Source organism: Methylobacterium gregans, assembly GCF_022179245.1.
Classification (GTDB): domain Bacteria; phylum Pseudomonadota; class Alphaproteobacteria; order Rhizobiales; family Beijerinckiaceae; genus Methylobacterium; species Methylobacterium gregans.
In genome coordinates, this window is the sequence record NZ_BPQM01000104.1 from 1 (window position 1) to 43,487 (window position 43,487).

Sequence of the window (43,487 nt, forward strand, 5' to 3'; positions counted from 1 at the left end):
CGAGGTCGATCCGGTCGGTGTCGAGGTCGTCGAGCATCGTGGCCCGGTCGAAGCCGCGGAGCAGCAGACGGACGCCGGGCGCCTCCGCCCGCAGATAGGCGAGCAGGCGCGGCCCCAGCAGCACCTCCGTGCTGTCGGGCAGGCTGATCGTGAACTGGCGGGCGACGGTGGCGGGATCGAACGCCTCTTCCCGCCGCACCAGCGCCTGGACCTGCCGCAGGGCGGTGCGCAGCGGCTCGGCCAGCGCCAGCGCCCGGGGGGTCGGGCGCATGCCCTCGGGCGAGCGGGTGAGCAGCTCGTCGTCGAAGAGGCGGCGCAGGCGCGCCAGCGTCGAGCTCATCGCCGATTGGCCGAGGCCGATCCGCGCCGCCGCGCGCGTGACGCTCCGCTCGGCCAGCAGCGCGTCGAGAGCGACCAGAAGGTTGAGATCGACCCGAGCCAGATCGACATGGTCAATAGTCATTAGCGATGCGATCGGTTTGATCCATGACGCGGCGCAAAATACATCCGCTCCATCACCGGGGCAGCGGCCCCGGCCCCTCAGGAAGGACCGGAACCATGACCGTTCGCAAGATGATCCTCCAGACCGCGCTCGCGGCCACCACCCTCATGGGCGCCGGCGGCGCTGTCGGCGCCGCCGAGATCGGCACGGGCGCTGCCGGCAGCATCGATCTCGGCACGCTCTCGGGCGTCGCCTACTACACCCCGGAGGCGCGGGGCTACCGGGTGGTCGTCACCCTGGCGCCCCGCGCGGCCGCTCCGGCCGTGCGCTTCGAGACGGTGCTCGCGGCCGACCAGAGCGTGACCCTCTCGACGCCCCGCGCGCTCGGCGACGCGACGGACGCGATCGAGATCGCCCGGGTCGGCGACCGCGTGCGGGTGAACGCGCGCCGGGCCGGCACCGTCCGGCAGGCGGCTGCCCTCGACTGAGGCCGGCGCCGCGCCGGCCCGCGCTGCGGCGCGGGCCGGGAGTTCGCTTTCAGTGCTTCTCCTCGGCCGGGCCGTGCTTCTGCGGCCGGTGGCCCTCCTGGCCGGGATTGTTGTGCTTGTGGTGGTCGCGGCTCTCCTGCTGCGAGGCGCTCCGCGGCTCCCGCGGCGGGCTGTTGCGGATCTTCGCGCCGCCGCCCGCCGGCACGTTCGGCCCGTCCTTGTGCTCGATGATGCGCTGCTGCTGGGCGTGGGTCTTGTCGCCGTGCGGCTTCTCGCCGGCCATGCGCGGCCTCCCTCCTGACGGTGCCCCCCTGCCCCGGCAACCGGGGCTCGCACGGCGCCGTTCCGGCGGACAGGGGTTCGGGCGCGGGTGATCATGCCCCGCACCCCATTGACCGGCCCGCACCGGGCCTGTACCGATCGGTACAGAGATTCGCCGAGGTACGGATGTCCGAGAGCCGCCCGCCCCTGCCGCCCTTCACCCGCGAGACGGCGATCCGGAAGGTCCGCGCCGCCGAGGACGGCTGGAACGGGCGCTCGCCCGAGAAGGTCGCCCTGGCCTACACGGCGGACAGCCGCTGGCGGAACCGCCACGAGATCTTCGCGGGACGACCGGCCATCGTTGAGTTCCTCACCCGCAAATGGGCCCACGAGCACGAGTACCGGCTGATCAAGGAACTCTGGGCCTTCACGGAGGACCGGATCGCGGTGCGCTTCGCCTACGAGTTCCACGACGATGCGGGGCAGTGGTTCCGCGCCTACGGCAACGAGAACTGGGCCTTCGATGGCAACGGCCTGATGCGGGAGCGGCACGCCAGCATCAACGACCTGCCGATCGACGCGGGCGAGCGGCTGTTCCGCTGGGACCGCTCCGGGCCGCGGCCGGCGGACCATCCGGGCTTGAGCGACCTCGGGCTCTGAGCACCCGATGGGCGCTGCGGCGAGCCGCGACGATCTCGTCCCGGCGCTCGCCGAGGTGTTCCGGGAGCACGGCTTCGAGGGCGCGAGCCTCGCGCTGATCGGGGCGCGCCTCGGCCTCGGCAAGGGCAGCCTCTACCACCACTTCCCGGGCGGCAAGGAAGAGATGGCGGCCCGCGTCCTCGAGGCGATCGAGGCCTGGTTCGAGGCCGAGATGTTCCGCCCCTTGCGCGAGGATCCGGACCCGGCGCGGGCCGTGCGGGCGATGCTCGCGGCGAGCGACGCCTATTTCCGCTCCGGGCGCCGCGTCTGCCTCGTCGGCGCCTTCGCGCTCGGCGCGGTGCGCGACCGCTTCGCCCGCCGCATCGACGCCTACTTCGCCGCGTGGCGCGACGCCTTGGCCGACGCTCTGACGCGGGCCGGCGCGGAGCCCGCCGCTTCCCGCGATCTCGCCGAGGACGCGGTGACGGCGATCCAGGGCGCGCTCGTCACCGCGAGCGCGCTGCAGGACCCGGAGCTGTTCGGCCGCACCCTGCGAAGGCTCGGGGCACGGCTCGAGGCGGCGATGAAGCCTGCCGCCTGACCCGGCCTCAGCCGCGCGCGAGCGCCCCCTCGATCAGCCGCGCCACGGCGAGGGCCCGGCCGTCGTCGCCGAAGCGGGCGATCACCTGCGCGCCGACCGGCAGGCCGTCGCCCGGCACCGGCACGCTCACGCAGGGCACGCCCATCAGCGTCCAGAGGCGGTTGTAGCGCGGGTCCCCGGTCGAGCCGAGGCCGGCGGGCGCGGGTCCGGCCGCCGAGAAGGTCAGGAGCGCGTCGAAATCCCCGAACAGGTCCTTCAGGGCCCGGCGCGAGCGGTGCGCGCAGCGCCGCGCCGCGTCGTACTCGGCGGCGGTGATCGCCTCCGCCGCATCGAGTTGGCGGCCCATCTTGGCGGGCAGGAGCGGCCGGTGCGCGGCGATCTCCCAGGCGAGCGCCTGGCGGCCCTCGTAATCCTGGATCACCCGGTGCAGCGCCCAGGCCTCGGGCAGCGGATCGGGCAGCGCGACCGCGCTGACCCGGGCCCCCGCGCGCTCGGCGGCGCGGCGGGCGGCCTCCAGGGCCGCTTGCGCCTCCGGCTCCGCCGGGCCCGCGAAGTCCTGCAGCACGAGGCCGATCCGGGGCGCGTCCGGGACCGCGGCGCCGTCGATCTCGGGCCGCCCGGCGAGATGGGCCAGCGCGTAGGAGAGGTCGCGCACGCCCGCGCCGAACAGGCCGAGCGTGTCGAGCGCCCACGAGAAGGTCTTCACGCCCACCGTCGGCAGCAGCCGGAACGAGGGCTTGATCGCCGCGCAGCCGCAGAAGGAGGCCGGCCGGATCACCGAGCCGCCGGTCTGGGTGCCGAGCGCCAGCGGCAGCATCCCGGCTGCGACCGCCGCGGCCGAGCCCGCCGAGGAGCCGCCCGGCGTGCGGCCCGGCGCGTTCGGGTTTCGCGTCTCGGTGGGGTCGATGCTGGCGAACGGTGAGGTCGTGGTCTTGGCGAGCACGCAGGCGCCGAGCGCGCGCAGGCGGCTCACCACGGCGGCATCCGCCCGCGGGCACCAGCCCGCGTAGACGGGCGAGCCCATCTGCGTCGGCAGGTCGGCGGTGTCGATGATGTCCTTCACGCCGAGCGCGATGCCCGCGAACGGTCCCTCGGCGGGGATGGCGGCGTCCGCCGCGAGGGCGGCGAGCGCCCCGACCGTGGGCTCCCGCGCCGCGATGGCTTCCCGGGACAACTGCACGGCCGCCGCGGGGGTGAGCGTGCCGGCCGCGATGCGAGTGCGGATGTCGACGAGCGAGAGCATGGCATACCAGTCCGATCCGGCGGCGGCGCTGTCAACGTCCGCGCGGCGCATGGCGCCCGGAATCCCCGCCTCGCACGCGCCCCGCATCGTTGACGAAGGCTTTACGGACTCGTGCGCATCGTCCCGATCATGTGGCGTAGCGTTCTCGCGTTCTCCGCCCTTGCGCTCGCGGGCGCGGGGCTCACCGGCTGTGCGCTCAACAAGTTCGAGCGCCGCGACCCCTGGCGCGACCAGGCGGAGCAGATGTGCCTGTCCCGCAAGCTCGTGACGACGACCGAGTTCGTCACCCCCGCCAAGGAGATCGACGGGCCCGGCCCCTGCGGCATGCAGCAGCCCTTCCGGGTGACGCGGCTCGGCAACGGCACGGTGGCGCTCAAGCAGCGCATGACGCTGGCCTGCCCGGCGCTCTCCGAGGCGGAGGCCTGGCTCGCTGACACGATCCAGCCCGCCGCCGAGCTCTATTTCGGCCAGCCGGTCGCCGAGATCAACGCGGGCGCCTATGCCTGCCGCGGGCGCAACAACCAGCCGGGCGCCAAGCTCTCGGAGCACTCTTTCGGCAACGCCGTCGACATCATGTCCTTCAAGCTGGCGGACGGCTACGTCATCACCGTGAAGGGCGGCTGGCGCGGCACCGAGGCCGAGCAGGGTTTTCTGCGCGAGGTCTTCCTGGGCGCCTGCCAGCGCTTCACCACGGTGCTGGCACCGGGCTCGAACGTGTTCCACTACGACCACATCCACGTGGACCTCGCCCGGCACGACCCGCGCGGGCTGCGGCGCATCTGCCAGCCGCTGATCAAGTTCACGCCGCAGCTCGGGGCCGAGGGCCGGCGCCTCACCCGCCCCCTCCCCCCGCCGCGCCAGCCCGCCCCGCCCCAGGCGCCGGTCGATGTGGAGGAGGACGATCCCTACGGCCTCACGCCGATGTCGCAGGGCCGCGGCCCGAACCCGGTCGCCCGCGCCCCGGCCCACCACCCGGCGCCCGCCGCCTACGCGTCGGCCCCGCCGCAGCGCCCGCTCGCGCCCCGGGCACCCGCGCCGCGCACCGCGACCGCCCTGCCCGACGCGACGCTCGACGACGACGCGCCGCTCTCGCTCAGCCCGCCCGGCCTGTCGCCCGGACCGCTCTACTGAGGGCTGCGCCTGCAACCGGGGGTGTCACCCACCGGACGCAGGCGGCGCGAAACGATGGGCGCGGCGGCTCGGATCGGGGCCGGACAGCTTGACTTGAGCGCCCCCGCGGCCATCGTCGCCGGATGCAGGACACCCAGCGGACCAGGCGGCCCGCGTCGCCCAGGCACTCGCTCAGGAACGCGCCCATGACAGCCTTCACCTCCTCGCGGATGTGCTCCTCGCGGATGCGCGCCGCCCTCGGGGCCGGCCTCGTGCTGATCGCGGCCGCCCAGCCGGCGCTCGCCCGCTCGGCCCGCGAGGAGATCGAGCCGGCGGAGGAGCGCACCTTCCCGTTCAACGCCGACATCCCGGGCTGCCAGGATCCGAGCGTGCTGGAGAAGGTCTCGAGCCGCTTCGCCGAGAAGGAGGCCAAGTTCTGGAACTCCTCGCTCACGATCGTGGCGATCGACCGGATCGAGCGGACCGCCTGGCGGCCCTGGGGCCTCGACTTCTACCCCCGCCGCTTCTGCTCGGCGACCGCCACGACCTCGGACGGGGTGCGCCGCAAGATCGACTACTCGGTGCGCGAGAGTCTGGGCCTCCTCGGCGACCAGTGGGGCGTGGAGTTCTGCGTCCACGGGCTCGACCGCGACCTCGCCTACGCCTACGCCACCGCCTGCCGGATGGCGCGGCCCTGACGGAGCCGGCACGGCGCTTCGACCTCCGGGGGGACGGGTCATGCGGGACGGCCAGGGAAGCGACACGGCGAACCGCGGAGGGCGCGGCCTGAGGCGGCGCATCGCGGCGGGACTCGCCGCGGCGCTCCTCCCGGCGCTCGTCGCGACGACGGGCGCGGGCGCGCAGGATGTCGGCGGCTTCCGGGGCGGCGACCGGCCGGGCGCCTTCGACTTCTACGTTCTCGCCCTGTCCTGGTCGCCGACCTATTGCGGGACCGCCGCCCGGCCGGACCCGCGCCAGTGCGCGCCCGGGCGCGACCTCGGCTTCGTCGTGCACGGGCTCTGGCCGCAATACGCGCGCGGCTACCCGCAGAACTGCTCGGCGGTGGAGCGCGCGCCCACCCGGCAGGCCATGGAGATCGCCGGCGAGGTCTTCCCGAGCGAAGGTCTCGCCCGCTACGAGTGGCGCAAGCACGGCACCTGCTCGGGCCTCGACCCGGCCGCCTATTTCCGCGCGACCCGCGAGGCCCGCGCCGCCGTGACGATCCCGGAGGAGCTCCGGGGCGGCGGCCCGGACCGGCGCCTCGCCCCGATCGAGATCGCCCGCCTGTTCGTCGCGGCCAATCGCGGCCTGCGGCCCGACATGATGCAGGTCGCCTGCGCGCGCGATGCGCTGCAGGAGGTGCGCATCTGCCTCTCGAAGGACCTGCGCGGCTTCACCCCCTGCCCCGACCTCGCCCGCCAGAACTGCCGCGCCCGCGAGGTGACGGTGGGAGCGGCGCGCTAGGATCGAAGCGTCATCGGCGTGACGGTGCGATGGGCTGCTCCCGACCGAGGCTGTGTGAGAACGTGGTTTTGGCCGACGCGGCAGATCGGTGAGCCTTACGAGCGAACCTGCACGGACGGGGTTCAGGCTCGGAGCGCCGTGATCAGCACTCCAACCCCCAATATCTGGATCATTATCTGGATCATCCGCTTCATGTCGTAGGCCAGAACCTGCAAGCTCATCTCTGTTCTGACCTTCGCCAGTGTGCGGGTCAGGAAGTGCGTCGCCCCCATCCAGGCCGTCAGCGTATCGAACGGATGCTCCACGGTCTGGCGACGGATCATCATCGCCTCCGGCATCCGATCGAGCCGCTCCTGCATCGCATCGAGCACGCCCTCATGCACCCAGCGCTTGATCCGCCGCGTCTTCGCAGGCTTGCAGCGGGGTTTGAGCGCACAACTCGAGCAAGCCGTCGGATGACTGTAAGGGTCCATGGCATCATCTTCGGACCGGCGGTCGGACCGGGCAGCCCCCTTGGGCAACTGCTGGCCGGCGGGGCAGGTGTCGTGATCCTTCTCGGCGTCTTAGACGAAGTCTTGTCCTGTGAGGAGACCTCGTTTGACGTGGTTCGAGGTGAGGGTCTCGGGCACGCACGGCAGGAGGCCCATGCCCTCACACGCCAGGACTTGATCACCGTTGAGATAGTCCCGGTCGGCCAGCACCGTGAGCGTGGCGCATCCCGTCGCCTCTTGGGCCAGGAGCCCCATCGGGACGAGTTGGGCGCCGTCGCTGCCGACGTTGGTCACGGTGTGGGCGACGATCAGATGATGCTCGGCATCGACCGCCGTCTGAACGTTATAGCCAACGACCCCGGTTCCCTTACCGTGGGTCGCCATCGAGCGAGCATCGGGATCCGTCAACGAGACTTGCTGGTCGGGGGGCCGCCTCGACCTGCTACGCATCGCCTGCAGGTGGAAAGGAGCGGCCGGCCTCAACGCTTCCGGCTGGTCCCCTCGCGCATCCTACTCAGCCAGGGACCGTGACATGCGGACAGGCCTCGATTTCGGCGCGCTTCAGACGGCCGAGGCGGACGGCGAGCTCCTGCCTACGCCTGGCATTGTGGTTGGCGAGTGCGGCGTCAACCGATCCTTCGAGACGCATGGTCCACCGCGGGATGCCCGCGATGTTCTGATCCTTTATCACGGCGGAGGTGCCAACAGACGGGCAGGCTACGGTGCTTAGATTAGCGGCGGCTGACCGCCACCTCAGGCCGGCTTGCCCTTCTTGCTGGTCAGTTGGCTGCGGTCGGTCGGCTGCTCGTTGCCAATCTCCGGGTCGCTGATAGGGCCTGTGTCCGGCACTGCGCCCTGCTGCGCATCCTTGTCCGCGCTGCCGCCCAGGTTGAAGCCAGGCCTGTCCTCGCCTTTGGGCGAGGGCTGGCCTGGCGCCTTCAGGTCGGCGCGCTCCACAGGCACCTTCGGCTCGGTCCCGGCCTGCTTGTCCTCTGCCATGGTCGCGGTCTCCCGCGGGCTCGCTCAGGTCCGCGCATGCTGCTCGATGAAGGCGAAAGTCACTTGGGCATCTCCGCGAAGATGCCGATGGCTTCTTTTTAGTACGTCGCGCTTCATGCGCGTGCGGTCGAGCTCACGCAGCAACCAGGCAATCTCGGCGGCCTGATCGGACGGGGACGCGACCGGGCTTGGTGGCGCAATCCCCGTCGATCCTGCCGGTCGCGGTCGGGGCGCCACCGCGTTCAGCGTGGCACGCCACGACCGCAACATCGAGGGCTGGATCCCGAGCTCCGTCGGTCTGGAGGGCGCCGCACTCCTTGCGCCAGCGGTCATAGCTCTGCTCGGAGACCTCCGCCTCAGCTGAGCCAGCGCCAAGCTCTTGCCCTGGGCCGTCTGCACCTCGATCCGCCGCAGCTTCAGGACGACCTGTTCCGTGCTCGTCTTCTGACCCCGCCAGAGGACCAAAGATAGCCGGCCACGTCAGTCCATTTCTACAAAAAATTAGAATTTTCCCGTAGGATGTAGTTAGTTAGACATATGTTTCCTACTTTCTAAAAGGCAATTGATGCGCTATTCGATCTCACTTTCAGCCTTCCATATCTTCGAGGCCGCGGCCCGTAAATGCTCTTTCAAAGCGGCCGCGAGCGAGTTGAGCCTGTCGACAAGCGCGATCAGTCACGCGATCCGCAAGATGGAAGAGGGTGTCGGGGTTCCGTTATTCGAGCGCACAGGCCAGGGCGTCCGTCTGACCTCGTCTGGCGAGATCCTACTCGAACATGCGAGCCGTGCATTCGAGGCGCTCGATAGCGGTCTGGACCTCGTGATGAGCCGCAGTTCCCAGCTCTTGCGCCTGCACTGCGCGCCGAGCTTTGCTGCGCAGTGGCTCACGCCGCGTCTGGCTCGATTTCTCAGCGAGCATCCTGGGATCGAGGTCCGCCTCGCGGCCGGCATGGACTACGCCCGTTTCACGAACGACGATTTCGACGCGGACATCGTCTACGGGGCGCCACGGGGTGACGGCCTTGTGCGCATGGGCCTCGGCGAGGAAATCGTGACCCCGCTCTGCGATCGGACCCGAGCCCGCACGATCCGCTCGATCACGGACCTGCTCGGACAGACGCTCATTCAAAGCGACAACAAGCAGCTGCGCTGGCCGCACTGGTTCGAGGCCAACGGACTCGCGCCTCCGCCGGCCGCGGGCCTGCGCTTCGACCGTAGTTTCCTGGCTCTCGCCGCTGCGGCCGACGGATTGGGCGTCGCGCTCGAATCGACCCGGCTCGCGGAGCGGGAAATCGCCGCCGGACGGCTCGTCGCTCCGCTCGCCGGTCATGCGCGCGAGCTTCGCTACGTCGGTCATCACTTGGTCTTTCCGATCGCCGCGCGCCGTCGCGCGCCCCTGCGGGCCTTCGCGCGATGGCTCGCGGCCGAACTCTCGATCCCGATCGATCCGATCCTCGACGGCCAAGCATCCCCCCAGCAAAGATGAATATGTTTCAACTGCGGTTGCAGCTTATGCGTTTGTCAGCGCGGTCTGACTTGGCGCATCTTGGGTTCAACAGAAACGGGAAGGACGATTTCTCTGCAGCCTTTAGTTGATGACGGCGGAGTTGAATCCGTTTCATGAGCAGAGATCGATCCTCCCGACGAAACGATGCGGCCGGACGCCTCCGGCTGCCGGGAGGACATCGCAATGCTTCTGAGGGACAAGGTCTGTGTGATCACGGGCGCGGCCTCCGCGCGCGGGATCGGTAAGGCGACGGCCCGCCGCTTCGCCGCCCATGGCGCGTGCATCGTCATCCTCGATCTCAATGCCGGCCAGGCCGAAGCGGCTGCCCGGGAGATCGGGCCCGGGCATCTCGGGCTCGCCTGCGACGTCACCGACCGCGCAGCCTGCCAGATCGCCGCTGGCGAGATCGTGGCACAGGTCGGCCGCATCGACGTCCTCGTCAACAATGCCGGCATTACCCAGCCGCTGAAGCTGATGCAGATCGAGGCGGCCAACTACGACGCCGTCACCGACGTGAACCCGCACCATGATTGAACAGGACGGCCGTCAGGAACACGGCGGGGAAGTAGAAGAAGAACGGGTAGGCCTGCAGCGAGGGCCAGGCCCATCGGCCGGCACCGTAGGCAAGGCTGACAATCACAACGGCTGCCAGATAGCCGATCCAGCGCGGCCGCTGGCGCAGCATCTGGTGGGTGATGAGCCTCCACATGGTTATCGCGCTGGAACTCCCGACGCGCCCGCATGCCAGCATCCAAGCTAGACTGCTGGGAGCATGAGGGGAATAGTTCGATACCGCACCAAAGCCGGGCATGCTCGAAGAGCTGGCAACCTTGTGCTCGAAACGGACACCTGCGGCATGCCCGATCGGCCCACGGCCTGCATCATCAGGCGGGGCACCAACGCTCACGCAACCGTGAGGTGTGGTGTTTACTGTGCAAACAGGAATCCTCCCGTATGCGCGGTCCTATGAATGACGAGAGCGGAACGCCCTTGGCCATCGCCGTGAGAGCGCTCGCGGACGTCAAGCTCATAGACGGTGGTGATAGCGTCGATGTTCGCTTCACTGCGGCTGACGGCCGAATGGTTGCTGTGCTCATCCCGAGGAAGGCGTTCGCCGAGCTGCAGGCGGCGGTGCTTCAGGACTCCGAGACTAAGACCCGACGTTGACCAGGCCTTCCGGTGCTCAGCCGAATTCATTTGCCGTCCAAACAGGAAAGCGCACATGAGCTGGTGCCGCTTGCACGCAAGACCGCTTCGCGCAGCATTTGGCGGTATGTTACTCCTTGGTATGCTGAGCGTACCCGTTCAGGCTGCACCCGAGGGTGAAACCTCGGCAGATATCATCGAGGGATGCAATCAGTTCATCAAGTTCTCTCGCAAAGGCACGCCTCCGAGGGATGCGGACAAGCTGCGCCGCGTCGGTGAATGCATCGGTGCTGTGCGAACCACGCTTGCGTTCGTTGTTAGAGACGATGCTGTCTGCCCACCTCCTCATGCAAAGCTCGTAGACGCGGCAATCATTTTCTCCCTTCATATCCTGCAGCATCCCGAGGAGCTCAGGGAGAACTATGTCGTAGTCATCCAGAGCGCGCTGGTCGGCGCTTGGCCCTGCCGGCCTTCGAAATCCTTGTGAATGGAGCCACGCTTCGCAAGCGCGTTAAGGAGACACTTTGCTAGTCGCTTTAAGAGCTTGTGCATAGCCCTGCGATTAGCCTGATGGCAAAGCCGGAACGGCGAGGACCAACCGAGATGTTTGAATCTGGCCCGCAAGCGAGCCGTAGGCAGGCGGTGCCGACAGCCCTCGTCAGATACTGTCGCGCCCTGGGCAAGGATCGTCGCGGCGGAGTGGCTCTCATCTTCGGCCTCAGCGCGACGGTTATAATCGGCCTCGTAGGCGGCGGCGTCGACTATGCTCGCCTCACCTATCGCAAGTCTCAGCTTCAGAGTGCGGTTGATCGCGGCGTGATCGCGGGCGGTAACGCCTTGAAGCTGGCAGCCTCTAACCTCGACTCAGTCCGCGGCGTGACCGAGCAGACGATCCGCGATGCGGCTCGACCCGCGCCTGATCGACCGTTCACGCTGTCCATCGAAGTGCCGCCGGAGAAGACCAGCGTGTTCGCCCGCGCTGAGGAGACGGTCCGTTTCAGCTTTGGTGCTCTCGTAGGTCTGAGCTCCACCACCGTCGCCGCCCAGGCGCGGGTCAATGTCGTGGGCAAGCTGCGTCTGTGTATGCTCACGCTAGATGCTGCAGCGCCAGGCGCCTTCTATTTGAAGAAGGAGGCGCAGGTCACCGCCAATAACTGCTCGCTCTACTCGAACTCGACCAGTCCGACCGGCATGGTGGGTGGTGACAGCGCGATTGCCCGGGCAGACACAATCTGCTCGGCCGGTGGCTACCTCGGCCTGCGCGCGAACTTCGCGCCGACGCCTCAGACCGGCTGCCCAGTGATCGAGGACCCGCTGAAAGGCCGCGCAAATCCGGCGGTCGGTGCCTGCGCGACGCTACCCTTCCCCTTCAACCTATTGCCGATCACGAAGACGCCGACGATCGACCAGAGCGTCACGCTGGAACCGGGCACCTACTGCGCCGGCTTGCAGATCAAGAAGAACGCTGTGGTGACACTGAAGCCCGGCATCTATGTTTTCAAGGACGGTCCGCTGATCGTCAAGGACAAGGCATCCCTGACCGGAGAGGGTGTCGGCTTATACTTCGCTGGCGACAAGGCCGGCCTACTCTTCGACAAGGATACAACCATCAAGCTGACGGCGCCTACGACAGGTGAAATGGCAGGCCTGCTCATGGCGGAGCAGACTGCGGTGGCTAACCCTCTCGATCCTGCCTTGTTGGCCAACGCAACCGACTACGGTGTCGGCATCCCGCCGACGCCGCTTCCGCTCGGTCAGACGAAGCCGATGCGGATCTATCGGATCATCAGCAACAATGCCCGCACCATGCTCGGCACCATTTATCTGCCCTCTGGACGGCTCGTGATCGACGCGACGCAGCCGGTGGCGGATCAGTCAGCCTACACAGTGGTGGTGGCCCAGCAGGTCAACCTCTACGAGGGCCCGAACCTCTACCTGAACGCGAACTACGACCAGACGAGCGTGCCGGTGCCCAAGGGCGTCGGGCCGCTCTCGGGCAAGCTACTCCTGACAAACTGAGGTCGGGTTCCCGCGTGAACCTGTCGCCCTACCTGCGATGAAGGCATAGGGGGCTACGAAGTGTCCGACGACGCGCCGGTCGCCAGTCTCATTGCACAGACGCATTTACTGGAGCGGATGGCAGGCTCGATCTGCTCTGCCGCACTGGTTTGCCGCACAAAGGGAGCCGATAGCGCGGAACAGTCGCTCTGGCGAATGGCGCGCAAGCATCGCATTCAAGCACTGCTTGCCCGTGGAAAAGCGGCCGCTCAGTCGGTCAGGTGATCAGCGTGAGCGGCTCGGAGGAGGGGCTGCTTCGGTCCATGAATTCCAAGCCGGCCTTGCGCCCTTGCTGCCAGACACGTCGGCAGGAGCGGTGGATGTTCAGGGCCGGCAGGTGGAGCCTGATCACACTTGGTACGGTCGAGTCCGGGTCAAGCTCGACCATGACGCCGCCTTGCGACACATTCCAAACGAGGCAGTCCCAGCAGACCGCATCGTCGCGGCTGACGAGAGTGCCGATCTTCAGGCAATCTTTTCGAGGGGATTGCCGTCTCTCGCTCCGCATCAACACCTCCGGGTATCCTCAGCCTCTCATACGGGAGTGACTCCGGGAGGGTGTGAGCTTTGCTGCAGCTCTTTCCTGTGCTGGTTAGCAAGGCGTTTCCGGTCCGCTGTCGTAGGGGAAGCAGCGGTTCGCACGAGTCTGAACAGAGGTCCGCCACCCACTCCGAGCGGCCGTTGCAGGGCGGCACCGGCCGAAAGTCACTCCTCTGCGGAGCGCGCAGGCGTCGGAACGGGCGCCGGTCCCGATTGCCACCCGGTCCGGAACCCCTCTATGGGCGGACGATGAATTACCGGCACGCCTTCCACGCGGGGAATTTCTGCGACGTCCTCAAGCACCTCGTCCTCGTGCGGGTGCTGGCGCATCTCAGCCTGAAGCCCACCGCCTTCCGGGCGATCGACGCCTTCGCGGGGATTGGCCTCTACGACCTCGACGCCGACGAGGCCGCCCGCACGGGCGAGTGGCACGACGGCTGGGGCCGGCTCGAGGCGCCCTTCGAGGCGCCCGTCGAGGCGCTGCTCGCGCCCTACCGGGAGGCCGTGGCGGCCGTGCGGGTGCGCCACGGGGCCACGGCCTATCCGGGCTCGCCCGCCCTGATCCGCGAGGCGCTGCGCGCGGGCGACAAGGGCGTGTTCGTCGAGCTGCACCCTGTCGACCACGAGACCCTGCGGGCGCGCTACGCCCGCGACGCCCGCACCAAGGTGCTGCACCTCGACGGCTGGACCGCCCTCAACGCGATGATCCCACCGCCGGAGCGGCGCGGCCTCGTGCTGATCGACCCGCCCTTCGAGGTGCCGGGCGAGGTCGAGCGCCTCGGCGTGCATCTGGCCAAGGCCGTGGCCAAGTGGCCGACCGGGATCTTCCTGGCGTGGTACCCGATCAAGGACGCGGCGGCGGTGGAGCGGATGGCCGCCGCCCTCGACCGGGACCTGAGCCGGCCGGCGCTGCGCCTCGACCTCGTGGTCGACCCGCCCGATCCCGCCCGCCTCACCGGCACCGGGATGATCGTGGTCAATCCGCCCTGGCGGCTGGCCGAGGAGGCCGCCCTGTTCCTGCCCGCGCTCGCCGGGCGCCTCGCCCGCGACGCCTACGGCGCCTTCCGCTGCGACCCGCTCGGGCCGCGCGCGTGAGCGCGACGGCGAGATCTGCGCTGTTCTCGGGGCCGCGCCGGAGGCAGGCCGAAAGACCGGAATACAGGGGTTTTGACGGCTCTTTTTAAAGCGTTGTCAGTGTTTCCGGAAGATATTCCGTCCGACACGGAACCGGTCCCGGGGAGCCGCCAACGATGACCGCGCCGCGCCGCCCCGCAGGGCCGCTCCGCTTGCCCCGGCTCTGGACCGCCCTCGGCATCCTGGCGCCGGTCGGCATGCTCATCGTCTCCGGCCTCATCCTGCTCGACCTGCGGCGGGACGCCTGGGAGAAGGCCGAGCAGACCTCCCGCAACCTCATCCAGGTGATCGAGCGCGACGTGGCGCGCAACGTCGAGATCATCGACCTCTCGCTGCAGGCGATCGTCGACAACCTGAAGGCGCCGGCCCTGGCGCAGGCCAGCCGCGAGCTGCGCCAGCTCGTCCTGTTCGACCGGGTGGTCAACGCGAAAGATGTCGGCGTGGTCCTCGTCCTCGACGAGCACGGCGACAGCATCATGGACGCCGCCTCCCTGACGGCACGCCATACCAACAACGCCGATCGGACCTACTTCAAGGCGCACGCGGCCCGCTCCGATCTCGGGCTCTACATCAGCCACCCGATCGTCTCGCGCCTGACCGGAGCGCCCATCGTCGTGCTCAGCCGCCGGATCAGCAAGCCGGACGGCTCCTTCGGCGGCGTGGCCCTCGCCAGCCTGTCGCTCTCCTATTTCAGCCGCCTGTTCGAGCGGATCGATCTGGGGCACCGGGGCACGATCAACCTCTTCCACCGCGACGGCACGCGCATCGTGCGCTATCCGACCCCCGACCCGATCGCCTCCGCCCCGCCCCCGAACTTCGCCGGCACACCGAACTTCGCGCGCTTCCTGCGCCAGGCGCGGGGCACCTTCGTCGGCACGACCCACAGCGACGGCGTGGAGCGGCACTACACCTTCGTCCAGTTCGAGGATCTGCCGCTCGTCCTCAACGTCGCCGTGGCGACCGAGGTGATCGACGCCGAGTGGCGCCGGAAGGCCCTCGTGCTCGGGGGCATCCTGCTCGCCCTCTGCGGGCTCACGGCCGGCCTCGCGCTCCTGTTCGGGCGGGAGCTGCGCCGCCGCGCGGCGATCGAGACTGAGCTCGCCGCCCTGTCCCGCACCGACGTCCTCACGGGCCTTGCCAACCGCCGCCGCTTCGACGAGGCGCTCGGCGCGGCCTGCGAGCGGGCGCACCGCACCGGGCGGCCGTTCTGCCTCCTGATCGTCGATGCCGATCACTTCAAGCGCTACAACGACCGCTACGGCCACGCGGTCGGCGACACAGTGCTAAAGGGCTTGGCGCAGAGCCTGTCGGCGAGCGTCCGCCGGCCGGACGATCTCGTGGCCCGCATCGGCGGCGAGGAATTCGCCGTCCTCCTGCCCGAGACCGACGCGGCGGGCGCAGCCCGCATCGCCGAGAAGATCCACGCGGAGGTGGCCGGACTGGTCTTCGCGGGTGCCCGCGAGGGGATCGGCGAAAGGACCGGCGCAGGGACCAGCGAAGTGACCGGCGAAGGGACTTGGATGCCGGCGGGGGCGGTCCGGGTCAGCATCGGCCTCGCCTGCGCCGCGCCGGGCACCGCGGCCGACGACCTCTACCGGCTCGCGGACGAGGCGCTCTACGACGCGAAGAAAGCCGGGCGGAACCGGACCTGCTGCGCCCCGATGCCGGAAGCTTTCGAGCCGCCGGCCGCCCGCGGACGCGCCGCCCTGCGGCTGGTCGGATCGTAGCGGGCGCACCGAGCCCGGCGCCCGGGACGCATCTGCCCCACGCCGGCCGCGCGCGGCCGCGGTCTTGCGCCGGGCCGGACCCGCTATACCTCACGGGGGAAGGCCGGGTATCCCGACGGCAAACGCGCGGGCCGGCGCCCGCCCCGAAGGCAAGGCGATGCTCTCCTCCGATACCGACATCCTGAGCGCCGCCGCGGCTTGGCGGCGCGCGGGCCGCGGCGTTGCGCTGGCGACCGTGATCGAGACCTGGGGCTCGGCCCCGCGCCCCGTGGGCAGCCACCTCGTCATCGACGGGGACGGCAACTTCCTGGGCTCCGTCTCGGGCGGCTGCGTCGAGGGCGCGGTGATCACCGACGCGATCGACGTGATCGCGGAGGGGCGCCCGCGCGTCCTGGAATTCGGCGTGGCCGACGAGACGGCGTGGCGGGTCGGCCTCTCCTGCGGCGGGCGCATCCGCGTCCTCGTCGAGCGGGTCGACTGATGCGCGCCGAGACGCTCGAAGCCCTCAACGCCGAGCGGGCCGCGCGGCGAGCCGCCGTTCTCGTCACCGACATCGCCGACGGGGCGCAGCGCCTCGTCACGGCCGCGGCGATCGCGGCGGATCCGCTGGCGCCAGAGCTGCGGCGGGCGCTCGCCTCCGGGCGCAGCGGCCTCATTGAGGCGGACGGACGGCAGCTCTTCCTCACGGTCCAGGTGCCGCCGGTGCGGCTCGTGGTGGTGGGCGCCGTCCATATCAGCCAGGCGCTCGTCCCGATGGCGGCGTCCCTCGGCCTCGCCGTCACGGTGATCGACCCGCGCACCGCCTTCGCCAGCCCCGAGCGTTTTCCCGGCGTGGATCTCGTGGCGGCGTGGCCCGACGCGGCGCTGAGCGGCCCCGTGCCCGTCCTCGACCGCTACTGCGCCCTGGCCGCGCTCACCCACGATCCGAAGATCGACGACCCGGCGCTGGCGGCAGCCTTGCGGGCAGGCTGCTTCTACATCGGCGCCCTGGGCTCGCGGAAGACCCACGCGGCCCGGCTCGCGCGCCTCGCGGAGGCCGGCCTCAGCGAGGCCGAGACCGCCCGCATCCGTGCGCCGATCGGGCTCGACATCGGCGCGGTCAGCCCGCCGGAGATCGCGATCGCGGTGCTCGCGCAGGTCGTCCAGGCCCTGCGTCGTCCGGAGACGGCCGCGTGAGGTTCGGGCGCGTGCCGGTCTCCGAGGCGGCGGGGCTCGTCACCGCGCACACCGTGCGGGCGGGTGGCGCGACCCTGCGCAAGGGCCACGTCGTCACGCCCGAGATGGCCCAGCAGTTCGCGGCGGCCGGCTTGGACGACCTCGTGGCCGTGCGCCTGGAGCCGGGCGACGTCGGCGAGGACGCGGCGGCGCACCGCCTCGCCGAGCGCCTGGGTGACAGGTCGCTGCGCGTCGCCGCGCCCTTCACCGGCCGCTGCAACCTGTTTGCGGAGCGGCGCGGCGTGCTCCTCGTCGACCGCGCCGCCATCGACGGCGTGAACGCGGTCGACGAGGCGGTGACCGCCGCGACGCTGCCGCCGTTCCGGCCGGTCGTGGCCGGCGAGATGGTGGCGACCGTCAAGGTCATCCCCTACGCGGTTGCGGGCGCCGTGGTGGAACGGGCCTGCGCCGCCTTGCCGGAGCCGCCGCTGCGGATCGCGCCCTACCGGCTCGAACGGGTGGGGGTCGTCTCGACGCGCCTTCCCGGCCTGAAGGAGAGCACGATCGAGCGCACGCTCTCCGTTCTGGCAGAACGCCTCGCGCCGACCGGCGCCCGGATCCTCGCCGAGGCTCGGGTCCCGCACGATCCGGCCGCGCTCGCCGACGCGCTTGCCCGCCTCGACCGGGAGGGCGCGGAGCTAGCGGTCGTCTTCGGCGCCTCGGCCATCGCCGACCGGCAGGACGTGATCCCAGCCGGAATCGAGGGCGCAGGGGGCCGCGTGGAGCATCTCGGCATGCCGGTCGATCCGGGCAACCTTCTCCTGATCGGGAGCCTCGGCACGATGCCGGTGATCGGCGCGCCGGGCTGCGCCCGGTCGCCCAAGGAGAACGGGTTCGACTGGGTGCTGCACCGCCTGCTCGCGGGCCTCAGGGTGACCCGCGCCGACATCGTCGCCCTCGGGGTCGGGGGCCTGCTCATGGAAATCGTCTCTCGGCCCCAGCCGCGGGACGGAGGCGCGCCGGACGATGCGGATGCCTGAGACCGGTGCCTGGATCGGCCCCCGGATCGGCATCGTGCTGCTGGCGGCTGGGCGCGGCACGCGCTTCGGGCCCGAGCCGAAGCTCCTCGCCGATCTCGGCGGACGTCCGCTCGTGCGGCACGCGGCCGAGGCCGCCTGCGCGTCCGGTCTCGGCCCGGTGGTCGCGGTGCTCGGCGCGCACGCGCCCGCGGTGCAGGCGGCACTGGTCGGTCTCGACATCCATACGGTCGAGAACCCGCTCTACGCTGAGGGGCTCTCCACCTCGCTCCGGGCTGGGCTCGCGGCGCTGCCCCCGACCTGCGCGGGCGCGGTGGTGATGCTCGGCGACATGCCGCTCGTAGCCCCTGCCCTGTTGCGCCGCCTGGCCGAGGCCTTTGACGGGGCGGCCGCCGCGATCGTTCCGGTCTGGGCCGGGCGCCGCGGCAACCCGGTCCTTCTGAACCGGGACCGCCTCGCTGCGGACCTCTCGGAGCTCGTGGGCGATCGCGGGGCCGCTCCCCTTCTGGCGGGGCGACCGGACGTGGTGGAGATCGCGGGCGAGGCCGGCACCAGCCTCGATATCGACACACCGGAAGCGCTGATGGGCCTGTAAACCCGGCCCAGTCCCCGCTCGGAACTGTTGGGACCGATGCCGCCGCTCAGAGATGCCGGGTGGGCAGCGGTGCGTTCGGCCGAACTGCCTCGAGCTGGAGCCAGGCCCTCGCACGCGTCCCGAAATCGCGCATCTCATCCAGCGTGCCGGCGAGAGTGTGACGCAGGCTCTCACCGCTGCCTCGGACGCGCTCAGCCTCCTGCATCAGGCGCCGGCTCTCCTGAAAGGCAACCATCGCGCGCTGCCACAACTCGTCCGACATAGCCCTCCCCCGTGGTGTCGGACCGATGAAGCTATGAGCGCATGGCATTTGCAACCAAAAATTGAACACTCGAGATGGAAATTCCGGATTAGGGCCGATAGACCGCCCCCTGCGCCTGCCTCACCCTGGCATGTCCTGCCTCAGGCGTCGCGGGAGCGAAGCCTCCGCGCGCCATCAGGCTCCCCGTGCGCGGCCGGGCATGCCTCCGCACCGCGCTCCCGCCGCGACTCGGCCCGGCAGCGGTCGGAGCAGTAGCGCACCGCGTCCCAGTCGCGCGCCCACTTCTTGCGCCAAGCGAAGGGCCGGCCGCACTGCGCGCAGATCTTCTCCGGCAGGTCGGCCTTGCGGCGCATCCGGGGCATCGGCGGCTCAGCGCCCGATCCGCGCCGCTTCGGCGAGGCCCACCGGCGACCAGCGCGTGAGCTGGACGAAGCCGTCACGGGCGGCGATCACGAGGTGGCGCCTGTAGCGGTGTACCACGGTGCCGGGTGCGTGGCCGTGCGCCTCGTGCCAACCGCTGGCCTCGGCCACAAAGATGCGGGCATCCTCGACCCGCGCGATCGTCTCGATCGCCCCGAAGGCCCGGACGCGCCTGAGCACCGCGTCGACCCCGGCCCGGAAATCGAGCGTGCGGTCAGCGTCACTCGCCCGCGGCCAGTACGACCCGTCGCCCTGCGGCTCTGGCCGCCGCCAGCGCTGCGGCAGTTCCCGGGCAATCGGGCCGGCGGCGAGGCGCCGGGCCGCCATCTGGCACTTGGCGAGCAGGCTCTCGTGGTTTTCTCGGGCGGCGAGGTCGAACAGGTCCTGGGCCAGGATGTCACCCGTATCGAACCCCTCCTCGGCGAGCACGTGCGCGGTGACGCCCCAGGTCTCGTAGCCCTGCTCCACCGCCCGGAACAACGGGTAAGGCCCGCGCCCGGTCGGCAGCGGCGATGGATGGAAGTTCAGTGCGTAGGTGGCGAAGGGGCGCCAGCCCGTGATGAGCCAGGGATAGCCCGCCACCACGAGGGCCCAGTCCCGCCCGTGCAGGGCCCGCAGGGCCTCGAGATCCTGTGCCCGCAGGCGCGAGAGCTGGATTGGCACGTGGGCCTCGCGCGCGCGCGCCACCACGACGTCATTGTGGTCGTAGATCCCGTCGCAAGGGCGGCTGAACAGCTTGATCGGGGTCCAGCCGGCCCCGACCAGCGCTTCAAACACGCCGCCGAGGAAATCGATGCCCGCGAAGGCGAACTTCATGGTCTCTCCGGGGTCCTGCGACGTCGTGAACGGGGTTCGGCTCGGCCGCGCGGCCTCCCAGCTGCCGCAGCCCGCCATACCTTGAGCCGGTCCGGCACGGAGGCAAGGGGCGGAGTGATGCGAGGGTCGAGGGGACGCGTTCTGATCTACGGAGGTACCGGCGGCATCGGCCAAGCCACGGCCCGGGCCCTGCGGCGCCGCGGCTACGCGCTGCACCTCGCCGCCCGCGACGCCGGTCGGCTCGAAGGGGTCGCTGCGGAACTCAGCGAGACCACGACGAGCGCGGGCGACGTCGCCGACCCCGATTTCCTCTTGCGAGCGACCCGGGAGGCGGGCGCGGATCTGGTCGGCCTCGTCTATGCGGTCGGCACGATCAACCTGCGCCCGCTCGCGCGACTGACGCGAGACGACGCGGAGGCCGACTTCCGGCTCAACGCGCTGGGCGCCTTCTCGGCGGTGCAGGCGGCCGCAGACGCCCTCAGGGTTGGGGCGGGCGAAGCGAGCGCGGGCGTCGTGCTATTTTCGACGGTCGCGGCGCGGCAGGGCTTCCCGGCCCATGCCAGCGTGGCGATGGCTAAGGGCGCGGTGGAGGGCCTCGCCCTCTCCCTCGCGGCCGAACTGAGCCCCCGGATCCGCGTCAATGTGGTGGCGCCCTCGCTGACGCGCACGCCGCTTGCCGCCGCCATCACGGCCAACGCGACCCTGGCCCAGGGCATTGCCGGCATGCACGCCCTCCAGCGCCTCGGCGAGCCGGATGATATCGGGCGGCTGGCGGCCTTCCTGGTGTCGGATGAGGCCGCGTGGATCACCGGCCAGATCATCGGTGCCGATGGCGGCCGCTCGACCCTGCGCACGAAGGGCTGAGGCACCCGCTACAGCGTCGTCCAGACAGCGAGCGCGAGATAGGGACTGGGCCGCTGGTCCGTCTCGAACTGGACACCGGCGGAGGCTCGGAGACCGAAGCGGCCCAGCGCGAAATCGGTGGCATGCAGGCCGAAATTCCACTTCCGGTAAGCTGTTCGGTCCGCGTAGAGGCTCGCCTCCGGCCCCAGATAGGCGTCCCAGAGCCGATAGCCCCATGCGAGCCGGCCCCAGGCATCTTCCCGCGAGGAGCCGAGGATTACGGTGGCCTGCAGCAGGGTCTCGTCGCTCGGTCGCGCCCAGATCTCCCCGTGCAAGCGCAGGCCCCAGCGCGGCGGCAGTGCGAGGCTTCCGGCGGATCCGCTCAGGACCTCGACCGATCCCTCCGGCCCGACGAAGAGCGCGGCAACGCCCCAGTCGTGGAACCACTGGTAGCCCACGACCGCAGCACCGAGAGCCGTGCTGCGCGACAGGCTCGACACAGCGGGAAGGCGTGCGCAGGCGCACACGCCGCGCTCGTGACGCTGCCCAGCACCGACGCCTGCGAGCAGAACGAACCCGTCGCGTGTCGCGCCGCCCGGCGCAACCTTTGCCCCGGCGCTCACAAAGGTTGCCGCTCCTGCATCCAGGCTGCCGAACAGGACGACGTCCCACTCTCCGGCCGCAACGCTGGGCACATCTGCCAGGAGCGTGCCCAGCGTTGCGAGCCAGCGTCCAAGATGCGCGCTTCGTCGAATGGTCGCGACCGGCCGAACGCTCAACGAGCGATCTCCTCAGAGTATTCCGCCCATGGACGGACCTGAGATGTGCCAGAAATCCTATGCGAGATCTGGGCGAAAAACCAGATGCCAAATTTTCAACTTGAAATTATCAGACTACGCACGAGCTATCGAAAGCTGCAAACTTCAAGTGCGCACTACGCCACAAATATACCTTAGGTTAATTAGTCGACCGATCGCTGTCGCATTCTCGCGCGACCGGGCCAGAGGCTGCCCCTGACGCCGGCCGTGCGCCCCCGCGCTTGGCGGGGCAGGCGAAGTCCGGTAGAGCCGCGCCGGGACAGCAGAACCATGGCCGAGCCTTGTATTCCGGTGCACGAACGTCCGAAGTCCTCACAGTCCTGGCCAGCCAGGACGGTGACAGGCTGACCGTCGGCGACATCGTCGCGGTCCTGCGCGACCGGGCCTTCGCGCTGCTGGTTGTGTTGCTCGGCCTGCCGAACTGCCTGCCTATGCCGCCGCCGATCCCACTGGTCTGCGGGCTGCTGCTCCTGCTGGTCGCCGTCCAGATCGCGGCCGGGATGTCGGCGCCCTGGCTGCCGCGCCGCCTGCTCGGCCGCTCGATCGCTCGGCAGGATGTCGAGCGTGCGGTACGCCGCGCCGTCCCGATCCTTCAGCGCCTCGAGCGCTGGTCTCGCCCGCGCATGAGCGTGTTCGAGAGCGCGCTCGGCATGCGCGGCATGGGCCTTGCGCTCCTCACGCTCGCGATGGCCCTCATCGTCGCCGCGCCGATCATCGGTCAGATCCCGCTTGGTCTCGCGGTCTGCCTCGTTGGGCTCGGACTGGTCGAGCGGGACGGCGTCGTGGTGATCGCCGGTCTCGTGGTCGGCACGGCCGGTGTCGCCCTGAACGCAGGCTTCGTCTACGCGATCGTGGCAGGCCTGATGAGCCTCTTCAGTCCGTAGGGACCGGCCTCGGCGCGGGATCGAGAAGGTCCCTTGCTGCATCGCGGCCGGATACTGGCCTCACGACATGGCGTCGGCGCGCTCCGGCGCCGACGCGGCTTTTTCTCCGGCGCGAGCGATTTAGCGGCGCAGGATCTTGGTGACGAGGCGCCCGATGGGCGTGCTCGAATCGGCGTTGCGCGTATCGCGCGTGACGACGCGATCCTCGTTACCGAGAAGCTTGGTCACGATGCGTCCGATCAGGCTCATGGAACGATCCTTTGAGAAACGGGGACGCCGACCGGCGGTCTGCCGGCAGCGACGGCACAGCTTTGGAAATCAACGGCCGACCTCGCCGAGCCGTTCCCCCGCGGCTCGATCCCCTGTGCGGGATGCGCCGACGAGTCGCCCCCCGGTCTCAACGGGCGCTGCGACCGAAGCCTCCGTGGCCGCGAATCGGCACCCGATCCCCTGCGGACATCTTGCCAGGAACCGGTTCGGACGGTACAGCACCGCCACCTCGCCCAACGCCCCAGCGCGAACGCCCCTCGCGTCGCGTCGGAGGACAGGTGAGGGCCGGAGGGGTGGCCGAGTGGTTGAAGGCGCACGCCTGGAAAGTGTGTATACCGGCAACGGTATCGCGGGTTCGAATCCCGCTCCCTCCGCCAGCTACTTAGACTTTGTATTTACGCTGATTATGGTTTTCACATGGGCGTGAGCCGCTAGCCCCGAGTTTTGCCCACATTTTCCACTGGCTTGCAGTGCACGCCGCGTTACCCCGGCGGACGACTGCCTCACTTGAGGCGGTATGGACTATTGGCTGACTTCCGAAAGATCGGTAGCTCGGCCAAGCGTTGTGGCCTTGCCTGTACGCACCCAGAAACTGCCGTGCCGGACGAGTTGCGATATCAGGGCGGTTTCCCGCATCCTTTCGCCATCGTCATCGTCAGGGGGAGCCGTTAGGTCTTTCCCATACCGCACATCATCAAGCCACCAGGATCCCAATGGCCGGCCTCAAGGACAAGCGTGGCTTCATCAATAAGGACCGACTCGACCTGTCGGAACGCAAGGCGGTCGAGTTCTGGATGAAGCGATGGGGCGTAACGCAGGACCAGCTTACGGCCGCGCATCGGAAGGTCGGCCGGATGACAAAGGATATCGCCGCCGAGTTGGGCAAGAAGCGTTAGGCGCCTGCTCGCCACGGCGAGAGAGCTTGTTAGCAGACGGGGTCGATAGTGAAGCCGCCGCAAACGTCGGCCAGCTCTCGTTGTTGAACCTAAAGTGGGTCACCGCCCGCGCAAGCTCCCCGTAGGCCGATCTTGGGGTCGCGGGTGCGCGGCGGCCTGATGGATCGGTCCAGGGACGGAAAGGGGCTGCGCGGATGCCGATCAGCAGGAAGGACCTCGCTGATGCGGGCTCACCGGAGGCGCTCGTCAAAGGCATCCTCCAGGCCGAGCCGAACCATTCAGTGCCCGTGCCGGTCCAAGAGTTGTGCGCGCCCCCGCATTCTCAGGATCGAGGACCTCGACACCGTCAAGTTCGAGGGCGGCCTCGTGACCGACGCGAAGCGGTCCGAAGTCACCATCCTCGTCAAGCGCGGGGACAAATCGCGTCGCTGCTTCACTATCGCGCACGAACTCGTGCAACGTCCTGATGGCGTACCACGCACCGGATCAGTTGGGCCGGTTCCTGCGTAAGAGCTCCGACCTACTGCGCCTCACAGTGAAGCAGGGTGACCGGCGGCAGCGCAGAGAGGTCGAGGCCAACCGCTTTGCCGCCCTCATGCTGATATCCCCGCATATGTTGCGGGGGCCCATGGCGGCCTTTGGTGAGCCCGATCTGCAGCACGTTCCTGTGCTAACGCGCGACTTCGCGGTGGGTAAGGAGTGAGCGGCGCCGGCGGATCGCCATCGTCGTGGCGGGCAACGGCCGGATGCAACGGTGCCACCACAGCCCCGCTTTCCCGGACATCATCTGCGGGGCCGGCCGCCCTGTCCCGAAACGCTCGCTCTATCAGCGCAGTCCGCATCGGCCGAACATCGCGAGCACCATCGCCCCGTGCAGTCCCGATCCCTGAACCGATGTGAAACGCGAACTTTTTGACCTCACTGGAATTCTGGGCTGGGCTAGATGAGGGGCTACGGCATGGTAGCCGCCCTGGGTAGCCGGAACGCTGGATCTGGCGCCCTGACGGCGCAGGCCGGAGGTCACCCAGCGACTCATGCGGTCGAACGTGCGCGGCGTGCGCACGGGCTGACGCGTCCGCACACAGGACAGTGGAGAGGAGCGTCCAGCGGTTGGCACCGCAGTCGGCCTGATGACCTCTCCCTGCGAGGGTTCCGCGAACTGCGGCCCCGAGTGCTTGGTCAGGGTGTTGCCGTCTGCCCGGCGTCGCGCCAGTTCATGCAGCCTCCAGGGTGTCTCGGCGCGAAAATCGCAGGGCAAGGATCGGCGTCACAACAGGCCATGCTCTGGCGCGGCGATTGCGAGACCGGACGGCAGGGCGCGCTTCTGGATACCGCCTGCCTACTATGCCGGGCGGCTGTCCTGGCTGCGCGGCGCCGAATGGCCTCACCCGGCGGATGAAGGGTACTATGCAGATTCCAAATCGCGTCTTCGATCGGTACGTGGTGCCATGGATGCGGCATGCCGAGATGGAGAGCGCGTATCTGCGGGCGCAGTTCCGCAAGCGTTACGGCATCATGATCGGGCTCTACTCTTACGGTTGCTTCGATCGCTGGCGCATCCCGCCCGGGAGCCGCATCGGCCGATACTGCTCGTTTGCCCGGTCCGTGCGCATCCTCGACGCCAACCATCCGATCGACCGGGTCTCAACCCATCCCTTCCTGTACGACCGCCATTTCGGCATCGTCGACGCGGACCAAGTTGAGAAGACGCCGATTGTGGTCGAGGACGATGTCTGGTTCGGTCACAACGCCGTCGTAGCGCCCGGCGTCGGGCGTGTCGGACGGGGCGCGATCATCGGGGCTGGCGCAGTCGTGACGCGACCGGTCGCGCCCTACACGATCGTCGCAGGAATCCCGGCCCGGCCGTTGCGCGACCGCTTCGACGCGGCCACGATCGCGCGCCTGGAGGCGAGCCGCTGGTGGGAGCAGGATCGACGCGCGCTAAAGTCCTTCCTGAGCGCTCAGAGCCTCGATGGCCCCCTTGCGCGGGCGCACGCAGCCGTCTGAACGATCGTCCGATGTGGCAGTCCGTGCGCGCATCGGCCCTCACGGAGGAAGCCCGAGCCGGTAGGCGTGACGGCGCTCTCATCCGGAGGTTCCCGAACAACGCTCGCCTTCTGCCGCGGTGGCGGAGCGTTCCGCCGATGTCGCTGTCGATTCAGCTGGCAGGAACCACATCACAACGGAAAGCTACGGCATCATTCCCGATCCGATGGCCATGAAAGCGTTCTAGCGCGGGGCGTCGATCCGGGTGGTCCGGCGGTGTTCCAGCGCGTGGGTATCGCATGCGCGCGTGAAGGCGCTCGCCGCGAAGCACGCGGTGTGATCGGTGAGAACATGGGTGAAGCGCGAGGGAAACACCGCCAGCGTTTCCTTCAGGAAACCGACGGCGCTCGCGGTCGTCCCGTCATCCTTCAGGGCGACGTGGGCGCAGCGGCCGGCGTGATCGACGGCCACGTAGAGGAAGCGGCCGCTGGCGGAGTTGTCCGCTTCGTCCGTCGACAGGGGAGTCACGTCGAGCCTCACCCGACCCATTCCCTGGACCCGCCCGGTGACAGAACAGCGGTTACGCTCGGCCTTCGGCAGCCGGTTCAGCCCCTCGGCCTTCAGGATGCGGTAGATCGCGTCGCGGTTGAGGTGCGGCAGGAACTGCGTGATGACCGCCGTGAGGTCATCGAGCGGGAAGCCGGTGGCACGGCGCACCGCGCACACCATGGCGCGCTCCACCTCCGTGGCCTTCCAAGGAAGTTTCCGGGGTCGGGTCGGGCGGTCCTGGCAGTCCTCGGCGCCCCGCTTGCGCCACTTGCGGATCGTCTCGGTCGATACGCCGTAGCGGCGGGCGAGAACGCTGGGGCTCTCGTTCGAAGTCGCGATCTCGGTTCGGACGGCCGGGGTCGTCCGCGCATTCGGATGGATACCGGGCATCAACAGATCCTCCGTGTATCGCCACGAAGCCGCCGTTGCGGGCGTGCCACGCAGCACCCCCATTGTGCAACGCATCGAAACGCAGCGGCGTTCCGCCAATGTCGCAGCCTGTGCGACAGTAAAACGGCAAGCGCATTAACCTTCTTCAAGGAATATATGCTTGCAATGGCACGCCCGCTTCGCGGCTTCTCAGGAACCCGCCGCGAACAGATCCCGCAAAAAAGCTTGGAGATATTACCGATTCCTGCGTTCTCGGACATGCGCCGTATCGCCTCAAGCAAACGTACCGGTATAGCGCCGAGGCTTTCTAGCCTCGACTCTGGGCCGACAATCCTCGTCGGTGCCCGGCCCAGTCGCGGATCAGGCGGTAAGCGTCGGGGAAATGCCAGCGCAGGCGGGTCTTGCAGTGCGAGATCCGCAGCCCCGGCCGGCGGGGCAGGCCGGGGAAGAAGCGCGTCCGGAACCTCTCGCCGAGAAGGTCGAGGCAGCGCAGGTAGTGCCGGCCGTAATGGATCGCGAACGGATCCTTCCAGGGCTTGTGCGGCGTCGTGTAGTGGATGACGGCCGGGCTGCGGCGCAGCCTAGCGAAGGCGCCCCGCTCGTAGCCGAGATCGGCGGCGCGCAGGTCCGCGGCGCGCGGCTGGAAGTTCCAGCGCGGATCGACGAAACGGACCCGCCCGCGCAAGGTCAGGTTGAGGGCGTCCTGATCGAAATATTTGAGGTTCGGAGCCTCGCGCTGGATCAGCCGCATCGTTGCGGCGGCGAGGTCCTCGGAGCGCCAGTCCGCGAGGTTCATCAGGAGAACGCCGGCATTGAAGTAGGGCTCGGCCTGCGCGAAGCCGAGGCTCTCCCGGTTGTCGCAGAACGGGTCCGGCACGGCTGCTGCCGCCCGTCCGCCGAGATCGAGCCGCCAGAGGTCGGCGAGATCGGCCAGCACGACGAGATCCGCGTCGAGGTAGAGCACACGGTCGTGCTCCGGCATCAGGTAGGGCAGCAGCAGCCGCGCGTAGGTTCCGGCCGAGATCGCCGTGCTGACGGGAAAGCCTGAGAAGCGGTCGAGGTCGATCGGGACGAAGCGGCAGGTGTCGGAGAGACGCCGGGCGAACAGCGCGCGGATCGTGGCGGCGCAGGACGGATCGTCTCCGGAATGGAAGATGTGGACATCCAGCCCGAGGCTCTGGCCGCTGTTGAGGAGCGAGGCGACCGTCGTCACCGCGTGCGGGAAGAAGGCCCGGTCGATGCACAGCGCGACGGCGATTCGGTCGGGGCAGGCCTGGCTTACGGCTTCGGGCATGGAACCCCCAAGGTTGACGATCAGGGACGCGGCGGTGCGGCCGGAGCCCGCGCGGCGGCGATCGCGTCGAGCGCCCGCTGAGCCTCGGGGTCGCTGACGGGCCGGCGCATGGCCTCGCGCCAGCGCGCGAGTTCGGACAGCGGCAGGAGCCACCACTGTGACGCGATCAGCGCCCGCCGTGCCGCCTCGGGGAAGCGGTAGCGGACCACCCGGGCCGGGACGCCGACCGCAATCCCGAAATCCGGAACGTCGCGCGTGACCACGGCCCCCGCTCCGACCACCGCGCCGATGCCGATGCGCCGGCAGCCCGGCGTGATCACCGCGTACTCGCCGATCCAGGCGTCGTGGCAGATCTCGAGCCGGGGCGGCGGATCGGGCAGGTTCTCGAAGGAGCCGTAGTGGCCCTCGTAGAAGGCCGGGCTGGTGGCGATCCGGTCCAGCGGGTGGTTGAACGACCAGCAGGCGGTCTGGGCGATCGAGACGTAGCGCCCGACCCGCAGGCCCTCGCGCAGGTGCCAGGTCGGGTAGAGCACCGAGCCGTACGAGTAGGCGCCGACGCTGACGCGGTTCCGCTCCCAGAGAACCTGCCGCAGGCTGTAGCTGTAGGCCGAGCCGCCCTCCCAGCGGCGCAGGCGCCAGATCCAGCGCGACGGCAGGCGCCGGCCCAGCACCGCGAGGAGCAGGCGCAGGCGCCAGGACCGGCGCAGGCCCGGATCCGACAGGTCCGGGCCGGCCGCCTCGCCGGGCGCCGTCGTCCCCTCCGAGGACGCGCCAGCGGCCGCGCGGAGGGGCCGGAGCGGGTCGCCCAAGCCCGGATCCGGCCCGTGGGCGAGCGGGCCGCGCCCATCCTGCCCTGCGCGGCCCTCAGGAAGCGCCGCCACGGGCCGACGGCTCGTCCCGGCCGGGGATCGTGCGGGCGCGCTCATCGGCCGAGCACCTCGCCGGCATCCGCGAGCCGGGGCGCGCGCGCCGCCAGGGTCCGGCGCCCGGGCGGGCGCGGCCCGAAGCGGTGGCGCAGGCCGAGCACCGGCCGGGCGACCAGGGTCTGGGAGAGCCAGGCGAGGCCCAGCGTGGCCGCCGTGCCGCCGAGGCACATCGCCAGCGTCTGGGTGCCCGAGAGCGCGTAGGCCTGCCGGGCGTCCATCAGGTACAGCCCGGCCGACAGCGGCACGAAGTGCCAGAGGTAGGCGCCGTAGGACATCTGCCCGATCCAGCGCAGCGGGCGCCGCTCGAGCGCGGCCAGCAGCGGCGCGCCGAGCGTGCTCGCGTAGAGGACAACGAAGACGAGGCCGAGCGCGAGGCCCTGCAGCGTATAGCGCAGGGTGGCGCGGAACATCGGGTCGCGGATCGTCAGGGACAGGAGCACCAGGAGCGCCGCTAGGGCGAGGAGCGGCACGCCCCGGTCCCGGGCCCGGACAAGCCAGCCGGGGAAGCGGGCGAACACCACGGCGAGCCAAGCCCCGTAGGCGATCGAGTCGAGGCGGGCATCGCTCGCCTTGTAGGTCCATTCGGGGTCGAACCGCCCGGAGGCCTCGACAGCGGCGCGCCAGAGCGGGCTGATCACCAGGACGGCGCTCAGGATCAACAGGAGGCGGCGCGACGCGGTCCCGCTCAGGATGAGCACCAGCGGGAAGACGAGGTAGAAATGCTCCTCGACGGCCAGGGACCAGAGCGAGTGCCAGTCGGCGCAGGTCTCGATGCACATGCCCTGGGCCAGATGATAGTAGTTCGTGAAGTAGAGCAGCGCCGCCAGCAGCTCGGCCGGGCGCATCGTCTGCCCAAGTGCAAGCGCGACCGCGCCCGTGAACAGCACGAAGACCGTGAGTTCCGGCGCGAGCCGCAGGAAGCGCCGGATGTAGAAGTTGCGCAGGTCGATGCGCCCGCTCCCGCCGCTCTCGCGCAGCAGCAGGGTGGTGATCAGGAAGCCACTGAGGAAGAAGAAGATCGTCACCCCGAGGCCGCCGGGCACGATCCGCCCGAGCCCGTAATGCCCGAGCATCACCACGAGGACGGCGACGGCGCGGATCCCGTCGAGCCCCGGGATGAGCGCGCGGCGGGTGAGCGCCTGGACCTCGGCCAGTGCCGGGGCGGGTCGTTCGGTGTTGGTCTGCATCGGTCTCTCCCCCCTGGCTGCGGGACCCTCGGCTACGGAACCGGGCAAGTCGCGGGTTCGGGTCGCGGGTTCAGCGGGAGCGAGTCTCGCGGAAATCGCTCCAGCGCAGGCCGACGGCGCGCCGCGTGATCACGAGCCTCTCCGCAGCGGACCCGCAGGGCGCGGACTCGCCGGGCGCGGACGGCGCGGCGGCGTGGGCGAGACGCTTGAAGTCGAGCCAGGTGGCGATGCGGTTGCCGCATCCCTCGCACTCGACGATCGTCGCGTCGTTGAAGTCGGCCGGCAGCCGGATGCTCGGGCTGCCGCAGGCCGTGCAGGAGAAGGTGTTCGTGACGCCGGTCATGAGGCCTCCGGGGGCGTGAGGGTCGGGTGCCCCCGGGAACGACCTCAGTCGTCCATGACGGGAGCCCGGTCGGCGGCCTCGAGGAACAGCGCGAGGGCCGCGAGGTGGAGGATGGCGCAGATCAGCATGGCGGCGGCTCGGCGATGGATACCGCGGACGCGGTGCGCGCCATCCTGTCGGCGAGGTGTTGGGGCCGCCTTAACGCGGATCCCCGCCCCCGCCGGCGCCGCCGCGCGCTACTGCGTCGGCTTGAAGTCGTACTCGACGCGCAAGGCCACCTCGACCGTATCGCCCGGCCGCAGGTCGGTGTCCTCGTCGGCCGCGATTCGCTGGGTGCGCGCCGGGTCGGCGCGCCGGATCACGGTGATCTGGGGGGCGCCGCCGGTGCCGCGCACGAGTTGCGAGCGCACGACGCCGGTGTAGAGCAGCTTCTCGCCGGTGGCCTGAAGCTTGGCCCGCGTCTGGGCGAGCTTCACGTCCGAATCCTGCAGGTCGCGCAGCAGGTCGCCGCGGCGCTGATCCTCCATCCGGTCGATGGCGCGCGTCGCGTCCTGGCGCTCCTTCTTGGTCTGCTCGACCTGCACGCCGATCTGGAGCGCGCGCGTCGAGGAGAGCAGGCTCAGGCGCCGGGTCTCGAGCGCGCGGGTGATCGGCACGATGCCGCGCTTGTTCAGGTCGGCGATGCGCTCGATCTCGCTGGCGTCGAGTTGGGCCCCCTCCTCCTCCTTGACCTGCTGGTCGCTCATCGTCCGGATGCGGTCTTCGGTGAGCTTGAGGGTCTGGCGCAGGTGCGCCCGCTCCTTCGTCACGTCCGCGTTGCGGGCGTTCAGCAGGTCCTGCTCGTTGCGCAGGATCCGGTCGCGCACCGGGGCCGGAAGCGGCACCTCGGTCAGCGCCGCCTTGTCGATCGCCGAGCGCCCCTCGAGCTCCGCCCGCAGCCGCGCCGAGACCGCCTGGGCGCGGGCGAAGTCGGCCCACAGGTTCTCGTACTCGCCCCTGAGGTCCGCGGTCTGCAGGATCGGGCTCTCCATGCGGAAGCGCTGCAGGTCGTAGCCGCCGGCGAGCGACACCGCCTGCCGGACGCTGAGCCCTGCCCGGAACGGTTGCTCGCCGGGCTTGGCGACGTCTCCGCTCACGTAGACCGGCCGGTACTCGGCCACGCTCAGCGTGATCTCCTCGCCCGAGATCGCCGTGAGGCTCTCGCGCCCGTCCTGGCCGCGGATCGTCAGGCTGCGGTGAGGCAGCAGGTCCCGCACCCGCTCGCGTACCGCCCCGACCGTCTGCCCGGCCGCCCGCACCTGGCCGATCAGCGGGACGGCGACCGCGCCGTCGAGGTCGACGGTGAGCTTCTGCTTCAGGTCGGGAACGCCCGCGACCGAGAATTCGAGGGTGTCGCCGGGTTGCAGCAGGTACTCGGCCGCGGCGGCGCCCGATCCGAGAGCGGCGTGCAGGAGCACGGCGAGGCCGAGACACGACGCCGGGAGGCGCGCGCGCGGGCGCCGAGAGGGTGAACCGAGGGGATGGGATCGCCTGTAACTCAAGAGCGTAACTCCTCTCGAAGACAGTTGAGTACTATTTGATTTATTTGTCAACGTCAGTAGATATTTAATTTATACGTTGATATGCTCTGTATGACTTGATATATCGCCCTCAATTTGAATTGCCTCGAGCTTCGGGAGAGGGAGTGCGGCATGGACGGCGTGCGGAATCGGTCCTGGTTCTGGAGCGAGCGATCCACCAGGGGCGCGGTGCCGGGGCTCGTGCTTCTGCTCGCCCTCGGCTCGGCCTGCGGGGCGCGGGCCGAGGCGGGGCGCATCGCCTCCGGCTTCGTTCTCGACGAGGCCCGGAACCGGCTCGGCCGGCCGGCTGGCGCCTTCGCGTGCCCGGACCCGGCCGCGCCGCTCGTCGACATGGCGCGCTTCCGCTCGCGCTACGATCCCAGGGACCCGACGCAGTCGCGTGTCGACCCGGAGCGCGAGCGCGCCGAGGCGGCGCGGGGCAGCCGTCTCGCGAGCTTCGGTAACACCATCGCCCATCTCTCCGACCGCGCGGTAACGGCCCGTCCGCGCGATCCGGAGATCGCGCGCTGCGTCCTCCGGCACCTCGCGCACTGGGCGGAGGCCGGCGCGCTCCTCGGCAGCGCCACCGACAACGACGAGCTCGGCCGGCATCAGGCGGTGATGACACAGGCCTGGCAGCTCGCGACCTATGCGGCCGTGCTGCTCAAGGTCGGGCCGGAGGGGCTCGATCCCGGCGCGCTGGCGCGCACCCGGAACTGGATCGGCCAGCTCGCCCGCTCGGTCGTCGCCGAGTATGCGGCCGACAACCAGTGGTCGCGCCACGGCGCCAACCACCTGTACTGGGCCGGGCTCGCGGTCGGCTACGCGGGCGCCGCCCTGCAGGATCCCGGCCTGCGGGACTTCGCCCTGCGGGCGCTTCGGCGCGGGCTCGCCGACATCGACGAGACCGGCGCCCTGCCGGCCGAGATCGCCCGGGGCAGCCGCGCCGCGATCTACCAGAACTTCGCGACCCTGCCGCTTGTCGCCCTGGTGCGCTTCGGGGACGCGAACGGCGTCGCGCTCTCCACGGCCGAGGAGCGGGCGCTCGACCGGCTCCTGGCCTTCGACGCGGCGCTCGCCCGCGACCCGGCCGCGCTGGAGGCGCGCACCGGCGTGCGGCAGGCCCCGGCCCGCGACCGGAGCTCGCTCGCTTGGATCGACGTCGTGCTGCCCCGCCTGCGCGGGCGCGACCCGGCCCGGGCGGCGGATCTCGAGGATCTGGCCGCACGCTTCGCGGCCCGTCCAGCTTGGCACGCCTTCCTGGGGGGCAATGCCGGGCTCGTCTACAACCCGGCCGACCAGAGACCGGAGCGCTGAGCCGGATGCGGCACTGGCGATCCGGGCTCGCGGCAGGCGGACCGGCAATCGAATCAATTGGCCGGCCGGCATTATCCTCTCCCTCACCAGCCCGGCTGCGGGAATGGGAGCGCATGGAACAAGGTCGTAGCCCTTAAGATACAGGCAACGAATGCCTCCTAGCGTCCGAGTCGATACGAACGAAAACCACGGGATCTCGCCGCTGATCCGATTTCGTTCATCGATTAGGAAACTGGAGCCATGTCTTCCCTCATCAGCGGCACGGCCGACGCGCTGCTCGACACCATCGCCGCCGCCAATCCGGGCCTTGCCGCCGTCGCGCGCCTTGCCGGAAGCGTCCCCGCCGCGTCCGTGACGGGCGGCCTGCGCTCGGTCGCGACGCTCGGCGCCGCGGACGGCTGCTACTACAACGCCGCCCTCAAGACGCTCGTAGTCTACAAGGCCGGCGTCGTGCTCGACGGGATTGATTTCCGCGGCGCCAGCGTCCGCGTCGAGACCAATAACGTGACGATCACCCGCTCGGCCTTCGACGCGTCGGTCGGCATGGCCGCGATCACCGGCGTCGCCGGTACCAGCGGGCTCACCGTCACGAACTCCACCTTCGACGGGCTGAAGCTCGACCGCGCCTACAACGACTTCATCATCGCCCAGGGGCGCAACACCACGATCACGGGCAACCGCTTCCTGAACGCCCCGAGCGACGCGGTCTACATCGAGAGCGGTACGGTCGCGAACAACTACTTCTCGGGCGGCGGCTACCAGACCGGCGCGCACGCGGACGCGATCTGGGTCGGCAAGACCACGGGCCCGGTCACGATCACCGGCAACCTCGTCGACTGGCGCAGCAGGCCCGACGCCAAGGTCGAGACCAACAACGCCGTGCGGGTCACGGCCGAGATGGGGGCCACCACGGACGTCACGGTGAGCGGCAACGTCCTGCTCGGCGGAGCCTACACGGTCGCGGTCAGCGAGCTCGCCAACGACAAGGGTGCGATCAGCAACGTTCGCGTGACGAACAACGTCGTGGCCGCGGGGCTCTACGGACCGCTCGACCTCGTCACGCAACCGCCGGGCCTCGTCTACACCGGCAACGCCAACGCGACCGGACTCGGCCTGGCGCTCGCCGCGGCCACCGGTCCCGGCGTGGCGGAACTCCTCGCCGGCACCCGCGCCGTCATCGGCACGGCGGGCGCCGACGCGCTCGTCGGCGGTGAGGGACGCGACTTCGTCCAGGGCGGCGGCGGCCAGGACTGGGTCTCGGCCGGCGCGGGCGACGACGTGATCGAGGGGGGCGCCGGGCGCGACTACCTCGCGGGCGGTGCCGGCAAGGACGTCTTCCTCTACCGCGGCCTCGATGTCGGCCGCGACCTGATCAGCGATTTCGAGCACGGCCGCGACCGCCTCGACCTCGCGGAGTTGCCCGGCGCGCCGAGGCAGGCCGCAGCCTGGATCTGGCTCGGCTCCGAGCGCTTCACCGGCGCTGCCTGGCAGCTGCGCAGCGTGGCCACAGCCACCGGCACCACCCTGCTTCAGCTCGACGCCGACGGCGACCAGAAGACCGATCTCGAGATCGAGTTCAGCGGCCAACACAGCTTCTCGGCCGCCGACTTCATCCTGGGCACCGCCGCAGGCCCGGCCACCGCGCACCCCGCGGTTCCCCCCGTCACGGCCCCGGTCGCCGCGGAGCCGGTCGTCCCGGCCCTGCCGCTCGTGCTCGGCACCGACGGCAACGACGTCATCGCGCGCACCGGCAGCGAGGCCGTGCGCGTGGTCGCTGGCGCCGGGGGCGACAGCATCCGGACGGGCTCGGGCGACGACGTGATCGTCGGCCAGGGCGGCAAGGACATCATCGCGACGGGTGCGGGCCGCGACCGGATCGTCTACGAGCGGGCCGGCGACAGCACTGTCTCGGCCCGCGACTACATCACCGACTTCGCGGTCGGCAGCGACCTGATCGATCTCTCGGCCCTGTCCGGCTCCGCGGCCGGGTCGGGGGCCAAGCTCGACTGGATCGGCCGCAACGCCTTCTCGGGCCAAGCGGGTGAGCTGCGCTTCACCGGCACGGCCGGCGGCAGCACCCTGATCCAGGCGGATCTCGACGGCGACCGCACGGCTGATTTCGCGATCGAGCTGGCCGGCCAGAAGGATCTGACCGCCGCGAGCTTCGTGCTCTGACCCGGCCGCGGCGGCTGCCGGGCCGCCCGGTCGCCGCCGCCCGGCGCGCTCGGCCGCCCGCTCACGCACGCCGGGACGCCTCCCTGGCCGGGTCGAGCGCCCCAGGCAGCGCGGTCGCGATCGGCTGCGGGCCGAGCAGCCGGGCATAGGCCGCCAGGAGCTTGGGCTCCTCGTACTGCCAGGCGAGCTGCTCGCGCACGCGGCGGCGCCCGAACGCGCCCATCCGCGCGCGCCGCTCCGGATCATCGAGCAGTTCGAGGACCTTGTCGCCGAAATCGGCCGGGACGGTGTTGCGCGCGTAGAGCGAAGCGTCCTGCGCGGAGAAGCGTCCCTCCGTCAGGTCGAACTGCACGATCGGCTTGCCGAGCGCCATGTACTCCATAATCTTGTTCATGGTGGACTTGTCGTTCATCGCGTTCGGCCGGTCGGGATTCACGCAGACGTCCGACGAGGCAAGCGCGCTGAACAGCGTCGCGTCCGGGACCCGGCCCGTGAAGGTGACGTGATCGGCCATGCCCATCGCGGCGCAGGCCGCCTCCGTCTCGGCGAGTGCGGGCCCGCCGCCGACCACGACGAACTGCACGTCGTGCCGCCCGCGGACCTCGACCACGTGGCGGACCGCCTCCAGCAGCAGGTCGAGCCCCTCCTGCTGGCCGATCACGCCCACATAGCCGACGAGGTAGCGCCGCCCCTTGCGCCAGGCCGGGTCCGGCGGCGGCTCCTGGATGCGCGCGAGGTTGGGCCCCGAGCGGACGACGTGGACCCGCTCCGGCTCCATGCCGCCGCGCTCGATCGCGATCTGCCGGTAGGAGTTGTTGGTGGCCAGCGACACGTCCGCGACCCGGAAGGTCAGCCTTTCGACGAGCAGCATCAGGCGCCAGCCCCAGTCCCGGCGGCCGAACTTGGCCTCGTAGAGCTCGGGGTTGATGTCGTGATGATCGAAGAGGAACTTCTTGCCGAAGAGCTTGTAGAAGCCGCCGATGAGGAAGATCAGGTCCGGCGGGTTGCAGGCGTGGATCGCGTCGAAGCCGCGCTCGCGCAGGACCCTGAGGCTGAGGACGAACTCCCAGAACAGGGCGCTGGCGTATTCCACCAGATAGCCTGCCGCGCCGTGCCCCTCGTGCGGCAGCGGGTGCCGGTAGACGTGGATGCCGTCGATCTCGGCGTAGCGCGCCTCGGCGTCGCGCCCGGTCGGGCAGATCACCGAGACGGTGTGGCCCGCCCGGTGGAGAGCCGTCGCCTCCGACCAGACCCGACGGTCGAAGGGGACGGGCAGGTTCTCGACGATGATGAGGATGCGGGCCATCTGGCGACGGCCCCCTACCAGAGGAACCCGTCGTAGCGCTCGCCAAGCGCCTCGGCCTCAGCGAGGCGGGCGAAGTCGAGCACGCGCTGGCCCGGCCGGATCCGGTCGACGGCGTCGCGGTATTCCGGGGCGTTGGCCGTGACGACCACGCTGTCGGTCCCCGCAAGCGCCTCCTCGAGGTTGTCGACCATCAGCTCGGCCACGTGCGGGATCACCCCGTACAGGTAGCTGCGGTTGGCGCCCGTCAGCTTAGCGAGCTCGACGTTGCGGTCGAACACCTTGATCTGGCAGCCCTTGCCCAGCAGGCGCTCGATCATGTCGAGATAGGGGCTCTCGCGCAGGTCGTCGGTGCCGGCCTTGAAGCTGAAGCCCAGGAAGCAGACGCTGCGGGCGCCCGAATCCAGGATCCAGTCGATGCCGCGCTCGATCTGCTCGCGGTTCGAGCGGGCGATGTTGGCGATCACCGGCAGGTCGAGGTCGCGCGAGACGGCGTGGTGGGCGAGCGCGCGGGTGTCCTTGGGCAGGCAGGAGCCGCCGAAGGCGAAGCCCGGCTTCAGGTAGGCCTTCGAGATGTTGAGCTTGGTGTCGGCACAGAACATCTCCATCAGCCGGTGGCTGTCGATGCCCTCCTTCTTGCAGATCGCGCCGATCTCGTTGCCGAACGTGACCTTCAGGGCGTGCCAGACGTTGTCGGCGTACTTCGCCATCTCGGCGATCTCGAGACTTGTGCGGAAGACCGGTCCCGGCAGGCCGTCGTAGAGCGCGACGAGGCGTTCAGCGGTCTCGGGATCGACCTCGCCGATGACGGTCTTGGGCGGGTCGTAGAAGTCCGTGACCGCGGTTCCCTCGCGCATGAATTCTGGATTGCTCGCGAGCCCGAACCGCTCCCCCGCGCGGCCACCCGATTCCGACTCCAGGATCGGCAGCACCCGGCCCCGCACGGTCCCGGGCAGGACGGTCGAGCGCACCACAACCGAGTGGTAGGTGTTCTTGCGCGCGATCGCCCGGCCGATCTGGCGCGCCACGCCCTCGACCGCCCGGGTGTCGAGCGAGCCGTTCGGCCGGCTCGGCGTGCCGACGCAGATCAGCGAGAGGTCCGTCTCCCGCGCGGCCTCCTCGACGTCGAGGGTTGCCCGCAGGCGTCCGCCCGAGACCGCGTCGGCAACGTATTCGGCCACATCGCGCTCCACGATCGGCGCATGCCCGCGCGACATCAGGTCGACCTTGGTCTCGTTGAGATCGACCCCCACCACGTTGTGGCCCATATGCGCGAGACAGGCCGAGCACACGGTGCCGACATACCCGAGGCCGAATACACTGACGTTCATGCCGGGAAGTCCTTCTGCTAAACTGGGGCCTCGGACGAGCGGGAATGCAGCCAGAGCCCCCTGCCGGGGCGGCGCTAAGCAAGACATTTCATGGCGGAATTAGTGCTTAGGAGCGCTTGTATTGCAGTGCGTTAACCATGCCTATGCGTGATGCGGATCGTCAATTCCTTCGTTAAGGAATTGCTAATCATGGCCTGCGCAAAATTTTGCCATTTTCCTGGGTTGCGAGACGTCGTTGCCGGCACTCATCTCGCAGCTGCAATAGGCTGACTCCGAGCCGCGAGCGGCCCCACCCCGCTCCTGTTCGCCCGCGCTCGCATCGGCAGCACGGGCCTCCCGCACATGCGCCATTGCACGGCTTTCGAGGATTTCTGCCGCGGCAATTCCCTCTACGCGGCAGGTCTAGTGGCTCTCTGGGAAACACCACCGACGGTATCCCGATACAAGGTGCCTCCGGCCCAACAAGTCTCCGCAACTACATTCGTAGATATGTCTAAAATTTGACCTTTCGGTTCTCCGAGGCGCCGTTAACATCCGGAGCGTTGTGCACTGCCGCGTAGGACGGGCCCTGCGCCCCAGGACAGCAAAGGCTCAGGCGCATGGCACTTTCGGTCGAGGATGTTCAGCAAGCAGCCTTCCGGCTCGATCCCTCGAGCCAGCGCGAGCCCGCCGGCCACATCCCCGTGCCCATCCTGTGCGCCGTGGCGGCGTTTGCCGACTGGATCGCGATCACCTCCAGCGCCTGGCTTGCCGGGCTTGCCTACAGGGGTTTGACGACGATGCCGGCGATCAGCGGCCGGGATACCGATCTGGCGGCGGGCGCAGTCTTCGCCTCTCTCTACGTCCTGAGGATGAACGGGCGGGGGCACTACGCCATCGAGCGCCTCACGGCCCGGTCGATCTTCGTATCCGACATGGCGTCAGCCTGGGCGATTGTGATCGGAATCTGTGCGGGGCTCGCTTTCCTCCTGAAGATCGGCGGCGACGTCTCGCGCGGCTTCTTCCTCATCTTCGCGGTGGCGGGGCTCGCCGCGGTGGCCGGGATTCGGGTCGGCGCGCAGCGGGTGTGCCGACGCGCGGTCGATTCCAGAATGATAGCCGACCGCCGCGTCCTGCTCTTGGGTGAGCGGGCCGAGGTGGGAAGCCACGGCCTACACCGGCGTCTGCGCGAGTCCGGCTACAGGGTCATCGACACGCTACCCTGCGAATTCCGCTCGAAATCCGAGGTCTCCGCCTGCGCCGCCGAGGCGATCCGCCGCTCGCGCAGCGAGCCGGTGGAGGAGATCCTGATCTGCGTGAACTGGTCGCGCGTCCACGACCTCGAGAACCTGCTGCAGTGTTTGCGCATCCTGCCGCTGCCGGCGCTGGTGCTCGCCGACCACAAGGTCCGCAACCTGCTCGCCAAGCCCGTCACCCGGGTCGGGTCCGTGCTGGCGCTGGAGGTGCAGCGCAGCCCGCTGAGCCTCGGCGAGCAGGCGGCCAAGCGCGCCCTCGACTTCGCGCTCTCCGCGTTCGCCCTCTTCCTGCTCTCTCCTCTGCTCGTCCTCGTCGCCGCGGCGGTGCGGCTGGAGAGCCCCGGTCCGGCGCTGTTCCGGCAGACACGGATCGGCTTCAGCGGCCGCCGCTTCCAGATCTACAAGTTCCGCTCGATGCGCGTGCAGGACGACGGTCCGGTGATCCGACAGGCCACCCGCGACGACCGGCGCGTCACCCGGATCGGACGCCTGCTGCGCCGCACCAGCATCGACGAGCTGCCGCAGCTCCTCAACGTCCTGCGGGGCGACATGTCCCTCGTCGGCCCGCGCCCCCACGCGCTCGCGCACGACGACCAGTATACGAGTGTGATCGCGCCCTACGCCTACCGGCACCACGTGAAGCCCGGCATCACCGGGCTGGCCCAGGTCAACAAGTGCCGCGGCGAGACCGAGACCGTCGACAAGATGGCCCGGCGCGTCTCCTACGACATCCAGTACATCAACCGCTGGAGCATCTGGCTGGACCTGCGGATCATCCTGCTGACCGCCGTCCAGGTCTTCAAGCACGACGCCTACTAGGATCTCCGCGCCCCGCGCGGCTCAGCCCCCGCTGCCGGGCCGATCCGAGCCGCTGCTCCCACCGCCCGCCGAGGAGACGTTCGTGACAGCGCGCGCCGCACACGGTTCGGTCCTGACCCTGGCGCCCCGCGTGCGCGCCGGATCGTGGACGCCGCCCCGTGGGCAGGCGCCGCTCAGGGCGCAGGCACCGTTCTGGGCGGCCCTGATCCTCTTGGGCGCCTATCTGGGGCCCGCCGAGATGGCCGTGAAGGTCGGCATCGTGCTGACCACGCTGAGGCTCGCGCTGCTGATCATGCTGGCCTGGGCCGCGGCCGTAATGGCGAGCCGGCTCGCGAGCGGGCGCTACGTCTTCGTGCTGGCGGACGGGCTGGTGCTGGTGCTGGTGCTCTGGATGGAGCTCGCGCTCTACGCCACGACCGGCCCGGAGGCCGTCACCAGCGCCGTCGGGCTGCGCCCGGTCGAGTTCCTCAGTGCCTATCTCGCCGGGCGCTTCATCTTCGGCCGGCGCGCGGGGATCGGGCCCTTCGTCCAGGTTCTCCTCGTCGTCGTCGGGCTCTTGGTGCTGCTCGGCCTCGTCGATCTCGCCGCCGGGGAGAACATCCTCGGCCGCCTCGGGCGCCAGTATTTCGGGGTCGACCGCAACGCCCTCTACATCACGCAGTACCGCATGGGCCTGCCCCGCGCACGGGCGAGCTTCGAGCACGCGATCCTGTTCGGGACGTTCTTCTCGGCCTGCGCGCCGCTGCTCTACTACCTCGCGCCCGGGCGGCTCACCTGGATCGCCGGCCTCGGCCTGTGCCTCGCCGGCATCGTGCTGGCGCTCTCCTCCGCGCCGATGCTGGCCTTCGGCATCTTCGCCGCGCTGGCCACCTTCGACCGCCTGCTCGACCGGGCACCCTGGCGCTGGGCCGCCCTCTTGGTCCTCGTCGTCTACGGCATCGCGATGCTGCTCGCCTTCGTGGACGACCCGCTGCGGACTCTCGTCAACCTGTTCACGCTTGAGCCGGAGACCGGGGTCTACCGGTTCCTGATCTGGGAATGGGTGGCCTACAACCTCCAGACGACGCCCTGGTTCGGCATCGGCGTGCGCGACTGGGTGCGGCTCTCCACCATGGTGTCGAGCGTCGACGCCCTCTGGCTCGGCCAGGCACTCCACGCGGGCTATGTCGGGGTCGCCCTGCTCGCCCTGGTGATCGTGGGCGCCTTCTTCGCCTGGCCGGGCCGCGCCGCGCCGCCGCGGCGTCCCGACGCCGTCGTCGGAACGGCCGCCAAGGCGGTGACGATCGCGCTCGTCCAGATGATCTTCGTCTCGTTCACCGTGCACTACTGGGGCACCTGCTGGGCCTTCTTCGCCCTGCTGATCGGGATGCGGGCCGGCCTCACCGAGGCCGCGCGGCTCGATGCCGGGCGTGCGGCCACCCGCCCCGTGCAAGGGTTCGGCCCCGATCCCGGCCCGGCGGGGCCGGACGCCCGCCTTGAACGCTCTCGCAGGGAGGCTCGCCGCGCCGATGCTTGACCGGACCCCCGGATCCTTCCTGGGCCGCGGCCGCCCGCTTCCCCCCGACGCGCCGAAGGTCAACGACCCCGGCGACGTCACCTACCTGATCGCGGTGGTGCGCCGCTGGCGGCGCCTGATCGGCGGGTTCGTGCTCGCGGGCCTCGCGATCAGCCTCGTCTACCTGCTCCTCGCGACCCCGCAATACCGGGCCACCGCCCGCATCCTCATCGACTTCCGCCGCCTCGCCGACATCGGCCAGGACCAGTTCGCGATCAACAACCGGGTCAACGACGCCGCCGTCGAGAGCCAGGCGACGATCATGACCTCCGAGGGGGTGCTGCGCGCCGTCATCCGCGCGGAGAAGCTCGACGAGGACCCGGAATTCGCCGAGGACGGCCTCGCCCTCGACCGGGTGCTCGCGCTCGCGGGCCTCGCCGACCCGGCCGACGCGACCCCGTCCGGGCGGGAGCGCCGGACGATCGAGGCGCTCGGCCGGCGCCTCACGGCCCAGCGGGTCGGCGTGTCCTACGTGATCGAGCTGCGCTTCCTGTCGGCGGACGCCGCCAAGGCGGCGCGGATCGCCAACGCGCTCGCCGGGGCCTATGTGGGCGACCAGCTCGCCGCCAAGCGGGAGGCGGCCGGCAGCGCCAACGGCTGGTACCGCGACCGCGTCGCAGAGCTGCAGGCCCAGGCCGGGGAGGCCGAAAAGGCGGCGGTCGCCTACCGGGCCAGCAACCGGATCATGCTCGCCGACGGCAAGTACGTGGACGAGCAGCTCTTGACCGAGTTGAGCAGCCGCCTCGTCGCGGTCCAGGGCGAGCGCAGCGAGGCGGAGGCCAAGCGCGCCCGGATCGAGGCGATCCTAGATGCCGGCGGGGGCGGCGCCGTCGCCGACGAGTTCCAGAACAACCTGATCACGGCCCTGCGCCAGAAGGCGGCCGAGATCCGGCGCCGCATGGCCGAGATCACGGCGCGCTCGGGCGGCGAGCACGATGCGGTCGAGCGCGCCCGCCAGGATCTCCAGGCGACGGAAGCCTCGATCGCCGACGAGTTCCGCCGCATCGCCCAGGGCTACCGCAGCACCGCCGCGGTCGCGCGCCTGAACGAGCAGACGATCACCCGCGACCTCGAGGACCTCGCCCGGCGCTCGGCCGAGGCGCAGGGCGTGCGCGTGCAGCTGGCGCAGCTCCAGAGCGTGGCCGACACCTACAAGAGCATGCGGGACAGCTTCCTCACCCGCTTCGCCGAGGCCGCGCAGGAGCAGACCTTCCCGGTGACGGAGGCGCGCATCGTCAGCGACGCGTCGGTGCCGAACCGGCCCGCCACCCCGAACTGGTACAAGGCCTTCGCGGCCGGCCTCTCGCTCAGCTTCGGCCTCGGATTCGTCGTGGCCCTCGGGCGGGACGTGCTGACGCGGCGCGTGCGCGACCGCCGCCAGCTCGCGGCCGCCGTCGGCAGCCCCTGCATCGCGGTGATCGCCGACCTGCCCGCGCTCGCCGCGCCGCCCGCACCCGGTCGAAACCCGATCGCGGAGGCGGCGCGCCTGCCCTTCTCGGCGCTCGCCGAGAGCCTGCGGGCCGTCCGGCTCACGGCCGACGCGCGCTTCGAGGGGGCTGCGTCCGGCACGGTGCTGGGCCTCGTCTCGGCGGTCTCGGGCGACGGCGTGAGCACGCTCGCGGGCAACCTCGCCACCCTGCTGCCGCTACGCGCCAGCAGGGTGGCGAGGTTG

44 protein-coding genes, 1 tRNA gene and 4 pseudogenes are annotated in these 43,487 nt (G+C 70.0%); 27 read left to right on the forward strand and 22 right to left on the reverse strand.

All coding sequences use genetic code 11. The features are described from left to right. On the reverse strand, positions 1–463 hold a 463-nt coding region (locus tag MFF54_RS19365; protein ID WP_238304458.1), incomplete at its 3' end, for a LysR family transcriptional regulator. A 95-nt stretch (positions 464–558) separates the two neighbouring features. Between MFF54_RS19365 and MFF54_RS19370 the strand changes: the two genes are divergently transcribed. Beyond that, on the forward strand, positions 559–930 hold the full coding sequence (locus MFF54_RS19370) for a hypothetical protein (protein ID WP_238304460.1): 372 nt from the start codon (positions 559–561) through the stop codon (positions 928–930). Positions 931–979: 49 nt separating this feature from the next. Here the strand turns inward: MFF54_RS19370 and MFF54_RS19375 are convergent, their stop codons facing one another. Next, positions 980–1,213 carry a hypothetical protein gene (locus MFF54_RS19375; protein WP_238304464.1) on the reverse strand — a complete coding sequence of 78 codons (234 nt, stop codon included), beginning with the start codon at positions 1,211–1,213 and terminating at the stop codon, positions 980–982. Positions 1,214–1,377: 164 nt separating this feature from the next. Here MFF54_RS19375 and MFF54_RS19380 point away from each other — a divergent pair, with 164 nt between their 5' ends. Next, a complete protein-coding gene (locus tag MFF54_RS19380) occupies positions 1,378–1,851 on the forward strand; it encodes a nuclear transport factor 2 family protein (protein WP_238304466.1) in 474 nt (157 codons plus the stop codon). Between the two features lie 7 nt (positions 1,852–1,858). Next, complete coding sequence (locus MFF54_RS19385) at positions 1,859–2,431, forward strand: TetR/AcrR family transcriptional regulator (protein WP_238304468.1); 573 nt, start codon at positions 1,859–1,861, stop codon at positions 2,429–2,431. Between the two features lie 7 nt (positions 2,432–2,438). Here MFF54_RS19385 and MFF54_RS19390 read toward each other — a convergent pair whose 3' ends face one another. Continuing rightward, the gene (locus tag MFF54_RS19390; protein WP_238304565.1) at positions 2,439–3,674 is read right to left on the reverse strand and encodes an amidase; all 1,236 of its coding nucleotides are present in this window, start codon (positions 3,672–3,674) and stop codon (positions 2,439–2,441) included. Positions 3,675–3,803: 129 nt separating this feature from the next. On the opposite strand from MFF54_RS19390, the gene MFF54_RS19395 reads away from it, so the two are divergent. The 3 genes from MFF54_RS19395 (at position 3,804) to MFF54_RS19405 (ending at position 6,248) form a co-directional block, all read left to right on the forward strand. After that, positions 3,804–4,805 carry an extensin-like domain-containing protein gene (locus MFF54_RS19395; protein ID WP_238304469.1) on the forward strand — a complete coding sequence of 334 codons (1,002 nt, stop codon included), beginning with the start codon at positions 3,804–3,806 and terminating at the stop codon, positions 4,803–4,805. Between the two features lie 185 nt (positions 4,806–4,990). Beyond that, a complete protein-coding gene (locus MFF54_RS19400) occupies positions 4,991–5,482 on the forward strand; it encodes a hypothetical protein (protein WP_370880273.1) in 492 nt (163 codons plus the stop codon). 40 nt (positions 5,483–5,522) lie between these two features. Continuing rightward, a complete protein-coding gene (locus MFF54_RS19405; RefSeq protein ID WP_238304471.1) occupies positions 5,523–6,248 on the forward strand; it encodes a ribonuclease T2 family protein in 726 nt (241 codons plus the stop codon). A gap of 122 nt (positions 6,249–6,370) precedes the next feature. On the opposite strand, the pseudogene MFF54_RS19410 reads toward MFF54_RS19405, so the two are convergent. The 4 genes and pseudogenes from MFF54_RS19410 to MFF54_RS19425 form a co-directional block, all read right to left on the reverse strand. Beyond that, positions 6,371–7,198 (reverse strand): annotated as a pseudogene (locus MFF54_RS19410) (transposase); the annotation flags it as partial. Positions 7,199–7,492: 294 nt separating this feature from the next. Next, positions 7,493–7,738: a hypothetical protein gene (locus MFF54_RS19415; protein WP_238304473.1), complete on the reverse strand. Its 246-nt coding sequence runs from the start codon at positions 7,736–7,738 to the stop codon at positions 7,493–7,495. A 27-nt stretch (positions 7,739–7,765) separates the two neighbouring features. Further along, positions 7,766–8,071: pseudogene (locus MFF54_RS19420) on the reverse strand (hypothetical protein); the annotation flags it as partial. Then, positions 8,022–8,203: pseudogene (locus tag MFF54_RS19425) on the reverse strand (IS3 family transposase); the annotation flags it as partial. The pseudogenes MFF54_RS19420 and MFF54_RS19425, both read right to left, overlap by 50 nt. A gap of 100 nt (positions 8,204–8,303) precedes the next feature. On the opposite strand from MFF54_RS19425, the gene MFF54_RS19430 reads away from it, so the two are divergent. Both MFF54_RS19430 and MFF54_RS19435 read left to right on the forward strand, forming a co-directional pair. Further along, entirely contained in the window at positions 8,304–9,224 is a 921-nt protein-coding gene (locus MFF54_RS19430) for a LysR substrate-binding domain-containing protein (RefSeq protein ID WP_238304475.1), read from the forward strand. A gap of 204 nt (positions 9,225–9,428) precedes the next feature. After that, positions 9,429–9,764, forward strand: a pseudogene (locus MFF54_RS19435) (SDR family NAD(P)-dependent oxidoreductase); the annotation flags it as partial. Here MFF54_RS19435 and MFF54_RS19440 read toward each other — a convergent pair. Then, positions 9,751–9,954, reverse strand: coding sequence for a hypothetical protein (locus MFF54_RS19440; protein ID WP_238304477.1), 204 nt, complete (start codon positions 9,952–9,954; stop codon positions 9,751–9,753). The pseudogene MFF54_RS19435 and the gene MFF54_RS19440 sit on opposite strands and share 14 nt — an antisense overlap. A gap of 281 nt (positions 9,955–10,235) precedes the next feature. On the opposite strand from MFF54_RS19440, the gene MFF54_RS19445 reads away from it, so the two are divergent. The 3 genes from MFF54_RS19445 (at position 10,236) to MFF54_RS19450 (ending at position 12,410) form a co-directional block, all read left to right on the forward strand. After that, positions 10,236–10,412, forward strand: coding sequence for a hypothetical protein (locus tag MFF54_RS19445; protein ID WP_238304479.1), 177 nt, complete (start codon positions 10,236–10,238; stop codon positions 10,410–10,412). A 121-nt stretch (positions 10,413–10,533) separates the two neighbouring features. After that, positions 10,534–10,878, forward strand: coding sequence for a Rap1a/Tai family immunity protein (locus MFF54_RS27830; protein ID WP_373321207.1), 345 nt, complete (start codon positions 10,534–10,536; stop codon positions 10,876–10,878). A 212-nt stretch (positions 10,879–11,090) separates the two neighbouring features. Next, a complete protein-coding gene (locus MFF54_RS19450; RefSeq protein WP_238304481.1) occupies positions 11,091–12,410 on the forward strand; it encodes a Tad domain-containing protein in 1,320 nt (439 codons plus the stop codon). 256 nt (positions 12,411–12,666) lie between these two features. Here the strand turns inward: MFF54_RS19450 and MFF54_RS19455 are convergent, their stop codons facing one another. Then, the gene (locus MFF54_RS19455) at positions 12,667–12,957 is read right to left on the reverse strand and encodes a PilZ domain-containing protein (RefSeq protein WP_238304483.1); all 291 of its coding nucleotides are present in this window, start codon (positions 12,955–12,957) and stop codon (positions 12,667–12,669) included. Positions 12,958–13,238: 281 nt separating this feature from the next. Here MFF54_RS19455 and MFF54_RS19460 point away from each other — a divergent pair, with 281 nt between their 5' ends. The 6 genes from MFF54_RS19460 to MFF54_RS19485 all read left to right on the forward strand — a co-directional run bounded on the left by MFF54_RS19460 (position 13,239) and on the right by MFF54_RS19485 (position 18,637). After that, positions 13,239–14,084, forward strand: a complete 846-nt coding sequence (locus MFF54_RS19460) for a 23S rRNA (adenine(2030)-N(6))-methyltransferase RlmJ (RefSeq protein ID WP_238304485.1) — start codon at positions 13,239–13,241, stop codon at positions 14,082–14,084. A gap of 155 nt (positions 14,085–14,239) precedes the next feature. Then, entirely contained in the window at positions 14,240–15,850 is a 1,611-nt protein-coding gene (locus MFF54_RS19465) for a GGDEF domain-containing protein (protein WP_238304488.1), read from the forward strand. A 157-nt stretch (positions 15,851–16,007) separates the two neighbouring features. Next, positions 16,008–16,331, forward strand: a complete 324-nt coding sequence (locus MFF54_RS19470; protein ID WP_238304490.1) for an XdhC family protein — start codon at positions 16,008–16,010, stop codon at positions 16,329–16,331. Continuing rightward, positions 16,331–17,026 (forward strand): XdhC family protein, encoded by a 696-nt coding sequence (locus MFF54_RS19475; RefSeq protein ID WP_238304492.1) that lies wholly within the window; start codon positions 16,331–16,333, stop codon positions 17,024–17,026. Before MFF54_RS19470 ends, MFF54_RS19475 begins: the two co-directional genes overlap by 1 nt. Beyond that, entirely contained in the window at positions 17,023–18,045 is a 1,023-nt protein-coding gene (locus MFF54_RS19480) for a molybdopterin-binding protein (RefSeq protein ID WP_238304494.1), read from the forward strand. The genes MFF54_RS19475 and MFF54_RS19480 overlap by 4 nt, the downstream gene beginning before the upstream one ends. Next, the gene (locus tag MFF54_RS19485) at positions 18,038–18,637 is read left to right on the forward strand and encodes a nucleotidyltransferase family protein (RefSeq protein WP_238304496.1); all 600 of its coding nucleotides are present in this window, start codon (positions 18,038–18,040) and stop codon (positions 18,635–18,637) included. Before MFF54_RS19480 ends, MFF54_RS19485 begins: the two co-directional genes overlap by 8 nt. Before the next feature lie 46 nt (positions 18,638–18,683). On the opposite strand, the gene MFF54_RS19490 is transcribed toward MFF54_RS19485, so the two are convergent. From MFF54_RS19490 to MFF54_RS19500, 3 genes are all read right to left on the reverse strand, one after another. Next, entirely contained in the window at positions 18,684–18,899 is a 216-nt protein-coding gene (locus MFF54_RS19490) for a hypothetical protein (RefSeq protein ID WP_238304498.1), read from the reverse strand. Between the two features lie 140 nt (positions 18,900–19,039). Then, positions 19,040–19,261, reverse strand: a complete 222-nt coding sequence (locus tag MFF54_RS19495) for a DUF2256 domain-containing protein (RefSeq protein WP_238304500.1) — start codon at positions 19,259–19,261, stop codon at positions 19,040–19,042. 7 nt (positions 19,262–19,268) lie between these two features. After that, positions 19,269–20,135 carry a methionyl-tRNA formyltransferase gene (locus MFF54_RS19500; RefSeq protein WP_238304502.1) on the reverse strand — a complete coding sequence of 289 codons (867 nt, stop codon included), beginning with the start codon at positions 20,133–20,135 and terminating at the stop codon, positions 19,269–19,271. A 117-nt stretch (positions 20,136–20,252) separates the two neighbouring features. Between MFF54_RS19500 and MFF54_RS19505 the strand changes: the two genes are divergently transcribed. Beyond that, the gene (locus tag MFF54_RS19505) at positions 20,253–20,999 is read left to right on the forward strand and encodes an SDR family NAD(P)-dependent oxidoreductase (RefSeq protein WP_238304504.1); all 747 of its coding nucleotides are present in this window, start codon (positions 20,253–20,255) and stop codon (positions 20,997–20,999) included. An 8-nt stretch (positions 21,000–21,007) separates the two neighbouring features. Here the strand turns inward: MFF54_RS19505 and bcsS are convergent, their stop codons facing one another. Further along, on the reverse strand, positions 21,008–21,673 hold the full coding sequence (gene bcsS / locus MFF54_RS19510) for a cellulose biosynthesis protein BcsS (protein WP_306423972.1): 666 nt from the start codon (positions 21,671–21,673) through the stop codon (positions 21,008–21,010). A 404-nt stretch (positions 21,674–22,077) separates the two neighbouring features. Here bcsS and MFF54_RS19515 point away from each other — a divergent pair, with 404 nt between their 5' ends. Further along, complete coding sequence (locus MFF54_RS19515; protein ID WP_066924394.1) at positions 22,078–22,680, forward strand: exopolysaccharide biosynthesis protein; 603 nt, start codon at positions 22,078–22,080, stop codon at positions 22,678–22,680. Positions 22,681–22,800: 120 nt separating this feature from the next. On the opposite strand, the gene MFF54_RS19520 is transcribed toward MFF54_RS19515, so the two are convergent. Beyond that, a complete protein-coding gene (locus MFF54_RS19520; RefSeq protein ID WP_238304508.1) occupies positions 22,801–22,929 on the reverse strand; it encodes a TFIIS helical bundle-like domain containing protein in 129 nt (42 codons plus the stop codon). 308 nt (positions 22,930–23,237) lie between these two features. Between MFF54_RS19520 and MFF54_RS19525 the strand changes: the two genes are divergently transcribed. The 3 genes from MFF54_RS19525 to MFF54_RS19535 all read left to right on the forward strand — a co-directional run bounded on the left by MFF54_RS19525 (position 23,238) and on the right by MFF54_RS19535 (position 25,853). Next, positions 23,238–23,327 (forward strand) — tRNA-Ser (locus MFF54_RS19525). 336 nt (positions 23,328–23,663) lie between these two features. Next, a complete protein-coding gene (locus MFF54_RS19530; RefSeq protein WP_238304510.1) occupies positions 23,664–23,846 on the forward strand; it encodes a DUF3606 domain-containing protein in 183 nt (60 codons plus the stop codon). Between the two features lie 1,452 nt (positions 23,847–25,298). Next, positions 25,299–25,853, forward strand: a complete 555-nt coding sequence (locus MFF54_RS19535) for a CatB-related O-acetyltransferase (protein WP_238304512.1) — start codon at positions 25,299–25,301, stop codon at positions 25,851–25,853. Positions 25,854–26,075: 222 nt separating this feature from the next. Here MFF54_RS19535 and MFF54_RS19540 read toward each other — a convergent pair whose 3' ends face one another. The 6 genes from MFF54_RS19540 to MFF54_RS19565 all read right to left on the reverse strand — a co-directional run bounded on the left by MFF54_RS19540 (position 26,076) and on the right by MFF54_RS19565 (position 31,978). Further along, a complete protein-coding gene (locus MFF54_RS19540) occupies positions 26,076–26,771 on the reverse strand; it encodes an IS481 family transposase (RefSeq protein WP_238304514.1) in 696 nt (231 codons plus the stop codon). Between the two features lie 307 nt (positions 26,772–27,078). Further along, on the reverse strand, positions 27,079–28,065 hold the full coding sequence (locus tag MFF54_RS19545) for a glycosyltransferase family 8 protein (protein ID WP_238304516.1): 987 nt from the start codon (positions 28,063–28,065) through the stop codon (positions 27,079–27,081). Between the two features lie 20 nt (positions 28,066–28,085). Further along, positions 28,086–28,946, reverse strand: a complete 861-nt coding sequence (locus MFF54_RS27675) for an LbetaH domain-containing protein (protein WP_283206298.1) — start codon at positions 28,944–28,946, stop codon at positions 28,086–28,088. Between the two features lie 41 nt (positions 28,947–28,987). Then, the gene (locus tag MFF54_RS19555) at positions 28,988–30,178 is read right to left on the reverse strand and encodes an acyltransferase family protein (RefSeq protein WP_238304518.1); all 1,191 of its coding nucleotides are present in this window, start codon (positions 30,176–30,178) and stop codon (positions 28,988–28,990) included. 70 nt (positions 30,179–30,248) lie between these two features. Next, positions 30,249–30,521 carry a hypothetical protein gene (locus tag MFF54_RS19560; RefSeq protein ID WP_238304520.1) on the reverse strand — a complete coding sequence of 91 codons (273 nt, stop codon included), beginning with the start codon at positions 30,519–30,521 and terminating at the stop codon, positions 30,249–30,251. Between the two features lie 236 nt (positions 30,522–30,757). Next, a complete protein-coding gene (locus MFF54_RS19565; RefSeq protein WP_238304522.1) occupies positions 30,758–31,978 on the reverse strand; it encodes a polysaccharide biosynthesis/export family protein in 1,221 nt (406 codons plus the stop codon). Between the two features lie 234 nt (positions 31,979–32,212). On the opposite strand from MFF54_RS19565, the gene MFF54_RS19570 reads away from it, so the two are divergent. After that, entirely contained in the window at positions 32,213–33,397 is a 1,185-nt protein-coding gene (locus MFF54_RS19570; protein WP_238304524.1) for an alginate lyase family protein, read from the forward strand. Between the two features lie 240 nt (positions 33,398–33,637). Further along, positions 33,638–35,572: a calcium-binding protein gene (locus tag MFF54_RS19575; RefSeq protein WP_238304526.1), complete on the forward strand. Its 1,935-nt coding sequence runs from the start codon at positions 33,638–33,640 to the stop codon at positions 35,570–35,572. 61 nt (positions 35,573–35,633) lie between these two features. On the opposite strand, the gene MFF54_RS19580 is transcribed toward MFF54_RS19575, so the two are convergent. Together MFF54_RS19580 and MFF54_RS19585 are read right to left on the reverse strand one after the other, a co-directional pair. Further along, on the reverse strand, positions 35,634–36,878 hold the full coding sequence (locus MFF54_RS19580) for a glycosyltransferase family 4 protein (protein ID WP_238304528.1): 1,245 nt from the start codon (positions 36,876–36,878) through the stop codon (positions 35,634–35,636). Between the two features lie 14 nt (positions 36,879–36,892). After that, positions 36,893–38,206: a nucleotide sugar dehydrogenase gene (locus tag MFF54_RS19585; protein ID WP_238304545.1), complete on the reverse strand. Its 1,314-nt coding sequence runs from the start codon at positions 38,204–38,206 to the stop codon at positions 36,893–36,895. A 599-nt stretch (positions 38,207–38,805) separates the two neighbouring features. Between MFF54_RS19585 and MFF54_RS19590 the strand changes: the two genes are divergently transcribed. The 3 genes from MFF54_RS19590 to MFF54_RS19600 all read left to right on the forward strand — a co-directional run. Continuing rightward, entirely contained in the window at positions 38,806–40,260 is a 1,455-nt protein-coding gene (locus tag MFF54_RS19590) for an undecaprenyl-phosphate glucose phosphotransferase (RefSeq protein ID WP_238304552.1), read from the forward strand. Positions 40,261–40,342: 82 nt separating this feature from the next. Continuing rightward, positions 40,343–41,776, forward strand: coding sequence for an O-antigen ligase family protein (locus MFF54_RS19595; RefSeq protein WP_238304561.1), 1,434 nt, complete (start codon positions 40,343–40,345; stop codon positions 41,774–41,776). After that, positions 41,769–43,487 (forward strand): GumC family protein (locus MFF54_RS19600; RefSeq protein WP_238304563.1); only part of this gene is annotated, 1,719 nt, incomplete at its 3' end. The genes MFF54_RS19595 and MFF54_RS19600, both read left to right, overlap by 8 nt.

Bases quoted from the DNA above. Each gene is read 5' to 3' on its own strand.
- MFF54_RS19430 (WP_238304475.1), top strand. From the start codon at position 8,304: ATGCGCTATTCGATCTCACTTTCAGCCTTCCATATCTTCGAGGCCGCG.
- MFF54_RS19375 (WP_238304464.1), bottom strand. From the start codon at position 1,213: ATGGCCGGCGAGAAGCCGCACGGCGACAAGACCCACGCCCAGCAGCAG.
- MFF54_RS19505 (WP_238304504.1), top strand. From the start codon at position 20,253: ATGCGAGGGTCGAGGGGACGCGTTCTGATCTACGGAGGTACCGGCGGC.
- MFF54_RS19395 (WP_238304469.1), top strand. From the start codon at position 3,804: ATGTGGCGTAGCGTTCTCGCGTTCTCCGCCCTTGCGCTCGCGGGCGCG.
- MFF54_RS19490 (WP_238304498.1), bottom strand. From the start codon at position 18,899: ATGTCGGACGAGTTGTGGCAGCGCGCGATGGTTGCCTTTCAGGAGAGC.
- MFF54_RS19370 (WP_238304460.1), top strand. From the start codon at position 559: ATGACCGTTCGCAAGATGATCCTCCAGACCGCGCTCGCGGCCACCACC.
- MFF54_RS19520 (WP_238304508.1), bottom strand. From the start codon at position 22,929: ATGAGCCTGATCGGACGCATCGTGACCAAGCTTCTCGGTAACGAGGAT.
- MFF54_RS19535 (WP_238304512.1), top strand. From the start codon at position 25,299: ATGCGGCATGCCGAGATGGAGAGCGCGTATCTGCGGGCGCAGTTCCGC.
- MFF54_RS19585 (WP_238304545.1), bottom strand. From the start codon at position 38,206: ATGAACGTCAGTGTATTCGGCCTCGGGTATGTCGGCACCGTGTGCTCG.
- MFF54_RS19460 (WP_238304485.1), top strand. From the start codon at position 13,239: ATGAATTACCGGCACGCCTTCCACGCGGGGAATTTCTGCGACGTCCTC.
- MFF54_RS19475 (WP_238304492.1), top strand. From the start codon at position 16,331: ATGCGCGCCGAGACGCTCGAAGCCCTCAACGCCGAGCGGGCCGCGCGG.
- MFF54_RS19390 (WP_238304565.1), bottom strand. From the start codon at position 3,674: ATGCTCTCGCTCGTCGACATCCGCACTCGCATCGCGGCCGGCACGCTC.
- MFF54_RS19590 (WP_238304552.1), top strand. From the start codon at position 38,806: ATGGCACTTTCGGTCGAGGATGTTCAGCAAGCAGCCTTCCGGCTCGAT.
- MFF54_RS19440 (WP_238304477.1), bottom strand. From the start codon at position 9,954: ATGTGGAGGCTCATCACCCACCAGATGCTGCGCCAGCGGCCGCGCTGG.
- MFF54_RS19495 (WP_238304500.1), bottom strand. From the start codon at position 19,261: ATGCCCCGGATGCGCCGCAAGGCCGACCTGCCGGAGAAGATCTGCGCG.
- MFF54_RS19470 (WP_238304490.1), top strand. From the start codon at position 16,008: ATGCTCTCCTCCGATACCGACATCCTGAGCGCCGCCGCGGCTTGGCGG.
- MFF54_RS19575 (WP_238304526.1), top strand. From the start codon at position 33,638: ATGTCTTCCCTCATCAGCGGCACGGCCGACGCGCTGCTCGACACCATC.
- MFF54_RS19540 (WP_238304514.1), bottom strand. From the start codon at position 26,771: ATGCCCGGTATCCATCCGAATGCGCGGACGACCCCGGCCGTCCGAACC.
- MFF54_RS19400 (WP_370880273.1), top strand. From the start codon at position 4,991: ATGACAGCCTTCACCTCCTCGCGGATGTGCTCCTCGCGGATGCGCGCC.
- MFF54_RS19545 (WP_238304516.1), bottom strand. From the start codon at position 28,065: ATGCCCGAAGCCGTAAGCCAGGCCTGCCCCGACCGAATCGCCGTCGCG.
- MFF54_RS19530 (WP_238304510.1), top strand. From the start codon at position 23,664: ATGGCCGGCCTCAAGGACAAGCGTGGCTTCATCAATAAGGACCGACTC.
- MFF54_RS19555 (WP_238304518.1), bottom strand. From the start codon at position 30,178: ATGCAGACCAACACCGAACGACCCGCCCCGGCACTGGCCGAGGTCCAG.
- MFF54_RS19560 (WP_238304520.1), bottom strand. From the start codon at position 30,521: ATGACCGGCGTCACGAACACCTTCTCCTGCACGGCCTGCGGCAGCCCG.
- MFF54_RS19415 (WP_238304473.1), bottom strand. From the start codon at position 7,738: ATGGCAGAGGACAAGCAGGCCGGGACCGAGCCGAAGGTGCCTGTGGAG.
- MFF54_RS19570 (WP_238304524.1), top strand. From the start codon at position 32,213: ATGGACGGCGTGCGGAATCGGTCCTGGTTCTGGAGCGAGCGATCCACC.
- MFF54_RS19385 (WP_238304468.1), top strand. From the start codon at position 1,859: ATGGGCGCTGCGGCGAGCCGCGACGATCTCGTCCCGGCGCTCGCCGAG.
- MFF54_RS19580 (WP_238304528.1), bottom strand. From the start codon at position 36,878: ATGGCCCGCATCCTCATCATCGTCGAGAACCTGCCCGTCCCCTTCGAC.
- MFF54_RS19500 (WP_238304502.1), bottom strand. From the start codon at position 20,135: ATGAAGTTCGCCTTCGCGGGCATCGATTTCCTCGGCGGCGTGTTTGAA.
- MFF54_RS19405 (WP_238304471.1), top strand. From the start codon at position 5,523: ATGCGGGACGGCCAGGGAAGCGACACGGCGAACCGCGGAGGGCGCGGC.
- MFF54_RS19485 (WP_238304496.1), top strand. From the start codon at position 18,038: ATGCCTGAGACCGGTGCCTGGATCGGCCCCCGGATCGGCATCGTGCTG.
- MFF54_RS19380 (WP_238304466.1), top strand. From the start codon at position 1,378: ATGTCCGAGAGCCGCCCGCCCCTGCCGCCCTTCACCCGCGAGACGGCG.
- MFF54_RS19455 (WP_238304483.1), bottom strand. From the start codon at position 12,957: ATGCGGAGCGAGAGACGGCAATCCCCTCGAAAAGATTGCCTGAAGATC.
- MFF54_RS27830 (WP_373321207.1), top strand. From the start codon at position 10,534: ATGCTGAGCGTACCCGTTCAGGCTGCACCCGAGGGTGAAACCTCGGCA.
- MFF54_RS19465 (WP_238304488.1), top strand. From the start codon at position 14,240: ATGACCGCGCCGCGCCGCCCCGCAGGGCCGCTCCGCTTGCCCCGGCTC.